The following is a 57,671-nucleotide window of genomic DNA, read 5'->3' as shown; positions in this document are numbered from 1 at the left end:
GCGGCACCACCAGCCATTGCCCCGGCGGGAAGAACCGGCTCTTGACGTAGGCCAGATCGCCGTGGACGGCGCGCAGGAACGCCGGCACGGCGTCGCGCGGGACATCGGCGAACTCCACCGCTTCCACGGTGATCTTGGCGTCGTCCTCGGGATAGAGCTGGACCGTGACGGCCGGCGTGCCGCCGAGTTCGACGAACGCCTCGTGCGGCAGCGACCCGTCCGGGTCCAGCACGGTGAACGCCCCGGCGGAGGCCCGGCGGGTGGTCTGGTCCGCGCCGATGTCGTCGGTGACCGTCACCTCCAGCCCGTGCCCCTCGGCGATCTCCCGGATCGCGGTGACCGCGGACTCGGTCGTCGGCAGGTGGGGGTGTCGGGGGCCGGGCGGGGGCGCATCGCGGTGTCGCATGACAACGATCCTGCCGTAAGGGGGCGTTCCGGGCGTCGACCGGGGTGCGGGCGGCGTCAGACCCGCCAGACGCCGTCCCGCATCAGCTCCCGCTCCGGCAACTCGTTCTCCTCCCGCCACACCAGCATCCGTTGCGGGGCGAACCGGAGGAAGACCCACGGATCGCGGCCGTGCGGATTCCAGCCCAGCTTGGTGGCGAGGGCGTCCGCGGCGTCCTGCGGCAGCGCGTCGTTGGCCAGTACCTCGACGGTGCAGTGCAGCAGCACCACGTCCCGGGTGTGGCCGATCGCTACCCAACTCTCGCCGCGCGCGGCCAGGTTGCGGGCGGTGGGGTTGCTGCCCTTGGTGGACATCACCAGGCGCTCGCGGTGCCAGACGAACGACAGCGGCACCAGGGTCGGCGCGCCGTCGGCGGTGACGGTCGAGACCCAGGCGTCCTCGTCCGCCTCCAGACGGTGCAGGGCGTCGCGTTTGCGCCGTGCGGGATCGCGGGGTGGGGGGAGTGGTCGCATGACCGGGAGCCTAACGACCGTGCTCCGCCCGCCGCTTCGGGCGTTGGCCGTACGGCCGCGGACGTAGGACCGGGCCCCTACCGCCGCGGTACCGGTCAGTCGCGCACCGGTACCGACACATACGACGGATCGCCGGCGGGGGAGGAGAAGGTCAGCCGGGCGCCGTCGGGGTTCTGGGCGGTGTAGAGCGGATCGACGGTGTCCACGACCACCGCGAGCCGGTGTCCGGCGGGGACGTCGTAGGCGGTGGCGAAGAGGTCCAGGTCGATGCCGAACGGGCGGCCCGGGGTCCGGTCGTGGAAGGTGACCGGTGCGTGGGTGACCAGTCTGCCCAGGCCCAGCGGGCCGACGTCGTAGAGGTAGGCGATGGCGGGGCCGCTCGGGGCGGTGCTGGTGACCGTGGTGTGCAACCGGGCGGTCCCGCGCACCCGTTGGCCGCTCGGGTACGGCGCGGACTGCCAGACGGCGGCGGCCGAGCGGGGCAGCAGCGGGATCGAGGCCATCGGCGGCAGCCGGAGGAACTGGTCCAGCATGCTGGAGAGGAAGATCAGCCCGCCGTCGGCGCCGGAGTCGAGGCCGGTGCGGATGCGGTGGGTGCCGTCGAGGGCGATCCGGCGGTGCGCGGAGGGCACGTCCCGCCAGCTCCGGTAGCCCTCGTAGGCGCCGGTGGAGCGGGACTTGAGGAGGACCGGCGGCTCCCGGTCGATGCCGTTGTCGACGCCCTTGAGGTAGTGGTCGAACCACCGCTCGGTGTCGTTCCAGGTGTCGTTGGGCAGGCCGAGCAGTCCAAGCCCCTCGGCGGTGGCGTGGTCGCCGGGGCGGAACTCCAGCCGCTTGGGGCCCTTGAGCTTCTCGAAGAACGCGGCGTACTGGTTGGGCGGGAAGAGCGAGTCGCCCCAGGCGTTGCCGAGCAGGACGGCCGCCCCGTTGGCGTTGATCCGGTCCAGGTAGGTGGCGGGGGAGCGCTTGCGGGCCCAGGCGATCAGCTCCTTCTCCTTGGCCATGTTGGCGCTGAGGAAGTCCTTGAGGATCTGCCGGAGTTCGGGGCCGGGGCGTCCGGTCAGCTCGCCCGCGCCGCCGAGCATCGCGGCGGCCTGGCGGTGCGGGGTGTGCCCGCTGTAGATCGAGTCGATCAGGTCGGCCCAGCCGCTGAGCGCCGCGACCGCCTTGATCCGCTTGTCGGACGCGGCGGCCAGCAGGCTGATGCCGGCGCCGTAGGAGACCCCGCCCATGCCCACCTCGTGCGGGTCGGCCGGGGTGTGCGCCAGCGCCCAGTCGATGACCTAGGAGGCGTCGGCGACGTCCTTGGGCCCGGCGGTCTCGATCCGCCCGCCCGACTGCCAGAAGCCGCGCGAGTTGTAGCCGACCACGACATAGCCGGTGGCGGCCAACTTCCGGGCCTGCACCAGGTATTCGACCTGCGGCATCGCCCAACTGGTGGGGAGCACGATCAGTGGGTGGCGCCGGGTGGCGTCGGCGCCGGCCGGGGTGAAGACGTTCGCCTTGAGAATGGTCCCGCCCGCGCCCGCGATGTCGACGAACCGCAGGGTGGGGGAGCCGGCGGCCGTCGGGCGGGCGGCGGTGGCTGCGGCGGTGCGGTCGGCTGCCGGCGCGGCGTGTGCCGGGGCGCCGGTCAGGGCGGTGGTGGCGAGCACCGCCGCGGAGAGGGTGCCGATCGCGGCGCGCAGAGTGGTGCGGGAGGGCGTCATCTTCTGCTCCAGGTCTCGACGCGAACCGCTCGGGGACTGTCCGGAGACAGGAGGGGGACCCGGCGGCTCGATGTGACTGGAGAGTAAGGTCCATTGCTTACCCGTGGTAACCCATCGATGGGTTACGGGTGGGTAACGCCCTTGGGGTGGGGGAGAGTTCGAGGGTGCCGCGGGCGTTGGTGTAACGGATGTGACGGAACGGGACGCGCGGGAGAGCCAGGGCGGGCGTGACGCATATCGAGGGTGCACAGGTGGGGATCGCGACGCAGACGCCCTTCGACGCCAGCGAACGGCGGGCCTGGGCGGGTCGCGCCGCGGCGTACGCCGCGGGGTTCGGCGGGCTCTGCGCGTATACGGTGCCGCGGCTGTTGGACGCCGCGGGCGTCACCGCGGGCATCCGGCTGCTGGACGTCGGCACCGGAACGGGCGCCGCCGCGGTGGCCGCCCTCGACCGCGGCGCCGAGGTGACCGCCGTGGACGCCGAACCGGACATGGTGCGCACCGCCGCGGCCGCCGCGCCCGAGGCCGCCGTCCGGCTCGCCGCCCTGCCGCAACTCCCCTTTGCCGACGACGCCTTCGACGCGACCGTCGGCAACTTCGTGCTCAACCACGTCGGACGCCCCCGCGCCGCCCTGGCCGAGCTCCGCCGGGTGGCCCGCCCGGGCGGCCGGATCGCGCTGACCATCTGGGCCGCGCCGCCCGCGCCGGGTCAGGCGCTCCTCGGCCGCGCGGTGCGGGCTGCCGGCGTGCCCCGACCGCCGGACGTCCCCGCGCTCGCGCCCGAGGACGACTTCCCGCGCACGGCCGAGGGCTTCGCGGAACTGCTGCGCGCCGCCGGCGGGTTGGGCGGGGTGCGCTGCTCCGAGGTCTCCTGGGGGCACCGCACCACGGTGGAGGAGTGGTGGCGCGGCCCGGCGGCCGGCGTCGCCGCCATCGGGCGGGTGGTGACCTCGCAGGGGCCGGCCGCCACCGAGCGGATCAGGCGTCATCTCGTCGCGCTCGCCGGGGAGTTCGCCGAGCCGGGCGGTCGGCGTGCCGGCCAACTGGTGCTGCCGCATGCGGCGCTGCTGGCGGTGGGGAGGGTGGCGGAGCGCTAGCGGGCGCGGCGCCCGTCCCCGGCCTCGGCCTCGCCCTCGACCGGAATCGTCTCCAGAAACTCCGCCAGCGCCGCGTTGAACTCCTCCGGGCACTCCACGTTCGGCAGGTGGCCGGCGCCTTGGACGAGCGTCAGGCGCGACCCGGGCACCGCCTCGTGGATCAGCCGGGCGTCGGCGACCGGGGTGAACTCGTCCTCGGTGCCCACGACCACGAGGGTGGGCACGGCGATCCGCGGGAGCAGCCCGGTGTAGTCCGGGCGCTCGGCCCGGCCGCGCAGGGCGGCCGCGGCACCCTCGGGCGAGGCGTTCGTCATCATCCCCAGGACGTGCGCGGCGACTTCGGGCAGCGCCGTCACATGGGCCGGCGCGATCATCTTGGGCAGTGCCTCGTGCGCGTACCCGGCCATCCCCTCGGCGGACAGCCGCTCGGCGGTCCGCAGGCGCAGCGCGCGGCCCTCGTCGCTGTCGGTCGCCGCGAAGGTGTCGGCGAGCAGCAACGCCCTGATCCGCTCCGGGAACTGCCGGTAGCACTCCATGACGATCTGCCCGCCCATCGACAGCCCGCCAAGGACGAACCGTTCGATGCCGAGCCGGTCGAGCAGGGCGGCGAGGTCGCGGGCGAAGGTGGCGAGCGGGGTCGTGCCGGGGACGACCGAACTCCCGCCGTAGCCGCGGAGGTCCGGGGCGATCACCCGCATCCCGGCGGCGCTGAAGTGGGTGGTCTGCGGGCGCCACATCGAGCGGTCGAAGGGGTGGCCGTGGAGGAGGACCAGCGGTGCACCGCTTCCCTCGTCGTCGTACGCGATCGTGATCCCGTTGGATTGCACCGAGGGCATGGGGCACCCCTTCTTGCCGCATGACGTGCGGCGTTGCTGTGGTGGTGAGTTGGTCGAGTTCGCCCGGGAGTCGATTGCATCGATGCTATGAGGGGCAATTGCTCGGCACAATAGGGATAATGTGCTCGGTGCAATGTTGTGGGAGGGGAGTGCAATGACGGGGGACGACTACCGCGCCATCGCCGACGAACTGGCCGCCGCCATCGCGGCCGGCCGGCTCCGCCCCGGGGACCGGCTGCCGCCGCTGCGCCGGTTCGCCCGGCGCAGGCGGATCGCCGACTCGACCGCGGCCCGGGTCTACCGCGAACTGGGCCGGCGCGGCCTGACGGTGGGCGAGGTCGGCCGCGGCACCTTCGTCCGCACCGCGCCACCGGCGACCGAGCCCGCGCTCGCCGAGCCCGGCGGTCACCCCATCGATCTGGAGCTCAACTTCCCCGTTCTGCCGGGGCAGTCCGCGCTCCTCGCGCAGAGCCTCGGGCCGCTGCTGCAACAGGACGAGGCGATGTCCGCGGCGCTGTGCCCGGGCGCCGCCGCCGGCACCCCCGTCGCCCGGCACACCGCCGCCGCCCACCTCACCCGGGCCGGCTGGACCCCGGACGCCCGGCGGCTGCTCTTCGCCGGCAGCGGCCGCCAGGCCCTCGCCGCCGCCTTCGCCGCCCTGGTCCCGCCCGGCGAACGGCTCGGCGTCGAGGCGTTGACCTTCCCCGTCATCAAGGGCATCGCGGCCCGCCTCGGCATCACCCTCGTACCGCTGGCGATGGACGAGCACGGCGTCACCCCCGACGCGCTGCGCGCCGCCGCCCCCCTGCGCGCGGTCTACCTCCAGCCCGCGCTGCACAACCCGCTCGGCACCACCATGCCCGAGGTCCGCCGCGCCGAAGTCGCCGCGCTGCTCAGGGAGTTGGACCTCTACGCCGTCGAGGACGCCGTCTACGGTTTCCTCCGCCCCGACCTGCCGCCGCTCGCCGCCCTCGCCCCGGAGCGCACGGTACTCGTCGACAGCCTCTCCAAGCGGCTCGCCCCCGGCCTGACGCTCGGGTTCCTGGTGCCGCCCGACCGCCCCGCCGCCCCCGACTTCGCCGCGGCGCTCCGCTCCGGCGCCTGGACGGCGTCCGGCTTCGCCCTGGAGGCGGCGGTCCGTTGGCTGGGCGACGGCACCGCCACCGCCGTCGAGGCGGACAAGCGGGCCGACGCCGCGGCCCGCCAGCGGATCGCCGGCGACCGCCTCGCCGGCCAACGGCTGCGCACCGACCCGCACGCGTACCACTGCTGGTGGGAACTGCCCGAGCCCTGGCGGGCGGACACCTTCGTGGCCGCCGCGGCCCGCCGCGGCATCGCGGTCACCCCGTCCGGCGCCTTCGCGGTGGGCGCCGGGCACGTCCCCAACGCGGTACGGCTGGCGCTGTCCGCCCCGCCCGTCGACGTCCTGGCGGACGCCCTGGACGTGCTGGTCGGACTGGCCCGCCGGGCCCCGGAGGACGCCGGCGCGGAGTAGGGCCCCGTAGACGTCCGCCCACCGGGTCTGCAGACCGTCGGTGCCCGTCGCGGTCGGGGGGTCAGGGGCGCCCCGCGGCGGGGACCCGCTCGCCCGCCGGGACCGGGCCCGGCGGGGTGCCGTCGCCGAACGGCCGGCCGCCCAACTCCTCGCGGTGGTGCGGCGTCAGCCAGCCGGAGAGGTCCGGGCCGAGCGGGACGATGCCGGTGGGGTTGATGCCGCTGTGGACCCGGTAGTAGTGCTGCTTGATGTGGTGGAAGTCCACCGTGTCACCGAACCCGGGCGTCTGGAACAGGTCCTTGGCGTACGCCCACAGCACCGGGTCCTCGGCCAGCTTGAACCGGTTGCACTTGAAGTGGCCGTGGTAGACGGGGTCGAAGCGGACGAGCGTGGTGAACAGCCGGATGTCGGCCTCGGTGAGGGTGTCGCCGACCAGGTACCGCCGGTGCGTCAGCCGCTCGGCGAGCTCGTCGAGCCGGTGGAACAGTGCCTCGAAGGCCGCGTCGTAGTCGTCCTGCCCGGTGGCGAAACCGGCCCGGTACACCCCGTTGTTGACGTCCTGGTAGACGCCCGCCATCACCTCGTCGATCTCGTCCCGGTGTGCCGCGGGGTAGAGGTCGGGCGCGCCGGGCCGGTGCAGCGCCGTCCACTCGGTCGCGAGGTCCAGGGTGATCTGCTGGAAGTCGTTGGTGACCAACTGCCCGCTGGGGACGTCCACGATCGCGGGGACGCTGACGCCGCCGGGGTAGCCGCGCTCGCGGGCGTCGTACGCCTCGCTGAGGAAGCGGATGCCCAACACCGGGTCCCGGCCGTCCGGATCGAGGGTGAAGCGCCAACTGCGGTCGTCCTGGAGGGGGTCGGCGATGCCCATGGACAGGGCGTCCTCCAGGCCGAGCAGCCGTCGGGAGATCACCGCGCGGCTGGCCCAGGGGCAGGCGCGGCTGACCACCAGCCGGTAGCGGCCGGCCGCCACCGGCCAGCCGTCGCGGCCGTCGGCGGTGATCCGGTCGGCGAAGTGGCTCCGGGAGCGTTTGAACGGCTTGTGCCCGTAGGCGCGGTTGCCGTCGCCGGTTCCGGTGGTGCCGTCGTTCTCGGGGGCGGGCATCGTCGGGGTCCTTTCCGTCGGGTCGGGCGGATGCCGGGATGGCTTCCCGCGCTGCGGGGGCGCGTCCCGGGGCGTCAGCCACCCGGCGCACGGCGCGTCCCGTGGGACGTCCGGCGCGGCCACGAGGCGGGGCGCGCCAACTGGCCGGTGGGGAAAGGGAGTCACCTATCATCGCCCGGTGATCAGGAGCGCGATAGGTGTGGTCGTGATCGGCGTCGCCCTGCTGGCGCCGACGACGGCCACCGCACAGGAGCACGCCCCGACCGCCGCGTCCCGCCCCGGCACGGGCGGCCGGCAGCGGGTCGGGGACGGGATGACCGCCGGTCTCCGCCCGCTTCCGGGTGCCGTACCCGGCGGCGCACGTCCGGCACGCCTCGGACGTGAAGGCGGCCGCCGACGGCCGGTTGACCGTGTCCTCGGCCGCCGACCCGGGCGACGACGGCCCGTTCGCCTCCGCGCTCCACGACGCGGGGCGGGTCGCCGTCTCCCGCACCGGCCGCATCGGGCTGACGGTGTCGGACGCGCCGCACCGCCTCGCGACCTTCTCCGGGCACAAGGTCGAGGGGCTGGCCTGCCTGCCCGGCTCCCGCACGGGGATCCTCGGCTCGGACGACGAGAACGACGGCGGATCGGTCGCCGTCGCCCGGTTCTGCCGCCCGTGACCGAACCGGGCCGCGGCGCGCGTTGACCCGCGCCCGGTGGCCACGGCCGTGCCGTCCCACGGCCGTCCCCGCCGCGGCTCAGTCCAGCCGCGTCAGATCGGGTCGCAGCCGGTGCCAGACCGGATGCCGGACCCGCCCCGCCGCCGTCCAGCCGCTGACGGTGATCTCGGCGACCAGCCGGGGCTCGGCCCAGTGCACGCCCGCCAGGTCCACGGGGTTGACGAACGGCGAACGGTCCAGCGGGATCACGCTCAAGTACTGCGCCAGATCCCGCCGTTCGTGGTCGGACAGGCCCGAGCCCACCGCGCCCACGAACCGCAGCCCGCCCGGCTCCGCCACGCCCGCCAGCACCGACCCGGGCAGCCCGCCGAGCGCCCCGCGCCCCTCCGTCCAGCCGCCGATGACCACGTCCAGCGTCTCCTGGTACTTGGTCTTCACCCAGTCCGTGGAGCGCACCCCGGGGAGGTACGGGGACGACAGCCGCTTGGCCATCACGCCCTCCAGGCCGCCGTGCAGCGCCGCCTCCCACGCCCGTTGGCCGTGGCCCGCGACGTACCCCGGCACCGACCAGTTGGGGCCGGCCAGCCCCAGCCCGGCCAGCACCGCCCGCCGCTCCTCGTAGGGCGCGGCCGTCAGCGGCCCGTCCAGGTACATCACGTCGAAGAGCACGAGCTGAACGGGGAGCTCCATCGCCAACCGGGCGGTGCGGCGCGGGTTGAGCACCCCCATCCGGCGTTGCAGCAGCCCGAAGTCGGGCCGGCCGGTGGGGTCCGGGACCACCACCTCGCCGTCCAGCACCGCCGCCCGGCCGCGCAGTTGCTCGCCGAGCGGGCCGAGCTCGGGGTAGCTGGCGGTGGCGTCGTTGCCGGCCCGGGTGACCAGGTGGAGGGTGCCGTCGCCCGGGGCGTTCACGACGCACCGGGCCCCGTCCCACTTGCCCTCGAACGCCCAGCCGGCCTGCTCGGGCCCGGGCGGCAGCGGCCCGAGCACGGCCAGCATCGGCCGGATCACGGGATACGGGGGCGGGCCCGCGGCGCCGGGCCCGGGGGTCGGGACCATACTCCGATGATCGGCGGAGCCGCTGGTCCCCGCAGGGCGGGCCGGGCCGGTGCGGCGGTCAGCGGGCCGGTGGGCCGCCGTGGCCCAGCGGGTCCACCGGGCGGGGCGGCCCGGGCCGGGGCCGCCGCGCCCCCTCCGGGTCCAGCTCCGGCAGCACCTGGTCCAGCCACCACGGCGTCCACCAGGCCCGCGGGCCCAGCAGCGTCAGCGCCGCGGGCACCAGCAGCAGCCGCACCACGGTCGCGTCGATCAGCACGCTCACGGCCAGGCCCACCCCGAGCATCTTGACCACCACGGCCTCGCTGGACAGGAACGCGGCGAAGACGCCCACCATGATCAGCGCGGCGCAGCCGATCACCCGGCCGGTGACCGCCAGGGCGTGCAGCACGCCCGCGGCCGGCTCGGCGTGCCGCGAGCGGCTCTCGTGGACCCGGGAGAGCAGGAAGATCTCGTAGTCCGTGCCCAGCCCGAAGACGATGGCGAACATCATCATCGGCACATAGCTCTCGATCGGCACGGTGCCGGTGACCCCGAGCGCCGGCCCGCCCCACCCCCACTGGAAGACCGCCACCACCACCCCGTACGACGCCGCGATCGACAGCACGTTGAGCACCGCGGCCTTCGCCGCGACCAGCACGCCCCGGAAGACGATCAACAGGATCAGGAAGGCCAGGACCACCACCACCGCGATGATCAGCGGGAGCCGGGCGGCGAGCAGGTCCAGGAAGTCCACCTCGGCCGCGGTGGTGCCGGTGACGTAGCCGTGGGCGTCGTAGCCGCGGACGGCGTGGGGGAGAGCGGAGTCGACGAGGCGGTGGGTGAGCGCGGTGGTGCTCGCGTCCTGCGGGGCTCCCGTGGGGTAGGCGGTGGCGGACAGCACCGCGCCGTCCGGGGAGGGCCGTAGCGGGGTGACCGCCGTGGTGCCGGGGAGGTGGCCGAGGGCGTGCCGGGCCTGGGCCGCCAGCGCCGGGCGGTCCGCCGCCGGCACCGCCCGCTGGTCGACGACGAGCGTCAGCGGTCCCGTCGAACCGGGGCCGAACGCTGCGGCCATCAGGTCGTAGGCCCGGCGGGAGGTGAACGACGTCGGGTCCGCGCCGTCGCCGATGTGCCCCAGCCGCATCGAGAACGCCGGGACCGTGAGCACCGCCAGGACGAGCACCCCGCCCACCAGGTGCGGCCAGGGGTGGCGGGTCACCCGCCGGGCGTAGCGCAACCCGCGGCGGCCGCCGGTGTCCGCGTCCGGGGCCGGCTCGGCGACCGGCCGGCGCACCCGCAGCCGGTCGATGCCGCGGCCCAGCAGCCCGAGCAGCGCGGGGACGAGGGTGAGCGCGCCGAGCACCGCGGTGATCACGGTGAGCGCGGCCGCGGTGCCCAGCTTGGCGATGAAGCCGATGCCCGCGACGGAGAGCCCGGTCAGCGCGATGAGCACGGTGACGCCGGAGATCAGGACGGCCCGGCCACTGGTGGCCACCGCCCGCCCCGCGGCGACGGCCGGCTCCGCGCCGTCCGCCAGGAGCTGGCGATGGCGGGTGATCAGGAACAGCGCGTAGTCGATGCCCACCCCGAGGCCGATCATGGTGGCCAGGGCGGGGGAGACGGTGGCGAAGGTGAACGCGGCGGCCAGCAGCCCCAGGCAGCCCAGCCCGCAGACCACCCCGATCAACGCGGTCAGCAGCGGCACCGCGGCCGCCAGCACGCTGCCGAACCCGACGAGCAGCACCAGCACCGCCACCGCGAACCCGATCGCCTCGCTGGGCCGCTCGTCGGTGGCCGGCTGCGCCAGCTCGCCCAGCGCGCCGCCGTACTCGACCTGGACGCCGGCCGCGCGCAGCGGAGCCACCGCCCGGTCCACGCCCGGCAGCGCGTCCGGGCCCAGGTGCGCTGGCGGGTCCCGGAAGCGCACCGTGAGGTACCCGGTCCGGCCGTCGGCGGAGAGCGGCCCGGTGTGCGCGGCACCGGGCGACGGCGGTGGGGTCCGGGGCCCGGGCGGGGTCAACGGGCTCTCCGCTGCCCGCACATCGGGGAGCCTCTCCAGGGCGACGGTGGCGTCCGTGAGCTGCCCGGCGAAGGCGGTCAGCGGTCGGTCGGCGTGCAGCACCACCCGGCCGGCGAAGCCGACGGCGGGCTGGTGCGCGGCGAGGATCTCCTGGCCCTGCCGGGACTGCACGTCGGGCAGCGAGAAGTCGTCGGAGTACGTCCCGCCGAAGGTCCGTTGGAGCACCTGGACCGCGGCCAGCCCCACCAGCCACAGCACCACGACGACCACGGCGTGCCGGGCGCACCACTCGCCGAGGCGTTCCAGGGCGCCGTCCGGCCGCCGGCGGCCCGGCGCATTCGGCAAGGACATGCCTCGCATTCAAGGCGCGTTCCGGGGCGACGGCATGCGGGGGGAGGAAGACGGGTGGTCCGGTCGCCGGGGCGCGGGCGCGGCGCGGCCGGGCCGGAGAGGGGAAGCCCCGGCCGGACGGGGGAACCCGGCCGGGGCGGTCAGAGGGGGCGCGGCCCGTTGGGGCCCGCTTCCAATTGAACGATAAACCATCTCGTCGGGTGCCGGTGCACAGGGTGACCGCTCTCACGCTCCGTGGTCGTCGCGGTCGGCCCGGAGCGGCACGGGCGCCGGCGCCCTCCCCCGTCGTCCGACGGGACCGCCGCGCGTCAACGCCGGTGCGGGGCACGGCCGTTCGTCAGGGGCTGACCGCCAGCACGAGGTACGCCGCCAGCAGCGTCAGATGGACGCCGCCCTGGAGCAGGGTGGCCCGGCCGGGCACCACCGTCAGCGTGCCGACGACGACGGTGAGCACCAGCAGCACCATGTGGGTGGCGCCCAGGCCCAGGACGAGCGGGCCCTTGAGCCACACCGTGGCCAGCGCGACCGCCGGGATCGTCAGGCCGATGCTGGCCATCGCCGAGCCCAGACCGAGGTTGAGACTGGTCTGCACCCGGTCCCGGCGGGCCGCGCGGGCCGCCGCGATGGTCTCCGGGAGCAGCACCAGCAGCGCGATCACCACGCCCACCACGGATGACGGCAGACCGGCCTCGGCCACTCCGGTCTCGATGGTGGGGGAGACCGCCTTGGCCAGCCCCACCACCGAGATCAGCGCCAGCGCCAGCAACGTCAGGCTGGCCAGCGCCTCCCTGGCGGACGGCGGATGGGCGTGGTCCTCGGTGTCGATCACCTCGCCGGTGGCGGTGACCGGCAGGAAGTAGTCCCGGTGCCGGAAGGTCTGGGTGGCGACGAACAGGCCGTACAGCGCCAGCGCGGCGATCGCCGCGAAGAGCAACTGCGGGCCGGAGAACCGGGGGCCGGGCGTGGTGGTGGTGAAGGTCGGCAGCGCCAGGCTGAGGCCGGCCACCGTGGCGACCGAGGCCAGCGCGGCGCCGGTACCCTCGGCGTTGAAGACCGCCACCTTCCGCTTGAGCGCGGCGACCAGGAGGCTGAGTCCGACGATGCCGTTGCAGGTGATCATCACCGCCGCGAAGACCGTGTCCCGGGCCAGCGGTGCGCTCTTGTCCCCACCGTCGACCATCAACGTGACGATCAGCGCCACCTCGATGATGGTCACCGCGACCGCCAGCACCAGCGAACCGAACGGCTCGCCCACCCGGTGCGCGATCACCTCCGCGTGGTGCACCGCCGCCAGCACCGCCCCGGCCAGGAACAGCGACACCACCCCCACCAGCGGCGCGGGCAACGACCGGCCCCAGACCAGGATCAGCAGCACCACCGCCACGACCGGCAGCGCACCGGTCCAGCGCAGGAAGGGAGTACGCCTACGAGTACGGGGACTCATGCCCCTGAGCTTGGCAGAGAAGGCGGGCCCCCGCCCGTCGGTGAGGCCGCCTCAGGCGGTCGCCCGGTGCTGCCCCTTGACCTCCGCCGGATCCAGTGCCGCCTTGCTGACGTCGGCCACCAGCTCCACCACATCGGGGCCGTACGCCTGCGAGTTGACCACCTTCAGCAGCAGCGCGAACTGTCCGTCCGGGCCGTAGCGGCGGGCCAGTCTGGCCCGGTTGCGGACCAGGTGGCGGACCGCCGCCCGGTGGGTGACCGGCCGCTGACCGGCCGCCAGGAACACCGGCCGGCCGACCTCTCCGGCCGTCAGCCGGGCCAGCAGCACGTACTCCACCGCCCCCGGCTCCATGCGGTACGCGGTCCCACCCACGGTCAGGGTGCCGCGGCCGGCGCCGGTCGCGTCACCCGGGTGCACCGCGACGCCCGGCAGCAGGTTCGCCAGGTGGGCGGCGAGCCGGCGGTGCGCGGTCGGGTCGCCGACGCAGAACTCGGTGCGCGCGCCGAAGCCTTGGAGCCCGGTGTCGTGCGGGGCGACCTCGGGGTGCGCGCCGCAGTTCTCGATCACCGCGGCCAGCCCGAGCAGGGCGAGCGCGTCGTGTCGGGGGATGCTCCATTGGGCCGCGGCGCTGTCCCGGTGGGTGACCACGACGCATTCGGAACCGGCGGGCAGCCCGAAGAAGCGCTGTTCCCGGGTCAGCTTGCGGCGGGCCGCCGCCGATTGCCCGGCCCAGCCGGCGGCCAGCCCCACGACGAGGGCGGCCACCGCGATCAGGAGGAGCTGCAGGGTGTCGTCCATGGCGGGGGAGCGTAGCGAACCGTCGGGCGGGTGTTCGACGGCGGGCCGCCGACCCGTACCGCTTGCCCGGATCCGTGCGGATACGGCGGGACCGTGCGCCTGGGCCCGAAACCGTCCGGACCGCGAAGCGCCCGCAATAACCCAATCATCCCCTGTCGGTGGGCAGTTGGCCCAGGTAGGCTCCGGCCCCTGCCGCCCCCCTCGCACTGCACTTGGAGGAAGTCCAGGTATGTCGAACGCCCGACGTCTCACCGTCCTGGGAGTCACGGCCGCGCTGGCCGGCTCCCTGATGGCGGTCCCCGCCGCGGCCCGGACCGCGGCACCCCGCTCCGGCCCCGCCACCCCCGCCAAGACCCCGGTCGCCGTCGGCTACGGCGGCGTGGTCTCCAGCGTCGACGCGGACGCCTCGGCCGCCGGCATCGAGGTGCTCCGCAAGGGCGGCAACGCGGTCGACGCGGCAGTCGCCACCGCCGCCGCCCTCGGCGTCACCGAGCCGTACTCGGCCGGCGTCGGAGGCGGCGGCTACTTCGTCTACTACGACGCCAAGACCAAGACCGTGCGCACCCTCGACGGCCGGGAGACCGCGCCCCGCACCGCCACCAAGAACCTCTTCGTGGAGAACGGCAAGCCGATACCGTTCGCCGACGCGGTCACCAGCGGGCTCAGCATCGGCACCCCCGGCACCCCCGCCACCTGGGACAGCGCCCTGAAGAAGTGGGGCAGCCGCTCCCTGGGGCAGGTCCTCAAGCCCGCCGAGCGGATCGCCAAGAACGGCTTCACCGTCGACCAGACCTTCCGTCAGCAGACCGCGGACAACGAGGCGCGGTTCCGCGACTTCCCGGCCACCTCCGCCCTGTTCCTGCCCGGCGGCAAGCTGCCGGTGGTCGGCTCCACCCTGAAGAACCCCGATCTGGCCCGCACCTACCGGGAGTTGGGGAGCAAGGGCGTCGGTGCCCTCTACCACGGGGCCATCGGGCGCGACATCGTCCACACCGTGCAGCGGCCGCCGGTCCGCGCCGGCGCCGACCGCAAGGTCCGCCCCGGCCACCTGACCACCGCCGACCTCCGCGCCTACCACACGCTGCTCCACCCGCCGACCCACACCACCTACCGCGGCCTGGACGTCTACGGCATGGCGCCGTCCTCCTCCGGCGGCACCAGCATGGCCGAGGCGCTCAACATCCTGGAGAAGAGCGACCTCTCGCACCTGTCCGAGACGCAGTTCCTGCACCGCTACATCGAGGCCAGCCGGATCGCCTTCGCCGACCGCGGCCGCTGGGTCGGCGACCCGGCCTTCGAACACGTCCCCGTCAAGGGCCTGACCTCCAAGCGCTTCGCCGACTCCCGCGCGTGCCTGATCAACGACCACAAGGCGCTCACCAGCCCGCTCGCGCCCGGCGACCCGCGCCACCCGAAGCCCTGCGGCAGCACCGGCAAGGCCGTCCCGACGACGTACGAGGGGGAGAACACCACCCACCTCACCGTCGCCGACAAGTGGGGCAACATCGTCGCCTACACCCTCACCATCGAGCAGACCGGCGGCAGCGGCATCACCGTCCCCGGCCGCGGCTTCCTGCTCAACAACGAGCTGACGGACTTCTCCTTCACGCCCATCGACCCGGCCGTGCACGACCCCAACCTGCCGGGCCCCGGCAAGCGGCCGCGCTCGTCCATCTCCCCGACCATCGTGCTGCGCCACGGTGAGCCCGTGCTGGCCGTGGGCTCGCCCGGCGGCGCCACCATCATCACCACCGTCCTGCAGACCCTGATCAACCACCTCGACCGCGGGATGTCCCTGGTGGACGCGATCGCCGCACCGCGCGCCAGCCAGCGCAACGCCGCCGCCACCGAGCTCGAACCGGCCCTCTACAACAGCCCGCTGCGCAAACAACTGGAGGCGCTCGGCCACTCCTTCAAGCTGAACCCGGAGATCGGCGCGGCCACCGGCGTGCAGCGGCTGCCGGACGGCCGCTGGCTCGCCGCGGCCGAGAAGGTCCGCCGCGGCGGCGGCTCCGCACAGGTCGTCCACCCGGCGCCGTAGGCCGGAAGCCAGCCCCCGCGGGGCCGGTGTGTGCCGTCCGTGTGTCGTCGATGTGTCGCGCCGCGCGGCGTCGTTGCCGGCCCCCGCGGGTCCGATTAGCCTCCTGGGACCGTTCGTTCGAGTGAGCGGTCCCAGGGAGGGCACGCAGCGTGAGCGTCGACGAGAGCCAGGAACGCCGGACCGGACGGTCCCCGGACCACCCCCGCCGCCCCGCACCCGCCGGGCAGCTCGACGGCCAGTGGGAGGGCCTCGCCGAACAGGCCCGGGCCCTGGCCGACGGCGCGGTCACCGCCACCGCCCTGGTCCGACGCTCCCTGGAGCGCATCGCGGCCACCCAGGACAGCGTCAACGCCTTCCGCCGGGTCCGCGCCGAGGCGGCGCTGGCCGAGGCCGCGGAGGCGGACCGCCGGCTCGCGGCCGGGGAGCGGGCGCCGCTGCTCGGCGTGCCGGTCGCGGTCAAGGACGACACCGACGTGGCCGGCGAGCCCACCGCGTTCGGCTGCGCCGGGGAGTTCCCGGTCAAGCAGCACGACGCCGAGGTGGTGCGGCGGCTGCGCGCCGCCGGCGCGGTCATCGTCGGCAAGACCAACGCCTGCGAGCTGGGCCAGTGGCCGTTCACCGAGGGCCCGGCCTTCGGTGACACCCGCAACCCCTGGAACCTCGCGCACACTCCCGGCGGTTCGTCCGGCGGTTCGGCCGCCGCGGTCGCCGCCGGGCTGGTGCCGGCCGCGCTGGGCACCGACGGCGCCGGCTCGGTCCGGATCCCCGCCGCCTGGTCCCACCTCGTCGGCATCAAGCCGCAGCGCGGCCGGATCTCGACCTGGCCGGACGCCGAGGCGTTCCAGGGCATCACCGGCATCGGCCCGTTGGCCCGCACCGTCGAGGACGCCGCGCTGCTGCTCGATGTCGCCAGCGGCAACCACGCCGGTGACCTGCACCGACCACCGGCCATCGCGGCCCGCGAGGCCGCCCGCCGGGACCCCGGGCGGCTGCGGATCGCGCTGTCCTGGAAGGCCGCCACCACCTTCACCCGCAAGCCGCTCCACCCCGACGTGCGGGCCGCGGTGATCGCCCTCGCCCGCACCCTGGCCGGCCTCGGCCACCTCGTCGAGGAGGCCGAACCGCACTACGGGCTGGTCGGGTTGGCCTTCGTCCCGCGCGCCACCGCCGGGGTCGGCGAGTGGGCCGCCCGGGTCCCCGACCCCCGGCTGCTGGACCGCCGCACCCAGGGGGCGGCGCGCATGGGACGGCTGCTCGGTGGGCCGCCGCTGCGCCGCGCCCGGGCCGCCGAGCAGCGCCAACGCCGGCGCATCGGGGCGCTGTTCGGCCGCTACGACGTGCTGCTGACGCCGACCACCGCGACCCCGCCGCCGCGCATCGGCGCCCTCGCCGGGCTCAGCGGCTGGGGGACCGACCGGGCCATGATCGCCGCCTGCCCGTACGCCTGGCCGTGGAACGTGCTCGGCTGGCCCGGCATCAGCGTCCCGGCCGGCTTCAGCGCGGACGGGCTGCCGCTGGGTGGCCAACTCCTGGGTCCGGCCCACGGCGAGCCGCGGCTGATCTCGTTGGCCGCCCAACTCCAGGACGCGTTGCAGTGGCACCGGCGACGCCCCGACGGACACCCCGCCCCGGTCGACGGCGTCAGCCCAGAAGGTCGATGACCGCCTCCGTGGTGTCGGTCTCGCCGAGCCGCGGGAAGATCCGCCGCACGCTGTTGTGGTGCGCGTCCGCGTCCAGGTCGGTCACCGCGTCCACGGCGACGGTGACGTGGTAGCCGTGCTCGTGCGCGGCGCGGGCGCTGGACTCCACGCCGATGCTGGTGGCGATCCCGGCGAAGACGACCTGGGTGACCCCGCGGCGGCGCAACTCGGCGTCCAGGTCGGTGTCGTGGAACGCCCCCCACCGCTGCTTGGTGACGCGGAGGTCGCCGGGCTGCGCGTCCAGTTCGGGGACCAGCTCGGCCCAGTCGGCCGGCGGGGTGCCGCCGTGGCCGCCGGCCTCGGTGCGGCCCGGGGCGCCGCCGGTGACGTTCACCAGGACGACCGGCAGGCCGTGGGCGCGGAACGCCGCGGCGAGTCGGGCGCCGCGGGCCACGACCTCGGCGGCCGGGTGGACGGTGGGCAGCGTGGTGATGCCCTTCTGGAGGTCGATCAGGACCAGTGCGGTGGTGGCGTCCAGGGTGGTTGCGGGCACGGTAACTCCTCAGTAGGGGATGGGGGGTTGAGGGGAGGGGTCAGCCGAGGGTGCGGGCGCCCGTGGTGCGGAGCGTCCCGTCGGCGAGGGTGAGAGCCAGCAGCAGCACGCCGAGCACCGCGCCGGTGACCGCGATGGAGTGCAGGCCCGGGTCCGTGGCGCGCTGGCCGTAGAGCAGCCCGATGAGGCTGGAGGCGGTGATCGCGCCGAGGTACTGGGCGGTGCGCTGCAGGCCGGCGGCCGCGCCCACGCCGTCGGCCGGCGCCTGGGCGTAGACCGCGGCCTGGTTGCCGGTGGCGGCCAGGCCCTGAGGGATGCCGAAGAGCGCGCCGGCGAGCAGCAGCAGCGGCAGCGGGCTGGTGTCGCGCAGCAGCAGGAAGACCGCGCTGCCGGCCGTCAGACAGAGCGCCGCGACGGTCAGCGGGGCCTGGATGCCCCGGGTCCGGGCGCCGGCGAGCGAACAGAGCGCGGCCGCACCGGACATCGGCAGCATCACCAGCCCGGCGTGGAAGGACGAGAAGCCGTGCGCCTGCTCCAGCCACTGGCTGAAGCCGTACAGCACGCAGTAGATGACCAGGTAGGTCAGCCCGTGCCGGAGGTAGGTCAGGACCAGCGCGCGATTGTGGGCCAACATCCTCAGGTCGATGAAGGGTTGGGAGTGGCGCAGCTGCCACCACACCAGGGCGGCGGTCAGCGCGGCGGTCGGCGCGAGCAGCGGCCACCGCGGGGCGTCGAGCCGGAGCAGGAAGAGCATCGCGCAGGTCAGTGCGGAGGCGAAGAGCGCGATGCCGAACGGGTCGAGCGAGCCGCGGGCGGCGGCGTCGGGGCCGGCGGCCGCGGTCGCCGCCCGGGTGTCCCGGTCGGCCGGGAGCCAGAGCAGTGCGCCGGCCAGGGCCAGCAGCGCCAGCGGGACGTTGACCGCGAAGACCGCCCGCCAGCCGGCGGTCGCGGCGAGCAGCCCGCCGAGGGTGGGGCCCACCGCCGCACTGGCCAGCGCGGCCAGCGAGATCCGCCCGAGCACGGCGCGCGGCGTGGGCCGCCCCACCCGGCGCGACTCGGCGCGCAGCATCGCCATCGCCGCCGGGTACGCGGCCGCGGTGCCGACGCCGAGGACGACCCGGGAGGCGATCAGCAGCGCGAACGTCGGGGCCAGCGCGCCGAGCAGGCCCGCCGCGCAGACCGCCACGGTGCCGGCGACGAACACCCGGCGCGGTCCGAACCGGTCCGCGACCCGACCCAGCGACGGCTGCCCCACGGCGCTGGCGAGGTACATCGCCGAGATCAGCCAGGCGGTGTCGGCGGGGCCGACCCGGAAGTCCCGGCCGATGGCCACCAGGGCGGTGGCGATCATCGTGGAGTTGATGGGGTTGAGGAGCGACCCCAACAGCAGCGGGGTCATCAGACGGGCGCCGAAACCGGCCTCGCCGGTGGGGAGTCGGGCCGGTTCGGCGGTCGGGGCGGCGGAGCGGTCCGGGGCGTCGGGGGCGCTCACTCCCCGATCAGCCGCCGTATCAGCGCGGTCGCCTCGGCCAGCGTCCGCTGCTCGTCGGCGGTCAGTTGCTCGGCGATGGCCACCGCGAGCCAGTCGTTCTTGGCGGCCCGGACGTCCGCGAGGACCCGGTGGCCCCCCTCGGTGAGCGAGAAGACCACCTGGCGGCCGTCGGTCGGGTGCGGGCTGCGGGCGAGGATGCCGTGCTCCTCCAGCGCGCCGACGGTCACCCGCATCGACTGCGGGCGGACCAGTTCGGCGCGGGCCAGCGCCGCGATGGTGGACGGTCCGTCGGCGTCGATCCGGGCGAGCACCGCGCGCTGGGTCGGGGTCAACTCGCCCTGCGGTGAGGCCGCGCGCAGTCGGCGCATCAGCAGGGACACGGTCGCGCCGAGGTCGGTGGCGATCCGTTTCTGGTCCTTGTCCGGCATGGCGCCAGGCTAGGAGAACGACAGGGAAACTTGCAAGTGAGTCTTGCAAGTTTTTCTGTCGGGGTGAGGAAGAGGGCTGACGGCCGGGGGTGGCGCGGTCGCCGCGCCGGGCCGGGAGATGGTCTTGCCAGGGTCACATACGGGGCTTACGGTCGCCTCCACACGCGTAGATCCGCGTGTTTGCAGGTCGACGCACCGACAAAGGAGCAGCCGATGTCCGATGTTGTGCGTGCCGCACTGGTCCAGGCGACCTGGACCGGCGACACCGAATCCATGATCGCGAAACACGAGGAGCACGCCAGGGCGGCGGCCGCGCAGGGCGCGAAGGTGATCGGGTTCCAAGAGGTCTTCAACGCCCCGTACTTCTGCCAGGTCCAGGAGCCCGAGCACTACCGCTGGGCCGAGCCGGTGCCGGACGGGCCGACCGTGCGGCGGATGCAGGCGCTCGCCCGGGAGACCGGGATGGTGATCGTGGTCCCCGTCTTCGAGGTCGAGCAGTCCGGCTTCTACTACAACACCGCCGCCGTCATCGACGCCGACGGCACCGTCCTCGGCAAGTACCGCAAGCACCACATCCCGCAGGTCAAGGGCTTCTGGGAGAAGTTCTACTTCCGCCCGGGCAACGTCGGCTGGCCGGTCTTCGACACCGCCGTCGGCCGGGTCGGCGTCTACATCTGCTACGACCGCCACTTCCCGGAGGGCTGGCGGCAGTTGGGCCTCAACGGCGCCCAGCTCGTCTACAACCCGTCGGCCACCTCGCGCGGCCTGTCCGGGTACCTGTGGAAGCTGGAGCAGCCCGCGGCGGCGGTCGCCAACGAGTACTTCGTCGCCGCGATCAACCGCGTCGGCGTGGAGGAGTACGGCGACAACGAGTTCTACGGTTCCAGCTACTTCGTCGACCCGCGCGGCCAGTTCGTCGGCGAGCCGGCCAGCGACAGCAAGGAGGAACTGGTCGTCCGCGACCTGGACTTCGGGCTGATCGACGAGGTCCGCCAGCAGTGGGCGTTCTACCGCGACCGCCGGCCGGACGCCTACGAGGGGCTGATGCGCCCGTGACGCAGGACGCCGACGAGCTGCACGCGCGCCACCAGGCGGTGCTGCCGTCCTGGCTGAGCCTCTCCTACGAACGCCCGCTGGAGCTCACGCGCGGCGAGGGCCGGTACGTCTGGGACGCCGAGGGCAACCGCTACCTCGACTTCTTCGGCGGCATCCTCACCACCATGACGGCGCACGCGCTGCCCGAGGTGACCCGGGCCGTCGCCGAGCAGGCCGGCCGGATCGTGCACTCCTCCACGCTCTACCTCTCCCGCCCGATGGTCGAGTTGGCGGAGCGGATCGCCGCGCTGTCCGGCATCCCCGACGCCCGGGTCTTCTTCACCACCTCGGGCACCGAGGCCAACGACGCCGCGCTGCTGCTGGCCACCACCTACCGCCGGTCCAACCAGGTCCTGGCGATGCGCAACAGCTACCACGGCCGGTCGTTCTCCACCGTCGGCGTCACCGGCAACCAGAGCTGGTCGCCCACCAGCCTCTCGCCGTTGCAGACCCTCTACGTCCACGGCGGGGTGCGCTCCCGCGGCCCCTACGCCGACCTCGGCGACGCGGAGTTCATCGCGGCCTGCGTCGCGGACCTGGAGGACATGCTCCAGCAGACCGCCGGCGGCATCGCCGCGCTGATCGCCGAACCGGTGCAGGGCGTCGGCGGGTTCACCGCCCCGCCCGACGGGCTGTACGCGGCGTTCCGGGAGGTGCTCGCCCGGGAGGGCATCCTGTGGATCAGCGACGAGGTGCAGACCGGTTGGGGCCGCACCGGCGACCACTTCTGGGGCTGGCAGGCGCACGCCGGCAACGGACCGCCGGACCTGCTCACCTTCGCCAAGGGCATCGGCAACGGCATGGCCATCGGCGGGGTGGTGGCCCGCGCCGAGGTCATGAACTGCCTGACCGCCAACTCCATTTCGACCTTCGGCGGCAGCCCGATCACCATGGCCGCGGGCCTGGCCAACCTCAACCACGTCCTGGAGCACGACCTCCAGGGCAACGCCCGATGGGTCGGCGGATTGCTGATCGAGCGGCTGCGGGCGGTGGCGGCCGGTCTGGACGTGGTGCGGGAGGTGCGCGGGCGGGGCCTGATGATCGGTATCGAGCTGGTCCGGCCGGGCACCGACGAGCGCTCACCCGAGGCCGCCTCGCTGGCTCTGGAGGCGGCCCGGGAGCGCGGGTTGCTGGTCGGCAGGGGCGGCCAGGGCGGCAACTCGCTCCGGATCGGCCCGCCGCTCACCCTCACCGTGGCCGAGGCCGAGGAGGGTGCGGAACTCCTCGCGGACGCCCTGCGGTGGGTGCAGGGGCGGCTCGTGGGGGGCTAGCGGGCTTCTGGCGGATCTCCGGGGCGTCGCGACGCCTGGCGCGCACGGACGCTTCGTCGAGCGCGTCGACCTCACGGGGCCGCAGCGGACCGTCGTCCGGTGCGGCCCCGTCGTGAGCGGTGCGCTTCCGCCCGTCAGCCGGTCGGCGCGACCTCCCCGTAACTGCGGCCCACCGCAGGGCTGTTGAGGTAGGCGGTGGCCTGGCCCTTGACGGTGTCGGAGCGGTAGACGCCCCACTTGTCGGTGACCCAGTCGGCGCGCAGCGTCGCCGCGGGGTACTGCTCCACGCCGCCGGGCAGCTTCTGGGCCGCGCCGTCGTGCCACAGCCGCACCCAGCCCTTGGCGGGGTCCTTGGAGACCTTGATGCCGATGACGAAGTCGTGCCAGGTGTTGAGGGCGAGCGGGGTGTGCCAGAGCCGGGTGGTCTTCAACTTCGGGTCGGCGTACTCCAGATCGACGGAGCCGTCCCCACGGGCGCGCAGTGACAGTGGCGGGGTGGCGGCGCCCGAGCCGTAGTCCTTGAGCTGCCACAGGACCACCCAGCCGCCCTTCTGGGTCGGCAGCGGGCCCCACATCGAGCGCCAGCCGATGTAGTAGACGTCGCCCTCCTTGGAGAAGCGCAGCGGCCCGTTGGCGGTGCGGTGGCCGCGGGTCTCCACCCGTACCCGGGTGGGGCCGTCGATCTTGTCGCCGGAGGTGTGGAGTTGGTAGGACTTCCCGTGCTTCCCGGTCGGGTCGTCGACGACCCTGACCGAGCCCGGCTTGGTCTCCACGCCCTCGAAGGCGGCGGTGCCCTTGGCCGGGTCGGCGCGCCACAGGGGGGCCGCGTGGTGGTCGGCGGCCGGTCGCGCGCCGCCGGGCCGGGCCGCGGACGGGGCCTGCTGGGCGGCCGCGGAACAGGCGCCGGTCAGCGCGATACCGGCGACGAGGGCAACTCCCCACCGGATGCGATGGGTTAGGGGGCGCTCCATGGGCGTACTCCCGACGTGGGGGGATGGGACGGGAGTTGAAAGTTAGGTTTGTTGCCAGTCGGCGTCAAGGGGGGTGAGCGGGCGGCCGGCGCGCGGCGCATCGGGGGCCCCGGCACTACTTCCGGGCGGCGGCCGCGCGCACCGCGCCGGCGACCTCGGTGAAGAAGCGGGTGTGCGCGCGCCGGCTCACCGGGGCCTCCGGGTTCCACGGCAGCAGCCGGGCGCGCGCCTCGATCGCCCGCCAGTTCTCGTCCGTCCGCAGCGCCCCGATGCGGGCGGCGTTGACCCGCGCGTCGATCAGGACGACGTCCGGGGCGAGCGCGGCGGCCTCCGCCCAGCCGACCGTCGACCAGTTCGTCCCCGCGCCGGCCGCCGGCTCGGTCAGCGTCACGCCGTGCTCGGCCAGCGCCCGCAGATCGGGCCAGGTGCCCGGGCGGGCCAGGTGGACCTTGTCCGGGCCGGCCGGGGACAGCGCCACCACCCGGGGTTGCGCCGGGCCGGCGGTGGCCCGCCGCAGCTCGTCCTCCGCGGCGTCCAACTCCCGTGCCAGGGTGAGTGGTTCGCCGTGGCCGAGGGAGCCGGCCAGCGCGGCGAAGCGCTCGCGGACCTCGGGCAGACTGCGCCCCGGACCGACCGCGACGGTGGCCACCGGTACCTGCTCCTCCAGCTCCTGCGCGGTCTTCGCGGCCAGCCCGTACAGGGTCTCGCCGTCGTAGGTGACCGCGACCACCAGGTCCGGACGGCCCTCCAGGAGGGTGTCCGGGTGCAGCGCGGCGCCCGAGCCGAGGTAGCGGACCTCGGCCAGCGGCAGCTCACCGGCCTTGGCCGGGTCGGCCGACGTCCCGTCGTGCATCGACCCGAACAGGCCGACCGGCCGGATGCCGTGATCCCACAGCGTGGCCCCCGCCTGTATGTAGGCCACGATCCGTTCCGGCCGTTCTCCGGCCACCACCAGGCGCCCGCGGTCGTCGGAGAACTCCCACGGTGTGCTCTGCTCCATGACGCATCGCCTTTCTGGCGCCATCCGCGCTCCCTGACGCCCTGGGTGTCAAATGTGAAGGTGCGGTCCTGTGTTGACTTTCGATGTGGTGGGTACCGGGGACTGTTACCTGCCCATCCGGCAGCCCGGGAACCCCTCCCCAGCCTCCACCCGGACCGGCCCCCGGCGCAGCCCGTTCGGCCACCCGGCCGACCGTCGCGGCGACACCAACCCGGAGGCTGATCTTCCGTCAGACCCTTGCCGTGACGGGTGACATGCTTCTACGGTGTCTGCTTCCCGTCCGGAATCTACGGGCGTAGACCAGCTTGTGACATGGCGTCAGTCAAGATGGGAAGGACTGCTCGGGAATGACTCGGACCCTCATCACCGGCGGCCTGGTGATCACCGCCGCCGAGGAACTGCACGCGGACGTGCTGATCGAGAACGGGCGGATCGAGGCGGTGGCCACGCCGGGCAGTCAGCGGTGGACCGCCGACCGCGTCCTCGACGCCTCGCACAAGTACGTCATCCCGGGCGGGATCGACGCCCACACCCATATGGAGATGCCGTTCGGCGGCACCTTCGCGTCCGACACCTTCGAGTCCGGCACCCGGGCGGCGGCCTGGGGCGGGACGACCACCATCATCGACTTCGCGGTGCAGTCCAAGGGCGCGGCGCTGCGGGCCGGCCTGGACACCTGGCACGCCAAGGCCGACGGCCAGTGCGCCATCGACTACGGCTTCCACATGATCGTCTCCGACGTCAACGCCTCGACGCTGGCGGAGATGGACGGGCTGGTCGGCGAGGGGGTGACCTCGTTCAAGCTGTTCATGGCGTACCCGGGGGTCTTCTACTCCGACGACGGGCAGATCCTGCGCGCCATGCAACAGGCCGCCGGCAACGGCGGGTTGATCATGATGCACGCCGAGAACGGCATCGCCATCGACGTCCTGGTGGAGCAGGCGCTGCAGCGCGGCGAGACCGACCCGCGGTACCACGGTGAGGTCCGCAAGGCGCTGTTGGAGTCCGAGGCCACCCACCGGGCGATCCGGCTGGCCCAGGTGGCCGGCGCGCCGCTGTACGTCGTGCACGTGTCGGCGCGGGAGGCCCTCGCCGAACTGGCCCGGGCCCGCGCCGAGGAGCTGCCGGTCTTCGGCGAGACCTGCCCGCAGTACCTCTTCCTGTCGACGGACAACCTCGCGGAGCCCGACTTCGAGGGCGCCAAGTACGTGTGCAGCACGCCGTTGCGCCCCAAGGAGCACCAGGCGGCGCTCTGGCGCGGCCTGCGCACCGACGACCTCCAGGTGGTCTCCACCGACCACTGCCCGTTCTGCTTCTCGGGCCAGAAGGAGCTCGGCCGGGGCGACTTCTCCAAGATCCCCAACGGGATGCCGGGCGTCGAGCACCGGATGGACCTGCTCCACCAGGCCGTCGTCGAGGGGCGTCTCTCCCGCCGCCGCTGGATCGAGATCGCCTGCGCGGCGCCGGCCCGGATGTTCGGCCTCTACCCGCGCAAGGGCACCCTCGCGCCGGGCGCCGACGCCGACGTCGTCATCTACGACCCGCACGCCGAGCACACCCTCTCGGCCGCCACCCACCACATGAACGTCGACTACTCGGCCTACGAGGGCAAGCGCCTGACCGGGGGAGTGGAGACGGTCCTCTCGCGCGGCGAACCAGTCATCGACCAAAGGGAGTTCACGGGCCGTGCCGGGCACGGCGCGTACGTCCCGCGCGGCACCTGTCAATACCTGAACTGAGGAACCAAGGGGCATCACCATGGATTTCGGACTCGTCCTCCAGACCGACCCGCCCGCTTCCGAGGTCGTCCGCCTCATGCAGCGCGCGGAGGCGGGGGGCTTCACCTACGGCTGGACGTTCGACTCGTGCGTCCTGTGGCAGGAGCCGTTCGTCATCTACAGCCGCATCCTCGCCGAGACCAGCCGCCTCACCGTCGGTCCGATGGTGACGAACCCCAGCACCCGCGCCTGGGAGGTGACCGCCTCCACCTTCGCCACCCTCAACGACATGTACGGCAACCGCACCGTGTGCGGCATCGGCCGGGGCGACTCCGCGATGCGGGTGGCGGGCCGCAAGCCCAACACCCTCGCCCGGATCAGCGCGGCCATGAAGATCATCCGGGCGTTGGGGCGCGGCGACGAGGCGGACATCGGCGGCGGCACCGTCGTCCGCTTCCCCTGGGTGCGCGAGGGCGCCCAACTTCCCGTCTGGATGGCCGCGTACGGCCCCAAGGCGCTGAGGATGACCGGTGAGGAGGCGGACGGCTTCATCCTCCAACTCGCCGACCCGTTCCTCACCGAGTGGATGATCAAGGCGGTCCGGGACGCCGCCGCGGCGGCCGGCCGCGACCCGTCCGACGTCAAGATCTGCGTCGCCGCCCCCGCCTACGTCACCGCCGACGACTCGCCCGAGGCGCTCGACCACGCCCGCCAGCAGTGCCGCTGGTTCGGCGGCATGGTCGGCAACCACGTCGCCGACCTGGTCTCCACCTACGGCGCCGACTCGGGCCTGGTCCCGCACGAGCTGACGGACTACATCAAGGCCCGCGACGGCTACGACTACACCCACCACGGCCGCACCGACAACCCCGACACCGCCTTCGTCCCCGACGGGATCGTCGACCGCTTCTGCCTCATCGGCCCGCCCGCCGCGCACCTCGAAAAGCTGAACCGGCTACGGGAGTTGGGCGTCGACCAGTTCGCGCTCTACGCGATGCACGACGCGAAGGAGACGGTGATCGACGCCTATGCGCGGGAGGTCATCCCGGCCGTGAACGGCTGAGCTCCGGACCGCGGCGCCGGGACGGCGATGGCCGTCACCAGGAGCCCGGCCCGCGCCAGCCACCGCCCGTCGAACCCCGGCAGCCGGGCGCCGTCCACCTCGGGCCCGGGCACCAGCAGCCGGGCCCGGAAGGTGCCGGCCGCCGGATCGACGGTGACCTCGGCCTCCTCGAAGTCCAGCCACCGGCGGGTCAGCGGGAACCACGCCTTGTAGACGCTCTCCTTGGCGCTGAAGATCAGCCGGTCCCAGTGGATCTCCGGGCGGTCCGCGGCGAGTTGGGCGACATGGGTCCGCTCGGCGGGGCGGAGCACGGTCTCCGCGACGCCGTTGCCGGGCAGCGGGCCGTTCGGCTCCGCGTCCAGGCCGACGGTCGTCAACTCGGTGGCGCGGGCCAGCGCGGCCGCCCGGTAGCCGCGGCAGTGCGTCATGCTGCCGACCAGCCCGTCCGGCCAGCGCGGGGCGCCGCGCTCGCCGGGCAGGATCGGCACCGGGTCGTGGCCGAGCCGGGCCAACGCCGCGCGGGCGCAGGCCCGCACGGTGGCGAACTCCCCGCGGCGCCCGGCGACCGCCCGCTCCACCAGGGCGGCCTCCTGCGGGAACAGTCGGGGCAGCGGATCGGCGTCGCCGAACGCCTCGGCGGTCTCGATCGGCTGGGGCAGCAACTCGGATATCACGGCGTCCTCTCGGGGCGTTCGGGCGCCGACTTCGGGAGCGGGCCGGCCAGCACGCGGTTCGGGCGACCGGGCGTCCGGCCGCGGTCAGCCTATCGCCGCACCCGGCAACCCCGCCCGGATCCACGGGTGTTGACCGGCCCCCGACTGCGGCCCCCCGATGCCCGGAAAAGTTAGGGGTTGTGCGGACCCGCCCGGGACCGGCAGGCTCCTGAGGGACTGCTCGTTCCCACGGGGAGCCGCCCCACGCGAGCAGCATGAAAGGACGACGCCAGGTGAGCGCGAACCCCACCGACACCAGCCCGTGGATCCGCCGGTTCCACCCTGCTGACGGCGCGCGGGCCAGGCTGTTGTGCCTGCCGCACGCTGGCGGCTCCGCGCCGTTCTACTTCCCCGTCTCCAGGACGCTTTCGCCCGACGTCGAGGTGCTCGCCGTGCAGTACCCGGGACGGCAGGACCGCCGCCACGAGCCGTGCATCGACTCGCTGCCCGCGCTCGCCGACGCGCTGGTGGAGGAGGTGCTGCCGTGGACCGACCGGCCGTTGGCGCTGTTCGGGCACAGCATGGGCGCCACCCTCGGCTTCGAGCTGGCGCGCCGCCTGGAGAGCCGGGGCACGGTGCCGCTGGTGCTGTTCGCCTCCGGACGGCGCGCGCCGTCCCGGCACCGCGACGAGAGCGTCCACCTGCGCGACGACGACGGCGTCATCGCCGAACTGCGGGCGCTGAACGGGACGGACGCCGAGGTGTTCGGCGACGAGGAGCTGCTGCGCCTCGTCCTGCCCGCCATCCGCGGCGACTACCGGGCCGCCGAGACCTACCGCTACACCCCCGGCCCGAAGCTCGCCGCCCCCATCCAGGCACACACCGGCGTCGACGACCCCAAGGCGACCCTGGACGAGGTGCGGGACTGGGAGCAGCACACCGAGGGCTCCTTCGACCTGCACACCTACCCGGGTGGCCACTTCTACCTCAACGCGCAGGCGCCGACGGTCATTTCGACGGTGGCCAAGACGATTTCCGGGCTGCTCGACGCCCGGTAGTCCGGCGCGGGCGCCGCGTTTCGGCGCGGTTGACGCTCTCGTTATTCGTCCGGACTGGAAATTCGCGCGGTGCACCGAATACCATCCAGGCCGGCGTGAGCGTTTTCCGCGCCCTGGGTATTTTCGTGTGAGCGGTGGGGTTTATTGTGGCTACTGGACAAGTAATTCGTTTCGACGCGGTTCGCGGCTATGGGTTCGTGTCTCCCGAAAATGGTGGGGGAGACGTCTTTCTGCACGTCAACGACCTCCTGGTGGACAAGTCCCTGATCGCCCCCGGCGTCACGGTCGAGTTCGACATCGAAGAGGGCGACCGGGGCCTCAAGGCGGCCGACGTGCGCGTCATTGCGGGCGCCCCGGCCGTGCCCGCAGCCTCGTTCTCGGTCGGTCACCCGGTGCCGCGGGACGGCATCGAGGACGGCATGTGCGACGTGCTGACCGTCAAGGAATTCACCCGGGAAATCACCGAGACGCTGCTGCTCGCGGCGCCCGGCGCGACCGGGGAGCAGATCCTGCAGATCCGCCGCCGGCTGACCGAGGTCGCCACCCGGCACGGCTGGGTCGAGGCGTAACCGCCGGCACACCACACCCGGGGCGGACCGGCGGCGGAGAGCGCCGCCGGTCCGCCCCGCGGTCGTCTCGGGCACCTCGGCCCGGGCAACGGGCGGCGGCGGACGGCTCTGCGAGACTGGTCGCCCTGGGGCCGGTCCGACCCTGATCCACGGACGGGCGCCAGCCCTCAACAGGTCGTTGTGGAAGGCGGGGTGGAGCCGGCGTGCGGACGGAAGGCAGCCGGGCGGCCGTGGGGCGGCACGCCTCCGGACGGCCCCCGGGCACCCGGCTGCGGCCGGTGGCGCTGGCGCCGGTACGCGGGTTGGCGCTCTGGGCGCTCGACACCGCCGGGCTGGTGCTGCTGGCCGCGACCCTGATCACCGCGCAGGCCACCTACCTCCTCGGCATCCCCTACGTACACGTCACCGTCGTGGAACGCGGCCGCGCGCTCACCAACCTGACCCGGCGGCTGGCCGGCCTCTGGTCGGCGGTGCCCGTCCCGGTCCCGTACCACCCGCGCCCCGCCCCGCCGCGGGCGGACGCCGACGGGCTGCACCGGTACCAGAACAAGCTCTACCGCTCGGCCTGGATGCCCCACCACAAGCTGCTGGTGCGCTGGATCGTCAACGACGACGCGTCCTGGCGGGACCTGGGGTGGCTGCTGCTGGCGCCGTTGAGCTGCGGGCCGTTGGCGGCGCTGCCGGCCGCGCTGATCGGGGCGGGCGCGGTGGTCGCCGCGGCGGGCGCGGGCGCGCTGCACCTCGGTGACCTCGTCGCGCCGCTGCGGGCCCTCGACGCGGCCGGGGCGTGGCTGGTGCCCGCCGGGGTGCTGCTGGCCGCGGCCGGGTGCGCCGCCGGCCCGGCGCTGCTGCGCTGCCACGCCGCGGCCGCGCGGCTGTTGCTCGCCCCGTGCCGACGCTCCCGCTACGGGGCGGCGGTGCGCGCGGTGATGCGTTCCGGGGTGGCGCTGCACCGGCTGACGGTGCTGATCGGCGTCGCGGTCGCGGAGTGGGCGATGTTCGCGTTCCTGGCCGTGGCGTTCGTCGTGCTGCACGTGCTGGGCCTGGCCGTGCTCTGGTGGGAACTGGTCGCCGCACCGGCCCGTCGGCTGGTCGAGTTCGGCCGCCGGCTGGTCCGCGACCGCACCGGTCTCACCCTCCCCGCGCCGCACCTCCCCGAGCCGTCGCCCCCGCGTCAGCGCGCCGACGGCCTCTACCGCTCCGGCAAGCGTCTCTACACCAGCCAGCGGCAGTCCGCCCAGCGCGAGCGCGTGCGGTGGATCAGGAGCGACGTGGCGACCTGGCGCGACCTGGTGTGGCTGGCCACCGACCCGCTGCTGGTGGCCCTGGTGGTGCTGCCGCTGACGCTGCCCGCGCTGATCGGGGTCTTCGCCCTGCTGTGGCCCTGGCTGTGGTGGCCGTTGGCGGGGCCGTTCCTCCCCTACGACCCCGCGGCGCCCTGGCACGCGCTGCTCGGGCTGCTGCCCGGCGACTGGTCGGCGCTGTCCCACCCGGCCTTCGGCGTGCTGCTCGCGCTGCCGCTGATCGCCCTCAGCGCCGTCCTCGCCGAACCGCTGCTGCGGCTGCACACCCGCTGGGCGCACCTGCTGCTCGCCCCGACCGGCGGCCGGCTGCTGGCCCAACGGGTCGAGGAGCTCACCGAGACCCGGACCATCGCCACCCACGCCCAGGCGGCCGAACTCCGCCGCATTGAACGGGACCTGCACGACGGGTCGCAGGCCCGGCTGTTGGCCATCGGTCTGAAGCTGAACACCGTCAAGCACCTCGTCGACTCCGACCCCGCCGCGGCCAAGCAGGTCGTCGGGGAGATCCAGGAGGCGGCCGCCCAGGCCCTGGCGGAGCTGCGCGACCTGGTGCGCGGCATCCACCCGCCGGTGCTGGCCGAGCGGGGGCTCGGCGACGCGGTCCGTGCCCTGGCCATGGACAGCCCGCTGGACGTCGCCGTGCACCTGGAGCTGACCGAGCCGATCCAGCAGCCGTTGGAGACCGCCGTGTACCTGGCGGTGTCGGAGCTGCTCAGCAACGTCACCAAGCACGCCAGCGCCACCCGGGTGGCGATCGACCTGGTCACCAGAGACGGGGCGCTGGCCGTGACGGTCACCGACGACGGGCGGGGCGGCGCGGCCCCCGGCCCGGGCAGCGGGCTCAGCGGCATCGCCCGCCGCCTCACCCCGTTCGACGGGACGCTCTCCATCGTCAGCCCGCTCGGCGGACCGACCACCATCACCCTCAATCTCCCGCTGGTAGGGGCCCGTTCGGACGCGTATAGGGGTGCCGCCCACTCCTCGTAGGGGTAGGGCTGGGTCCGGGCAAGGGGTGGGTCTAACTAGACCCCACTTCGGGGCCTATACGGATTCCTCGCGTCCGGCTCCGGCCCTATCGTCGAAACGACCGTCAGGACCCGCGTCCGGGCGCCGTTCGGGAAGCGAACACGGGAGAGCATTGAGATGAGCCAGGGCCAGCAGCCGCACTACGGTGCCGCGCCGTATCAGGAGCCGTACGGTTCCGCGCCCCAGGGGAACGCGCGGTTCACCGAGGAGGAGAAGAAGCAGATCGCCGCCGCCCGCCGCGGCCTGCTGAAGTCCCTGTTCATCAGCCTGATCCTGCCCCTCGGGCTGTACTACGGGCTGCGCGAGTACGGCGTCTCCCCGCTGAACGCCCTGCTCATCGGCTGTGTCCCGCCCTTCCTGAAGGCGCTCTACACGATCATCAAGGAGCGCAAGGCGGACCCGGTCTCCCTGTTCACCCTGAGCCTGCTGATCATCGGCGGCCTCACCTCCCTGATCACCGGCAGCCCCCGCTGGATCCTCGCCAAGAGCGGTGTGCTCACCGTCGTGCTCGGCATCGGGCTGCTGCTCACCACCCACAAGCGCCCGGCGATCTTCCAGGGGCTGATCAGCCTCCAGACGTCGGCCGAGTCGACCGCGAAGTGGGAGGCGCTCTGGCAGGACTACGCGGAGATCCGCCACATCATGCGGGTCACCAACGTCATCTGGGGCGTCGGCTTCTTCCTCGACGGCGTCATCCGGATGTTCCTCGCCTACCGGCTCGACATCGACGCGGTGCCCACCGTCACCACCGTCATGTTCGTGGTGAGCATCGTGCTGTTCCAACTCGTCAGCAAGCGCTACGGCCGGCTCTACATGCGCCGCCGCGGGCTGCGGCTCAACGGCACCACGGTGGAACGCCTCTAGGGCCTCGCCCCAGGGCCACCCCGCCCGTTCCCCGCACACCGACGCGCGCCCGGCCGGCACCCCGGGCGCGCCCCGCCCCCACAGGAGCCCCCATGCCGCGCGCCCACATCGCCGTCTTCAGCTACGCCGCAGGCGGCCACGTCACCCCGCTCCTCGGGATCGTCGAGGAACTGGTGGGCCGGGGACACCGGGTGACCTGGCCGACGACCGAGGAGTTCGCCGAGCGGGTCGGGGCCACCGGCGCCACCGCGCTGATCCACCCCGCGTCGGAGCCGGTCTTCGCGGGCAAGGCCGCCACCGTCACCGCCGAGAACGCGGCGGAGCTGTCGGCGGCGCAGTTCCGGCAGACCGTCGACGCGGCCGACGTCGCGGTGGCCCACTTCGCCGCGGACGCCCCCGACCTGGTGCTCTACGACACCACCGTGCTCGCCGTCGGCCGACTGATCGCCCTCAAGGCGGGCTGCCCCGCGGTCCAGGTGTTCCCCACCTTCGCGGCCAACGCCAAGTTCAACCTCTACGAGCGGCTCCCCGAGACCAGCAAGATGCTGGCCGAGACGGGCGTCTCCCAGATGATCGTGGACATGCTCGCCGAGTTCCTCGCCGTCCACGGGCTCGACATGACGGTGGACCGCTTCCACGCGAAGTCCGAGGCGCTCTCCCTGGCCGTGCTCCCCAAGCCCTTCCAGTACGCCGCCGAGCGGTTCGAGGACGGCGACCCGGTGTTCGTGGGCCCCTGCCTCGGCTCCCGCGCCGACGACCGGAGTTGGACCCCGCCCGCCACCGACCGCCCGGTCGTCGTGCTCTCCCTGGGGTCGCACCGCTACGACGCCGGCGAGCAGTTCCTGCGGGACTGCGTCACCGCGTTCGCCGACGCGCCCTGGCACGTCGTGCTCTCCACCGGCCGCCACCTGGCGCCCGAGGACCTCGGCCCGCTGCCGCCGCACGTCGAGGCGCACGCCTGGCTGCCGCAGACCGCCGTGCTGCGGCACGCCGCCGCCTTCGTCAGCCACGGCGGCATGGGCGGCACCACGGAGGCCATGTACTTCGGGGCGGCGCAGGTCGCGGTGCCGATGCTGCCCGAACAGACCGCGGTCGCCGACCGGTTGGTCGAGACCGGCCTCGGCGTGAAGGTGCCGCACGAGGAGCTGTCGGGGCAGCGGATCCGGGCCGCGGTGGCGCGGGTGCTCGGCGACCCCGACATCGCCCGGCGGGTGCGGGAGTTCGCCGACCACGCGCGGAACGCCGGCGGTGCCCCGCGGGCCGTCGACGCGATCGAGGGCGTCCTCGGCGGGGCCGCCGACCCCCAACAGACCACCACCCCGAGGGCCGACGCCGCCGGCTGACCCCCGCGGCCCGGCGTTGCCCACCGGCGTGCGTGCGGAGACCGGTTCTCCGCACGCACGCCGGATCCTTGCGTTGCGGGGCCGGTGTGGCGTGTGGGGCGTCGCGAATGTCAAAGGGCGGGCGGGCCCCGGGAGTTGTCTCCCGGGGCCCGCCCGTCGTATCGGCGTCTGCCCGCGCTCAGCCGGCGGCGTAGAACTCGCGGATCGCGCCCACGATGCGCTCCTGGTCGGCCGCCGTGAGCTGGGTGTAGGTCGGCAGGTACAGGCCGTCCTCCGCGAAGCGGTGGGCGTTGAGGGTCGGCCAGACCGGATCGAGGTAGCCGGGTTGCCGACTCATCGGCTTGAAGAACAGCCGGGTCTCGATGCCCGCCTCGGCGAGGAAGCGGCGCAACTCCTCCCGGCGTTCGGCCCGCAGGTCGTACATCCACAGCACCTCGCGCGGCGGCATCAGCGTGATCCCGGGGATGTCCCGCAGGCCCTCGTCGTACCGCTTCTCGATGTCGCGGCGCCGGGCGAGGATCTCGTCGAGCCGCTCCACCTGCGCCAGCGCGACCGCGGCCTGCATGTTGGTCATGCGGAAGTTGTAGGCCAGCTTCTTGTGCAGGAAGTTGTGCTCCGAGGAGAAGGCCATCCCGCGCAGATGGGCCATCTGGCCCGCCAGCCACGGGTCGTCGGTGAGGCAGATGCCGCCCTCGCCGGACGTGATGATCTTGTTGGCGAAGAGCGAGAAGCACGCGATGTCGGCGACCGGCCGCACCCCGTGCGCCTCGGCCGAGTCCTCCACCACCCGCAGTCCGTACTGGAACGCGATGTCCATGATCGCGTCCATGTCGCAGCGGCGCCCGTAGACGTGCACCGGCATGATGACCTTGGTGCGCGGCGTGATCTTCTCCTCGATGCGGGCGGCATCGATGGTGAGGTCGTCGCCGCAGTCGACGAACACCGGCGTGCCGCCGACGTATTCGACCGCCCAGGCCGTGGCGATCATCGTGAACTCCGGCACGATGACCTCGTCGCCCGGCCCCACGCCCAGCGCCCGCAGCGCCAGCGTCAGCGCCGTCGTCCCCGAGGAACACGCGACGCCGTGCGCCACGTCGTTGTAGCCCGCGAACGCCTCCTCGAACCGCTTGACCGCCGGCCCCTGGGAGGAGATCCAGCCACTGCCGACCGCCTCCGTCACGTACTCCAGCTCACGCCCTTCGAGCCATGGCTGGGACACCGGGTACTCGTAACCCATGAACTCCTCGCTCCTCCACGTCGACCTTGCCTGATTCGGTTGCCGGTCACGCGTGGTCGGATGCGATCCGCTCCAGCAGCGCGGGGGCGGTCTCCACGCCCGGCATGGCCAGTACCTTCCGCTTCGCCTCCGCGGCCCGGTGGTGGAACGCACCGTCGCCGAGGACCGTCCCGCACGCCCGCGCCACCGCCTCCGCCGTTGCGTCGGCCGCCTGAAGTCCCAGCCCCAGTGCGGCGATCCGCCGCGCGTTGTGCGGCTGGTCCGCCCCCTGCGGGCACACCACCATCGGCACCCCGGACCGCAGCGCCTCCCGGATGCCGTTGTAGCCGCCGTGGTTGAGGAACAGGTCGGCGACCTCCAGCACCAGCGGCTGCGGCACCGAGTCCACGAGGTGCACATGCGGGGCCCGCGGCAGATCCGCGCCGATCCCCCCACTGGCCACCAGCGCCACGCAGTCCACCTCGGACAGCGCCTCCACGATGAGCCGCGCCTCGTGCTCCGGCCGGATCGACGACGGCAGGGTCACCCCCTGCTGCTGGAGCTCGGCCTGCATCGGCAGGGAGGTGCCCAGCGCGGCGTACACCAGCGGCTTGTCCGCGGGCAGTTCCGCGATCCAGGCCGGCAGCGACTCGCCGTGCCGGGCCAACACCGGCTGCCGGAAGCGCAGTTCGACCGGCCACGGGTGGGCGGTGAAGGACAGCTCGGCCGGGACGTAGTCCACCCGCCCGAAGCCGTACAGGCCCCGGCCGGAACCGGTCACGCCCAGCGCGGCGCCGTGCGCGTCGAGCGGGTCGGCCAGCCGCGCCGGATCCAGCAGGATCGTGGAGCCGCCCGACATCGTGACGTGCGGGACGCCCAACTGCTCGGCCGCCAGATAGCCCAGCAGGTCGAAGTCGTCGCGCAGCAGCAGGTCAGGCTTGAACTGCCGGGCCGCCTCGGTCACCGGCGGCAGCAGCTCCCGCCAGAAGTCGAAGGCGAACAGCGCGTTGAAGCCCTCGGTGTGGTCGGTGGCGTCGGTGCGGGTCTCCACCCCGGCGGCCTCGGCCGCGGCCATGCCCTGGAGCATCGCCTTCAGCCCGTCGTAGGCGTTGGGCATCAGGGTGGAGATCCCGACCTTCTCCCGGGCCAGCTCCTTCACGACGGGCGCGGAGGTGATGAAGTGCACCTCGTGCCCGGCGTCGGTCAGGGCCCGGACCAGCGGGACGAACTTGCGGGCGTGCGAGGGCGAGGCGTTGACGGTGGCGAGGACGCGCAACTGATCAGGCTCCTGTTCCAGCGGTACGGGTCAGGCCCGGGGCGACGGCCCGGTGGCGGCGTGCGCGAGGACGAGGTCCGCGGCCCGCGTGAGGCCGCCCGCCTCCCGCTGGCGCGCGCTCCAGAACCGCGCACGCTCGGTGAAGCCCTCCTGGTCCAGCAGCGCGGTCAACTGCCGGGCGATCCATGCCGCGTCGGGCTCGGCAGCGTAGGTGACGGTCAGGCCGAAGCCGGCGTCCACGACGCGCGCCGCCCAGTCGTAGCAGTCCATCCAGAACGGCATCACCAGCAGCGGCTTGCCGAAGTAGCAGCCCTCGCTGACCGCGTTGCCGCCGCCGTGGTTGAAGAACACCCGCACGTGCGGATGGGCCAGCACCTCGGTCTGGGACGGCAGCCACGACTCGACGCGGAGGTTGGCCGGCAGCTCCTCGCGCGGCGGCAGCAGGTGCTGCTGGGACTCCGGAAGCCGCCACAACACGTGGTGCCGGGAAGGAAGTTGACGCACCGCCTCGACCAGCGCGGCGATCTGTCCGGCGGAGGGGCGCATGATGGTGCCGAAGCCGATGTAGACGATCGACTCGTGCGCGTCGAGCCAGTCGCTCAGCGCGGTCCGCTCGGCCCCGGCCGGCTCCGGCGGGACCAGCGCGCCAACCATGGTGAGGTTCTCCGGCAGGTCGGGGAACGCGTAGTCGACGCCGAACACCGTGAGCCCCAGCACCGACCGGGCGCCGTCCGCGTACTGGGACGACACGCAGGCGGGGTTGGCGAAGCCGGCGGCCACCCGCTGCTCCACGAACTTCCTGATGCCGGCCGAGTTCGCGGCCCACTCGCCGACCTCCCGAGTGAACTCCTCGTTGGCCGCGCGCTGTTCGGGCGTCATGTCCAGGGGCAGGCCGGTGAAGGTCTTCGGGTACTCCTCGGGCACCCGGTGGCCGTAGACCGCACCCATCGGGATCGGCACGGTCATCACGTACGGGATGTCCCGGGCCAGCGCCGCGTCGAAGGCGTAGGGCACGTCCTGGTCGGCGATGATCAGCGCGGGCTTCACCTCGTCCACGACCGTCAACAGCCGGTCGTAGACGGTCTGCAGGAAGTCGGCGTCGGTGACCCGCTCCAGATACGCGGAGACCGCCTGGGCGCGGGAGGCGACGGTGAACGCCGCGAACGTCTCGTTGTCCCAGGTCTTCGGCAGGTGCGCCGGGTTGGGCTCGCCCAGGGACGCGAACCGCACGGGGGGCGTGCCGGGCAGCGCCTCGATGTCGCCGCGGCAGTCCTCGGTCGTGGCGAAGACCGACTCGACGCCGCCGCGCCGGCCGAGTTCGGCGGTGATGGCCAGCAGCGGATTGATCCGGCCGGACTCCGAGCTGCTGACGAACAGCAGCGGCCCACCGTGCAGATCTGACATCGAGGGTTCCCCCAGTCGTTCCTCTTGAGTTCCGGTACCGGCCGGTGGAGCTTCGCCCCTGTCGCCCGCCACCGGCGTCTCGGACGGCGGGGTGCGGCGGCCGCACGAGAGAACGGGGGAGCGGGCCGAGCCGGCCCCATACAAGACGCGCCGGACCACCGGAGCAACCCCTATCGCACCCCAGTCATCGCCGGAGACGGGCAGGAGCCGCCACCTCCCGCGGCAGCGGCTCCCACTCGCGCAACGCCCCCTTACGAGGCGACCGACTCGGGCGGCAGCGCGCCCTTGCTGCGCCCGACAGCGTTGTCGGCCACTAACGGTTCACCGTCCTTGAGACGCAGCGGGAGGTCCGACCGGCGCTTCACGTTGAGCTTGCGGTACACCCGCGTCAGATGCTGCTCGACGGTGCTGGTCGTGATGTAGAGCTTGCGCGCGATCTCCCGGTTGGTGTGCTCGGTCGCGGCGAGCGCGGCGACCCGCCGCTCCGCGTCGCTGAGGGTGTCCACGGCGTCGGTGGGCGCCCCGTCCGGGCGGTGGGCGCCGTCGGACGGGTAGAGCACCTGCCGGCACAGCGTCTCCATGCCGCAGTCCTCGGCGACCTGCATCGCCAACTGCCCCATCATCCGGGCCCGGTTGTACTCCCCGAGCTCGTGGTGGGCGCGGCTGAGCTGCGCCCGGGTCAGCGCCAGCTCGTAGCGGTCACCGGACTCCTGGAGCAGCCCGATGGCCTCGCGCAGCAGCCCCGGGCGCTGCTTCAGGCACTCCGTCGCCGCCAGCACGCGCAGCGAAATGCCGCGTGTGCGGGGCGAGTCGGCGCCCGGCAGCGACAGTTGCTCGACGACCATCCCGTGGGCGGCGTCGGGTCGGTCCATGCCGAGCTGCACCTGTGCCAGATCGCTGCGCCACGGTACGAGCGCGGGCAGGTCCAGCGTCCAGTCCCGGGCCAGGTCGCCGCACCGCCGGAAGTCGGCGAGGGCGGCCTGGAGCCGGTTGGTGGCCAGATAGTGATGGCCCCGGGCGTGCAGGTACTTCAGCCCGTACAGCCCCTGGAACATGGCCTTCGGCACGGCCCGGCGGACCACCCGGGAGGCGTCCTCGTGCTTGCTCATGGCGGTCTGCGCCAGCAGCTGCACCGCCAGCGGATAGCCGATGGCCACCCCCCACCCGTGCGCGGAGATCAGCCCGAGCGCCTGGACCGCCCGCTCCTCCGCGGCGGGCAGATCCCCTTGGCGCAGGGCGATTTCGGCGTGGATGGCGGTGAGCAGCGCCTGCCAGGTGTTGGCCCGGCTCGCCCGGGCCTCCGCCAGGAAGCCCCGGCAGGCCGTGGCGGCCCGGTCCAGCCGGCCGGCGTGGAGCAGCAGCGACAGCCCGAACTGCACCGTGCCGATGGTGGTGTCGCCCAGCGAGATGCTGCTCAGCACGGACTCGGCCCAGTGCACCGCCGTGCCGTCCGGGCCGTCGCGGAGCGCGGACGCCAGCACCGACGAGGTCGTCAACTCCGCCGGCTGCGCGACGAAGAGACCGATGGCGGCCAGGGTCCCGGCCCCGTCGCGGTCGGCCGGGGCGCGGTCCAGGCGGAGCCAGTGCTGGAGGTCCTCCAGGCTGCCCAGGTCGGCCGCGGTCGAGGGGTCGGAGGTGTCGACCACGGACTCCAGCCGCGCCAACAGCTCCTGGGCGTTCTCCACCCGGCTGTGCCAGAGCAGGTACCGGGCCACGGTGATCGCGTCCCGGTCCTCAAGGAGCCCCGCCACCAGGGCCTCCTTGAGCGGGGTGAGGTGGCAGGCGGCGGCGGACGGGTCGCGGCGCCACTTCAGCCGCGCCAGCGACAGCGTGACCAGCGCCGCCCGTTGCGGATCGTCGTCGCAACTGCACCGGGCCAGTTCCAGGCACTCCACGGCGAGGTCCACCCGCTCCTCGGCGAGGGCCTGCGCACAGGCGTCCTGGAGGACCGGAACGGCCCAGGCATCCGGGGCGTTGCCCGCGGCGATCAGGTGCTCGGCGACGCTGAGCGGATCGGCGCCGCAGTCGTGCAGCAGTCGCGCGGCGTGCAGGTGCATCCGGCCGCTGTCGTCGAGCGGGAGGGTGTTGAGCACGGCGGCGTTGACGGCCGGGTGGCGCAGTCGACCGTCCCGTTGGAAGCGGGAGTGGGTCAGCACCCCCATGATCTGTTCGACCTGTGCGCTCTTCATGCCGGTCACCTGCCCGATGAGGGACGGGCTGGCGTGGCCGCCGAGCAGGGCCAGGCCGCGGGCGACCTCGATGGTGCTCTCGTCCCAGCGGTACAGGCAGGCGAACACGGCCTGTTGGAAGGACTCCTTGGCGACCGGCCGGGCCGACAACGTCCGGCCGCCACCCGGCTGTTGGACCATCGCGTCCTCGATCAGCCCGCTCAGCAGCAGCGGGTTCCCGCCGCTCACCTCGCTGTAGGCGGGGGCCAGTCGGGCCGCGGTGAGCTCGTCGACGTATTCGGCGAGCACCTCGGTGATTCCCGCGACGGTGAGCGGAAGCAGTTGGATGCGGTGGGAGTTGGGCTGCCGGAGCAGCTCGGCACGGAAGGTGGGGTGGGCGGGGGGTGAGACCTGGCACTCGCTGAGGAGCACCAGCAGCCGTTCGCTCCGCAGGCGGCGCAGCAGGAACAGCAGGATCTGTAACGACGACTCGTCGGCATGCTGGATGTCATCGATGGAGAGCACCACGTGCCGCTGGGCGGTGAGCTCCAACAGGGCGCCGCACAGGGCCCGGGCGAGCTGCGCGGTGGTCTGCTGCATGGTGACCGGATCCGGCCCCTCGGCGGGGGCCGGTGCCTGGGCGAGCAGCGCGTCGGCGTCCCCGCCGAGCGCTGGCTGGAGTTCCTGGTGGTGGAGTACTTGGCTGATGAGGCCGAACGGATGGGTCTGTTCGGCGCGGGAACCGGTCGCGGTGAGAACGACGGCGCCGGTTTCCTCGGCCTGCTCGGCGAACCTGTGGAGCAATGCGGTCTTGCCGCAGGCGACGGGCGCTTCGACCAGGACCGTCTGAGCTTTGCCCTGTTCCGACTTGGAGTACAGGTTTCTCAGTAGAGCCATCTCGAAGTCGCGTTCGGCGAATAGCATGCACTGTCCCCCTTCCAAACTCCCATCCGTCGCCGCAAAGCTTCAGTCAATACTTGTTAACGAGGGGTTTTCTGAGGCGACGTCAAGGAGCTGGCCAATTCCGTGAGTGGTAAATCTATCGCATATGGCCGGCGGTTGGGTTCGGCAATTAGGCGACCGATCTGGTATCGGGGCCGGCGTCCGTTCCGGGTCCGCTGCTCTGCGCGCGATTCCCGTCGAAATCTTGCCACCGGAGCTCGGGGTTCGCGACCGGGTCTTGGTCAAGATTCGGTGCATCGCGGGCAATTGAGACACGGGTCACATGTCGCGGATGCGCGGGGATCCCGCGGTCACGTCCCGGGGGTGCGATTGAGGTACGCCAGCACCGCCAGCACCCGGCGGTTGTCGTCGTCGGAGGCGGCCAGGCCCAGCTTGTTGAAGACCCTCGTGGTGTGCTTGCTGACCGCACCCTCGCTGACGTGGAGTCGGGCCGCGATGGCCGCGTTGGAGCGCCCCTCGGCCATGAGTTGGAGGACCTCGATCTCCCGGGCGGTCAGCGTCGCGAGCGACGTGGTGCCGGCGTTGCTGGTGAGCAACTTGCCGATGACCTCCGGGTCCAGGGCGGTGCCGCCCGCGGCGACCCGGTGGACCGCCTCGATGAACTGGGACTCGTTCAGCACCCGGTCCTTGAGCAGATAGCCGACCCCGCCGGCCGAGTCCGACAGCAACTCCCGGGCGTACAACTGCTCCACGTGCTGGGAGAGCACCAGTACCGGCAGGCCGCGGTTCTCGCGCCGGGCGGACAGCGCGATGCGCAGCCCCTCGTCGGTGTGGGACGGCGGCAGCCGCACGTCGACCACGACGATGTCGGGGACGTGCCGTCGCAGCGCCTCCTCCAACTCCGGGCCGCTGCCGACCGAGGCGATGATCTCGAACCCGTGGGAACTGAGGAGGTTGCTGATCCCGTCTCTCAGTAGGAAGAGGTCCTCCGCGAGGACGACTCGCATTGCGGCTCCAAGGGCAGAACTCACTACGACGGGCGCGTTGGTGACTCGCAGTCTACCCACTGGCCCGCGGTCGTCCGGTGATGTGAAGGGCTGTTCACAACCGGGAGCGGCGCGCGTCTTTCCGTGCGCGCCGGTCGGAGGTGGGAGGTCTGAACCTTCTTCCCCGTCGACCCGGTAGCGGCCCTTAGGGGGCGCCTCCAAGACGCCTGTTAGGGGTTGCTAGGGGTGGTAGCCCGACGCGGCCGCAGCGTAGCCTCCGAACGAAGATATGAATCGGCCGGATTCCGTTCGTCGCCGATTCAAGATGTCGGAATTTCCGCGTCACATTGCGAGGAAAAGGCGCGGTGTAGGCGTCCGGTCGCCCGGCGAGTAAGTCGCCGGAGCCGGCCACGGGCGATTCGTGCGCACGCCGGCATTCGTTGCCGTTCGGTGAGTGCGTGAACACACGGGGGTAACGGGGGCTTTGGATGTCTGACAGGCATGACGTGCCGGGCAACGGTGTGGTCGTCGTCGGCTTGGCCCACCGATTTCCACCGGCGGAGGAACCGGACACCCTTCCCGCCGAGGAGGCCGGCGAGCCGTACGAACCCGTCCTGGTCGCGCTGACCAGGGAGGCGCTCGCCCCCCTCGCGCACCAGGTCGGCGACGACACCGCGGTGTTCCTCTGCGGTGACGCCCGCCGTCAGGTCCACCTCCTGTCGCCGCTCCTCGGGGACCTCACCTGCCACCCGGCCGGCCAGGACGAGGCCCCCTCCCTCGACCGCGCGGTACGCCACGCCTGCACCATGCTCCTCACCCGTACCGCAAAGCGCGCCGTCATCGTCGGAATCTGGCCACCCCAACACCCGGACGGAACGGGCGAATTCGGCAGCCGCTACCGCCCCGGGGCGGACGCCGGCGCCGTCCTCGTCCTCAAGACCGAGGCCCGCGCCCGGGCCGACGGTGACCCCGTCCTGTGCCTCCTCCACGACGGCGCGCTCCCCGAGCCCACGGACCCCCACCACACCGAGGCGTATCCCGCGCCCGAGGCCCGAACGGCGGCGCTCGCCGAGACCGTCCGGCGGCTGGACCGCGGCGCGCACGGCCGGCCCCCCGCGCCGCGAGACGGCGGCCGCGGCACCCCGGACGGCGAGAACGGCGAGATCGAGGTCACGGCCGCAGTGCAGCCCCACCGGTCCCACGAACCCGACGCCCCCCGGCCCACCACCCCCCACGGCACCGCGTTCCTCTTCTCCGGCCAGGGCAGCCAACGCCACGCCATGGGACGCCAACTCCACCGCACCCAGCCGGCGTTCCGGCAGGCGTTCGACGAGGCGTGCGGCCACCTCGACCCCGGTCTCGACATTCCGCTCGCCACGCTGCTCTTCGCCGACGACCACCACCCGCTCCTGCACCGCACCGACCACGCCCAGGCCGCCCTCTTCGCCCTCGAAGTCGCCCTCTACCGGCTCGTCGAGAGCCGCGGACCGCGCCCCGACCACCTGATCGGCCACTCCGTCGGCGAGTTGGCCGCCGCGCACGTGGCCGGCGTGCTCTCGCTCCAGGACGCCTGTGCCCTGGTGTCGGCCCGCGGCCGGCTCATGCAGGCGCTGCCCGAGGGCGGCGCGATGGTCGCCGTCCAGGCCACCGAGGACGAGGTCCGCGCCCAACTCGCCGACGCCGACGGCACGCACCACACCGTCGACATCGCCGCCGTCAACGGCCCCTCCTCCGTGGTCCTCTCCGGCGACGCGCAACCCGTCCAGGACCTCGCCGCACACTGGTCCCGGGCCGGCCGCAAGACCAGCCGGCTGCGGGTCAGCCACGCCTTCCACTCCCCGCACATGGACCCGATGCTGGCGGAGTTCCGCCGCGTCGCCGAGGCCCTCACCTTCCACCCGCCCGGCATCCCCGTCGTCTCCAACGTCACCGGCGACCTCGCCCGCCCCGAGGACCTCACCACCCCCGACTACTGGGTCCGCCACGTCCGCCGCCCCGTCCGCTTCCTCGACGGCATCCGCACCCTGCACGCCGCCGGCGTGCGCACCTTCCTCGAACTCGGCCCGGACGCCACCCTCACCCCCCTGGTCCGCGACTGCCTCCCCGACGACGCCCCCGCCACCGTCGTCCCCGCCCTGCGCCGCGACCGCGACGAACCGACCACCCTCGACGCCGCCCTGGCCCGCTGCCGCCGGCCGCTCGACGACGAGCCTCCGGCCGGCCCGCCCGCCACCGACGCCCGGCAGCTGGCCACCCTCACCGTGCCCGAACAGCACCGGGCGCTGCTCGACCTCGTCCGCACCGAAGTGGCCCGCGCCCTCGACACCGTGCCGGTCCAACAGATCGCCGACGACGGCCCGTTCACCGACCTCGGCGTCGGCTCGCTGACCGCCGTGGAGATCCGCGACGCGCTGACCGCCGCCACCGGCACCCGCCTGCCCAGCACCCTGCTCTTCGACCACCCCACCCCGCGCGCCCTCGCCCACCACCTCCACCACGAACTCCTCGGCGGCACCGACCCGCACGTCGACCACGACCCGACCGACGACACCGCCGGCGACCCCGACGAACCCCTCGCCATCGTCGCGATGAGCTGCCGGCTGCCCGGCGGCGTCCACACCCCCGAAGACCTCTGGGAACTGGTCCGCGCCGGCGGCGACGCCATCACCGGCTTCCCCGAGGACCGCGGCTGGGACACCACCCGGCTGTTCCACTCCGACCCCGAGCGCCCCGGCACCTCCCACACCCGGCACGGCGGATTCCTGCACGCCGCCGCCGAGTTCGACCCGGGCCTCTTCGGCATCTCGCCCCGCGAGGCGCTGGCCATGGACCCCCAGCAGCGCCTGCTGCTGGAACTGAGCTGGGAGGCCCTCGAACGCGCCGGCATCGACCCGACGTCCCTGCGCGGCAGCCGCACCGGTGTCTTCGCCGGCACCAACGGCCAGGACTACGGCACCCTGCTGCTCGGCGCCCCCGACGACCTGGAGGGCTACCGCGGCACCGGCAGCGCCGCGAGCGTGGTCTCCGGTCGCATCGCCTACACCTTCGGCCTCGAAGGCCCCGCGGTGACCGTGGACACCGCGTGTTCGTCCTCCCTGGTCGCGCTCCACCTGGCCGCCCAGTCACTGCGCGCCGGCGACTGCTCGCTGGCGCTGGTCGGTGGCGTCACGGTGATGGCCACCCCCGCGAAGTTCGTCGTCTTCTCCCGCCAGCGCGGGCTGGCCGCCGACGGCCGCTGCAAGTCGTTCGCCGACGCCGCCGACGGCACCGGCTGGAGCGAGGGCGCCGGCGTCCTGCTGGTGGAGCGACTGGCCGACGCGCGCCGCCGCGGGCACCCGGTCCTGGCCGTCGTCCGCGGCTCGGCGATCAACCAGGACGGCGCCTCCAACGGCCTCACCGCCCCCAACGGCCCCGCCCAACAGCGCGTCATCCGCGCCGCGTTGGCCAACGCCCGGCTGACCGCCGCCGACGTCGACACCGTCGAGGCGCACGGCACCGGTACCCGCCTCGGCGACCCGATCGAGGCCCAGGCACTGCTGGCCACCTACGGCCAGGACCGACCGGCCGAACGGCCGCTCTGGCTGGGCTCGTTGAAGTCCAACCTCGGCCACACCCAGGCCGCCGCCGGTGTCGCCGGCGTGATCAAGATGGTGCTGGCCATGCACCACGGCCTGCTGCCGGAGACCCTGCACCTCGACCGGCCGACCTCGCACGTCGACTGGGAGTCCGGCGCCGTCGAGCTGCTGACCGAGGCCCGGCCCTGGCCCGAGACCGGACGCAGCCGGCGCGCCGCGATCTCCTCGTTCGGGGTGAGCGGAACCAACGCGCACGTGGTCTTGGAGCAAGCACCCGGGGAGGGCTGGGCTGCCGCGGGCGACACCACGTCCCCTTCGGCACCTGTGACCGCCCCTGCCGCCCTGCCCTGGCTGGTGTCCGCCGCCACCCCGGCGGGGCTGCGGGACCAGGCTCGACGGCTACACGAACATCTCACCGCGCACCCCCAACTCGCCTCCGCCGACGCCGGGTTGGCGCTGGCCACCACCCGTGCCCAACTCGACAGTCGGGCGGTCGTCGTCGGCGCCGACCGGGACGCCCTCCTGGCCGGCCTGGCCGCGCTCGCCCGGGACGAACCCGCCGCGGGCGTGGTCCACGCACCAGCGACCGCCGGCGGCCACGGCCGACTCGGCGTGCTCTTCACCGGCCAGGGCGCCCAACGTCTGGACATGGGGCGCGCCCTGCACGCCCGCTTCCCGGTCTTCGCCGACGCCTTCGACCGGGCCTGCGACCTCCTCGAACGGGCCCTGGACGCACCGCTGCGCCCCGTGCTGTGGGGCACCGACCAGGACCTGCTGAACCAGACCGTGCACGCCCAGGCCGGCCTCTTCGCGGTCGAGGTCGCCCTGTTCCGCCTGGTGGAGTCGTTCGGGATCACCCCGGACGCGCTGATCGGCCATTCGATCGGCGAGTTGGCGGCGGCGCACGTGGCCGGGGTGTTGTCGCTGGCGGACGCCTGCACGCTGGTCGCCGCCCGCGGCCGGCTGATGCAGGCCCTGCCCCCGGGTGGCGCGATGCTCGCCGTCCAGGCACGCGAGGACGAGATCGCCGAACTGCTGGGCGGATCGGTGTCGTTGGCCGCGGTCAACGGCCCCGAGTCGGTGGTGGTCTCCGGCGACGCCGACGCCGTCGAGACCGTACGGGAGTGGGCCCAGGCGCACGGTCGCAAGTCCAACCGGCTGCGCGTCTCGCACGCCTTCCACTCCCACCGCATGGACGGCATGCTCGACCAATTCGCCGCCGTCGCCGAACAGTTGACGTACCGTGCTCCGCGGATTCCGGTGATCTCGACGCTGACCGGAGAGCCGGCCGGCGAGCGCGAGCTGTGTTCGCCCGCGTACTGGGTGCGCCAGGTCCGCGAGGCCGTGCGGTTCGCCGACGCGGTCCGCACCGCCGCCGCACAGGGCGTCACCCGCTTCGTCGAGGTCGGCCCGGACAGCGTGCTCACCGCCCTGGCCGACACCACCCTCGCCGGCAGTGCCCCGGACGCCCTGTGCGCCGCCGCCCAACGCGCCGACCGCGACCCCGAACTCACCCTGATCACCGCCCTGGCCCGGCTCCACACCCACGGCACGGACGTGACCTGGGCCCCGCTGTTCCCCGGCGCCCGCCCGGTGGCACTGCCCACCTACGCCTTCCAACGCCAGCGCTACTGGCTCGACGCCCCGACCCCGTCGCCCGCGACGACCCCCGCCGACACCGCCGACCACCACTTCTGGGACGCGGTGACCGGCGAGGACTGGGACACTCTCCGCACCGCCCTCGGCCTGGACGACGTCACCTCGCTGTCGGCCGCCCGCACCGCGCTCACCACCTGGCGCCAGGCCCAGGACACCCGGGCCACCCTGGACCGGTGGCGCTACCGCATCCGTTGGACACCCCTCGCCGGGCCCAACGACACCCGGTTGACGGGGACTTGGCTGCTGGTCCAGCCGCCCGGCGACGGAGCCACCGACGCGGTCGCTGACGCCGTCGCCGACGCCCTCACCACCGCCGGCGCCCACGTCGTCCGCGTGCCCGTCGACGGCGCCCACGACCGCGCCGCGCTCGTCTGCCTCCTCACCGCCGCCCTCGACGGCGCCGACGAGCCGACCGCCGTGGTGACCACCCTCGCCACCGACCTCCGGCCGCACCCCCGGCACCCGTCCCTGCCCCTGGGCACCGCCGGCCTCACCGCACTGCTCCAGGCCCTCACCGACCTGGACATCGACGCGCCCCTGTGGTCCCTCACCCAAGGCGCCGTGCACGCCACCTCCGCCGACCCTCTCGACGCCCCCGCCCAGGCACTGGCCTGGGGACTGGGCACCGTGGCGGCGCTGGAACACCCGCGGCAATGGGGCGGCACCATCGACCTCCCGCCCGCACTGGACGCGCGCGCGTCGCAGCGACTGTGCGCCGTCCTCTCCGGACACACCGGCGAAGACCAAGTAGCCATCCGGGACATGGGTCTGCTCGCCCGCCGCCTGGTACGCACCCCCAGGGACGCCGCAACCCAGCCGCACCCCGCCCGCCGGGACCTGTCCGGCACCACCCTCATCACCGGCGGCACCGGAGCACTGGGTGCCGACGTCGCCCGCCGACTGGCCCAGGAGGGCGCCGCCCACCTCCTGCTCACCAGCCGCCGCGGCCCGGACGCCCCCGGCGCCCGCGAACTCCGGGCCGAACTGACCGCGCTCGGCGCGGACGTCACCCTCGTCGCCTGCGACGCCGCGGACCGCGCCGCCCTGGCCGCCCTCCTCGACACCGTGCCCGCGGACCGCCCGCTGCGCACCGTCGTCCACGCCGCCGGCACGCTCGCCGACGGCACCCTCCAGAGCCTGACCCCCGAGCGGTTCGCGGCGGTCCTCGACGCGAAGACCGCCGCCGCCCACCACCTCCACGAGCTCACCCGCCACCTCGACCTCGACGCCTTTGTCCTCTTCTCCTCCGACACCGGCACCCTCGGCAGCGCCGGCCAGGCCAACTACGCCGCCGCCAACGCCGGCCTCGACGCCCTCGCCCAACACCGCCGCGCCCGCGGACTCCCGGCCACCTCCCTCGCCTGGGGCCCCTGGGGCGCCCACGGCATGGCCGCCCGTGGCGCCGCCCACGACCGGCTGCGGCTGCGCGGACTGGGTGCCATGCTGCCCCAACTCGCCCTCGACGCCCTGTTCCAGGCACTGGACGACGACGAGACCCTGCTGACCATCGCCGACATCCAATGGGAGCGCTTCGCCGCCGCGTTCACCGCCGCCCGCCCCAGCCCCCTGCTGAGCGCCCTGCCCGAGGCGGCAAGGAACACCGTGGGCACCACCCGGACCGCCACGGACGCCGACTCGCCGACCGGCCGCCTGGCCGGCCTGCCCGCCGCGGAACGCCGGCACGCCCTCACCGAGACGGTCCGCACCCACGCCGCCTCGGTCCTCGGCCACGCCGACCGCGACGCGGTAGTCGCCAACCGGCCCTTCAAGGAACTGGGTTGCGACTCCCTGACCGCCGTCGAGTTGGCCAACGCTCTCGGCGCGGCCACCGGCGTCCGCCTACCGGCCACCGCGGTCTTCGACTACCCCACCCCGCGTGCCCTCGCCGAACACCTCGCCACCACACTCTTCCCGGACACCCAGGCACCGGACACCGCCGCCCCCGCCACCGACGGCATCCCCGCCGCCGACGAACCCGTGGCCATCATCGGCATGGCCTGCCGATTCCCCGGCGGCATCCGGACCACCGAAGAGTTCTGGACGTTCCTCACCGAGGGCCGGGACGCCATCGACGACTTCCCCGCCGACCGCGGCTGGGATGTCGACGCCCTCTATGACCCGGATCCCAACGCCCCCGGCAAGTCCTCCGTCCGCACCGGCGGATTCCTCCACGACGCGGCCGAGTTCGACTCCGAGTTCTTCGGCATCTCCCCCCGCGAGGCCACCGCGATGGACCCCCAGCAGCGCCTGCTGCTGGAGACCTCCTGGGAGGCCATCGAACGCGCCGGCATCGACCCCACGTCCCTGCGCGGCAGCCGCACCGGCGTGTACGTGGGCATCAACACCCACGACTACGCCGAACTGCTCCTCGACGCCGGGGACGACCTGGAGAGCTTCCGCGGCACCGGCACCGCCTTCAGCGTGATGTCCGGCCGCGTCGCCTACACCCTCGGACTGGAGGGCGCCGCGGTCTCGGTCGACACCGCCTGCTCGGCGTCGCTGGTCGCCCTGCACTCGGCGGCCCAGGCACTCCGCGCCGGCGAGTGCACGCTCGCCCTCACCGGCGGCGCGACCATCATGGCCACCCCGCGCCGCTTCGTGGAACTGTCCCGCCAGGGCGCCCTCTCCGGCGACGGCCGCTGCCGCGCCTTCGCCGACGGCGCCGACGGTACCGGCTTCGCCGAAGGCGTCGGCATGCTCCTGGTGGAACGACTGTCGGACGCGCGCCGCAACGGCCACCGGGTGCTGGCGGTCATGCGCGGTTCGGCCGTCAACCAGGACGGCGCGTCGAACGGTCTGACCGCGCCGAACGGTCCGTCCCAACAGCGGGTGATTCGGCAGGCGTTGGCGAATGCGCGTCTGTCGGCGGCCGACGTGGACGTGGTCGAGGCGCACGGCACGGGTACCAGGTTGGGCGATCCCATCGAGGCTCAGGCGCTGCTCGCGACGTACGGCCAGGATCGGGACGCGGGCCGTCCGCTGCTGCTGGGTTCGGTGAAGTCCAATATCGGTCACACGCAGGCGGCAGCGGGTGTGGCCGGCGTGATCAAGATTGTCGAGGCCATGCGCCACGGCGTGCTGCCGAAGACCCTGCACGTCGACGCGCCCTCGCCACACGTGGACTGGACAACGGGCGCGGTGGAGCTGGCCACGGAGAACCAGCCATGGCCGGAGTCCGACCGGGTGCGCCGCGCAGGCGTGTCCTCGTTCGGCATCAGCGGGACCAACGCGCATGTGATCTTGGAGCAGGCTCCGGCGGTGGGGTCTGGGGAGGTCGAGCCCGAGCGTTCGGACGCGGGTCCGGTGGCGTGGGTGTTGTCGGGCAAGTCCGAGGCCGGCCTGCGGGCCCAGGCCGAACGGCTGCAGGAATTCGTTGCGGGGCGTCCGGGGTTGGCGCCGGTTGATGTTGCGTTGTCGTTGGTGTCGTCGCGTGCGGTGTTGGAGCATCGTGCGGTGGTGGTGGGTGCGGATCGGGAGGTGTTGCTGGCGGGTGTGGGGTCGGTGGCGGTTGGTGAGCCTGCTGCGGGTGTGGTGACGGGGACGGGCTTGGGCGTCGGTTCGGGTGCGGTGTTGGTGTTTCCGGGGCAGGGTTCGCAGTGGGTCGGTATGGCGGCGGGTCTGTTGGATTCGTCGGAGGCGTTTGCGTCGCGTTGGGCTGAGTGTGAGGGGGCGTTGGCGCCGTTCGTGGACTGGTCGTTGACGGAGGTGGCGCGTTCGACGGACCCGGCTGTCCTGGAGCGGGTTGATGTGGTTCAGCCGTTGTTGTGGGCGGTGATGGTGTGTTTGGCGGAGGTCTGGCGGGCTGCCGGTGTGGAGCCGGCGGCGGTGATCGGTCACAGTCAGGGCGAGATTGCGGCCGCGGTCGTTGCCGGTGCGTTGTCGGTGGAGGACGGCGCCCGTGTTGTGGCCCTTCGCTCGCAGGCGATCACCGCCCTCTCGGGTGCGGGTGGCATGCTGTCCGTTCCCCTCCCCGCGGCCGAGGTGGAATCGGTCCTGGCCGGCTACGAGGGGCTGGGTGTTGCGGCGGTCAACGGGCCGGCGGTGACGGTCGTTTCGGGTGACGCTGCCGCCTTGGACGCGGTGCAGGCTGCCTGGGAGGCGGAGGGCGTTCGCGTTCGTCGCGTCCCGGTGGACTACGCCTCGCACTCCCCGCATGTTGAGGCGATCCGGGACCGCATCCTGGCCGACCTCGCCCCGACCACTCCGACGGCGACCTCCGTCGGCTTTTTCTCGACGTTGACCGGTGAGGTGATCGACGCCACCCATCTCGACGCCGGTTACTGGTACCGCAATCTCCGCCAGACCGTCCGTTTCGAGGATGCGATCCGGGCCGCGGTAGCCGCCGGGCACACCGTCTTCATCGAAGCGTCCGCGCACCCGGTGCTGACCGTTGGCGTGGAGCAGTCCCTCGATGCGGCCGACGTCACCGGTGCCGCCTTCGGTACCCTGCGACGTGACCACGGAGATGCGGCCCAACTCCTCACCTCGCTTGGTCAGGCGCATCTCCACGGTCTGCCTGTTGCCTGGGACGTGGTCTTCGCTTCGCATCGCCCCCGGCGGGTGGAGCTTCCCACCTATGCCTTCCAGCGTCAGCGTTATTGGCCGAAGGCCGTGGTTCGGGTGTCTGGCGATGTGCAGGGGCTGGGGTTGGGTGCGGCCGGGCACCCGTTGTTGGGTGCGGCGGTGACGTTGGCGGATTCCGAACAGGTGGTGCTGACGGGCCGGTTGGCGCTCTCTACGCACCCGTGGCTGGCCGATCACGCCGTCATGGGGACCGTCGTACTGCCCGGAGCGGCCTTCTTGGAGTTGGCGGTCAGCGCCGGTGAGCAGGTCGGTTACGGTTCGGTGGAGGAGCTGATCCTGGAGAAGCCGCTGCGGCTCACCGAGTCCGGTGGGGTGCAGGTGCAGGTCAGCGTGCAGGCGCCTGAGGAGGGCGGTAGGCGGTCGTTGGTGATCCACTCGCGGCGCGAGGGGGAGGCCGACGGTGTCTGGACCCGGCATGCGACGGGTGTGCTCGCGGAGGCGACCGCCGCTCCGTCGCCGACCGGCCTGGACATCTGGCCGCCGTCGGGTGCGCGGCCCGTCGAGACCGGCGGGTTCTACGAGCGTCTGCTCGGCATGGGGTACGAGTACGGGCCGGCCTTCCGCGGGGTCCGGGCTGCCTGGGAGCGCGACGAGGAGTTGTTCGTCGAGGTCCAACTACCCGAGGAAATGCGTCCGTTGGCGGGGGAGTTCGCACTGCATCCGGCGCTGCTCGACTCGGCGTTGCAGAGCCTGCGCCTGGCGTCCTTCGCGGAGCAGCCCGCTCCCGGACAGGTGCGGATGCCGTTCTCGTGGAGCGGTGTCAGCCTCCATGCGGCGCGTGCCGCGACGATGCGGGTGCGCATCGCGCCCGCCGAGTCCCCCGAGGCCGTGACGCTCACGCTGGCCGATGCCACGGGCGCGCCGCTGGCCACCGTCGATGCGCTGGTGTCCAAGTCGGTGTCCGCCGGCCAGATAGGGGAGGCGGGCGCGGGGGACGGTCTGCTGTCGGTCGCGTGGGTGCCCGTGGCGGCGCGGCGCGGGTCCGGTGCCTTCGGCGGGGTCGGCGCGCCCGACGGGTCCAGGGCGCCCGACTGGGCAGGACTGGGCAAGCTCCAGGGCCCCGGTGGTTGCCACGCGGACCTCGCGGCGCTCGGTGCCGCCCTGGATGCGGGGGCGCCGGTCCCGGACGCCGTGGCCGTCGAACTGGCGGATGTCTGTGCCGCAGACGCGACCCCGCGGGCCCAGGTGCGCGCGGTGTGGGAACTGGTCCGGGCCTGGCTCGCCGACGAACGGGTCGCCGCGTCCCGGCTGGTCGTGGTGACGCGGGGCGCCGTGGGCGCCACCGCGGGGGACCGGGTCGACGGACTGGCCCAAGCCGGTGCCTGGGGTCTGTTGCGGTCCGCACGGTCGGAACACCCCGGGCGGTTCGCGCTCGTGGACCTGGACGAGCCCGACGAGTTGGACGTTCCGGCGGCCTTCAGCGAGTCGCTGCCCGCGGCCCTGGCGGTCGTGGCGGCGGGCGAACCGCAGGTCGCGGTGCGCGACGGGGTGCCGCTCGTACCACGGTTGGCACGGGACGCGACACCTTCGCAGACCACGGCCGCACCGGCGCGGACCACGGGAGTTCCCGCGCAGCCAACGGCCGTTGCCGTCGGCGAGGGGCCCCGCAGCCCGTTCCCTCCGGACGGCACGGTTCTCATCACCGGCGGCACGGGCACCCTCGGCCGGCTGATCGCCAGGCATCTGGTGGTGCAGCACGGCGTGCGGGACCTGCTGCTGACCAGCCGACGCGGCCCTGCGGCCCCGGGCGCTCGGGAACTGGCCGCCGAACTAACCGAGTTGGGCGCGCGCGCCGAGATCCGGGCCTGTGACGCCGCGGACCGGGACGCCCTGGCCGGGGCGTTGGCCGGGATTCCCGATGACCGGCCGCTGCGGGCCGTCCTGCACGCCGCGGGCGTACTGGACGACGGCGTCATCGAGGCGCTCACCCCGGAACGGCTGGAGACCGTCCTCCGCCCCAAGGCCGATGCGGCACTCAACCTGCACGAGCTGACCCAGCACCACGACCTGACGGCGTTCGTGCTGTTCTCGTCCGCGGCCGGGGTGTTCGGCAATGCGGGCCAGGCCAGTTACGCGGCCGGCAACGCCTTCCTGGACGCCCTGGCCCAACACCGCCGGGCCCGTGGCCTGCCCGGCACCTCGCTCGCCTGGGGACTGTGGGCCGAGGCCAGCGGCATGACCGGCCACCTCGCCGCCGCCGACGACCAGCGGATGGCGCGCCGCGGCGCCCTGCCGATCAGCACCGAAGGCGCCCTCGCCTTCCTCGACGCCGCCCTGACCCGCACCACCGGAGCGCTCGTCCTACCGGTCCGCCTGGACCTCAACGCGCTGCGCGTCCACGCCACCGACGGCTCCGTGCCGGAGGTGCTCGGCGCCCTCGCCCGCGGCCTGGTCCGCCCCGCGGCCTCACGCGGCCGCGGCGCGCCAGGCACCGGCAGCCCGACCGGCACCTCGGGCGCGACCGGCACCTCGTTGGCCGAGCGCCTGGCCGGACTGCCGGCCGAGGAAATCGACCGGCTGCTGCTGGACGTGGTCTGCGGACACGTCGCCACCGTCGTCGGCTACGCCACGCCGGACGCCGTACAGCCCAACCGCCCCCTGAAGGACCTCGGCTTCGACTCCCTGATGGCCGTGGAACTGCGGAACCGGCTCAACGCCGCGACCGCCCTGCGCCTCCCCTCCACCCTGGTCTTCGACTACCCGACCCCCACCGCGATCGCCAAGCTGCTCCAATGCGAGCTGGTCACCGACCCGGCTGCCGCCCCAGGCGCCGCCGCGACCCCGGTCGACGGCGAACTCGACCGCCTGGAGGCCGCGTTGGCCGCCATGGGCAACGCCGACGACGGACGCCAACGGATCGTCGCCAGGCTGGAAGCGATGCTGGCCAAGTGGCAGGACATCGCCGCGACGGGCCCGGACGACGACCCGGACGACGTCACCGACCGGCTCGACGCCGCCACCGACGAAGAGATCTTTGCGTTCATTGACACCGAGCTCGGGTCCTGACCCCGATCCAGACCCGGCGCGCGTTGCGCGAGAAAGTGGCACTAGATGGTGAACCAGGACAAGCTGCGGGACTACCTCAAGCGCGTCACGGCGGATCTGCACCAGGCCCGTCAACGCATCCGCAGCCTGGAAGCATCCGAACGCGAGCCGATCGCCATCATCGGCATGGCCTGCCGCTACCCCGGCGGCGTGACCTCGCCCGACGGCCTGTGGCAACTGGTCCGCAACGGCGAGGACGCCATCGGTGACTTCCCCGCCGACCGTGGCTGGGACCTCGACCGGCTCTACTCCCCGGACCCCGACCGGCCAGGCACCACCTACACCCGGCAGGGCGGATTCCTCTACCAGGCAGCCGACTTCGACCCCGAGTTCTTCGACATCTCACCGCGCGAGGCACTCGCCGTCGACCCGCAGCAACGCCTGCTGCTGGAGACCGCCTGGGAAGCCATCGAACGCGCCGGCATCGACCCCACCACACTGCACGGCAGCCGCACCGGCGTCTTCGCCGGCACCATGTACCAGGACTACGCGTCCCGCCTGAGTGCGGTACCCGAGGGCCTGGAGGGCTACGTCGGCAACGGCAGCGCCGCGAGCGTCGCCTCCGGCCGGGTCGCCTACACCCTCGGCTTCGAGGGCCCGGCGGTGACCGTCGACACGGCGTGCTCCGCGTCCCTGGTGGGCCTGCACCTGGCCGCCCAGGCCCTGCGGAACGAGGAGTGCCCGCTCGCCCTCGCCGGCGGCGTCACCCTCATGGCCAGCCCCCGAGCCCTGCTCAGCTTCAGCCGACAGCGCGGCCTCGCGCCCGACGGCCGGGCCAAGTCCTTCGCGGCCGACGCCGACGGTACCGCCTTCGCCGAAGGCGTCGGCATGCTCCTCCTGGAACGCCTCTCCGACGCCCGACGCAACGGCCACCGCGTCCTGGCGGTGATCCGCGGCTCCGCGGTGAACCAGGACGGCGCCTCCAACGGCCTGACCGCCCCCAACGGCCCCTCCCAACAACGCGTCATCGAGCAGGCCCTCCGCAGCGCGGGCCTGACCACCGCCGACGTGGACGCCGTCGAGGCCCACGGCACCGGCACCCCGCTCGGCGATCTCATCGAGGCCCAGGCCCTGTTGGCCACCTACGGTCAGGACCGCCCGGACGGTCGCCCGCTGCTGCTCGGCGCGCTCAAGTCCAACATCGGCCACACCCAGGCGGCCGCGGGCGTGGCCGGCGTGATCAAGATGGTCGAGGCCATCCGGCACGGCGTACTGCCGCCCACCCTGCACGCCGACCACCCCACCCCGGAAATCGACTGGAACGCCGGCCAACTGCGCCTCCTCACCGAGGCGACCCCCTGGCCCGAAACGGACCGGGCACGCCGCGCCGCCGTCTCCTCCTTCGGCATCAGCGGCACCAACGCCCACGTCATCCTGGAACAGGCCCCAAACGACGCGGAGTCGGCCACCGCACCCGACGGACCGTCGGAGCCCGGCGGCCCCGCGGGCGCGGTGGTCCCGTGGACGCTGTCCGCCAGGTCCGAGCCCGCCCTGCGCGCACAGGCCCGCCGCCTGGGCGCCCACCTGCTGGACCGTCCCGACCTGTCCCCGCTCGACGTGGGCTTCTCCCTGACGATCACCCGCTCCGCGTTCACCCACCGCGCGGCGATCGTGGCCGCCGACCGCGACGCACTGCTGACCGGCCTGGCGGCACTGGCCGAGGACCAGCCGGACCCCGGCATCCTCCGCGGCCAGCCCCGCCCCGCCGCCGGCCGAGTGGCCTTCCTCTTCTCGGGCCAGGGTGCGCAAAGGCTGGGCATGGGTCGGGAGTTGTATGACCGTTTCCCGGTGTTCGCGGACGCCTTCGACGCGTGCGTCGAGGGGTTGGAGCGGGCGCTGGGTTCGTCCCTGCGCGGGGTGGTCTGGGGTGAGGACGAGGCCGAGCTGAACCGGACTGTCCACGCGCAGACGGGCTTGTTTGCGGTTGAGGTGGCGCTGTTTCGTCTGCTGGAGTCCTTCGGCGTCGTTCCCGACGTGTTGGTCGGCCATTCGATTGGTGAGTTGGCGGCGGCGCATGTGGCGGGGGTGCTCTCGCTGGCGGATGCCTGCACGTTGGTGGCGGCGCGTGGTCGGTTGATGCAGGCGTTGCCCGAGGGCGGTGCGATGCTCGCCGTCCAGGCTCGCGAGGGCGAGATCGCCGGCCTGTTGGGTGGGGCGGTGTCGTTGGCGGCGGTCAATGGGCCGGATTCCGTGGTGGTCTCCGGTGATGAGGATGCCGTCGAGGCCGTGCGGGAGTGGGCGGAGGCGAACGGTCGGAAGTCGAGCCGGTTGCGCGTCTCGCATGCGTTCCACTCCCACCGCATGGACGGCATGCTGGAGGAATTCGCCGCTGTGGCAGGTCAGTTGACCTACGAGGCGCCGCGGATCCCGGTGATTTCGACGCTGACCGGAGAGGCCGCTTCCGCCGACGAGCTGTGTTCGCCCGCGTACTGGGTGCGGCAGGTGCGGGAAACGGTGCGCTTTGCGGATGCGGTGCGGAGCGCGGCCGGTGCCGGGGTGACCCGCTTCGTGGAGGTCGGCCCGGACGGCGTCCTCACCGCCCTGGCGGGAGCCGTCCTCGCCGAGAGCGCGGCCGACGCCCTCCGCGTGGCGACGCAGCGCGCGGACCGCTCCGCCGAACACGCCCTGGTCTCCGCACTGGCTCAACTCCACATGCACGGCAAGCAGTTCGACATAGCGCGACTGCTCGCCGGCGGTCGGACGGTGGAGCTGCCGACGTATGCCTTCCAGCGGCAGCGGTACTGGATGGAGGCCGGACCGGCCGATGTGCTCGGGCTGTCGGCCGCGGCCGTGGGGCTGCCCGAGCGTGGCGAGCGGTCGGCGGTGGATGACTGGCGCTACCGGATCTCGTGGGCGGCCCTGAGCGAGTCGGAGGAGGCCCGACTCTCGGGCCGATGGCTGCTGTTGACCGGCGAGGGCGATGACGAATGGCCCGATGTCGTCCAGCAGTTGGGGGCGCGTGGGGCGGAGGTGAGTCGTCTGAGTGTGCCGTCCGTGGTGGATCGCGCCGGGCTCGCTGAGCTCGTCCGTTCCGGTGCGGGAACGGCAGCGGTGTCCGGTGTGCTGGTGGCGCTGGATGCGGCGCGGATGGCGACCGCGGTACAGGCGCTGTCCGACGTCGAGATCTCCGCGGCTGTCTGGGGGCTGACACGGAGTGCGGTCTCCGCCGGCCCTTCCGACGAGGCCGTCGATCCGAACGCCGCGATGGTGTGGGGGTTGGGTCGTGTGGTGGCGTTGGAGTTGCCGGATCGGTGGGGTGGGTTGGTTGATGTGCCGGCTGTGGTGGATGAGCGGGC

At 73.5% G+C, this 57,671-nt stretch carries 35 protein-coding genes and 1 pseudogene (1 of these 36 running past the window's edge); 16 read left to right on the top strand and 20 right to left on the bottom strand.

Annotation, left to right across the window (positions count from 1 at the left end; translation table 11 throughout):
* From ACIQU6_RS30125 to ACIQU6_RS30115, 3 genes and pseudogenes are all read right to left on the bottom strand, one after another.
* A protein-coding gene (locus ACIQU6_RS30125) for a hypothetical protein (protein ID WP_403484858.1) crosses the window boundary here: on the bottom strand, positions 1-406 show its 5' portion. It extends 77 nt beyond the left edge of the window; 406 of the gene's 483 nt are visible here — the first part of the coding sequence; its start codon is at positions 404-406; its stop codon lies beyond the left edge, outside the window.
* A gap of 56 nt (positions 407-462) precedes the next feature.
* Positions 463-918, bottom strand: coding sequence for a pyridoxamine 5'-phosphate oxidase family protein (locus ACIQU6_RS30120; protein WP_403484857.1), 456 nt, complete (start codon positions 916-918; stop codon positions 463-465).
* Between the two features lie 95 nt (positions 919-1,013).
* A pseudogene (locus ACIQU6_RS30115) lies at positions 1,014-2,627 on the bottom strand (CocE/NonD family hydrolase).
* A 251-nt stretch (positions 2,628-2,878) separates the two neighbouring features.
* On the opposite strand from ACIQU6_RS30115, the gene ACIQU6_RS30110 reads away from it, so the two are divergent.
* Positions 2,879-3,724 carry a class I SAM-dependent methyltransferase gene (locus ACIQU6_RS30110; protein WP_403484856.1) on the top strand — a complete coding sequence of 282 codons (846 nt, stop codon included), beginning with the start codon at positions 2,879-2,881 and terminating at the stop codon, positions 3,722-3,724.
* Here the strand turns inward: ACIQU6_RS30110 and ACIQU6_RS30105 are convergent.
* Positions 3,721-4,560 carry an alpha/beta fold hydrolase gene (locus tag ACIQU6_RS30105; RefSeq protein ID WP_403484855.1) on the bottom strand — a complete coding sequence of 280 codons (840 nt, stop codon included), beginning with the start codon at positions 4,558-4,560 and terminating at the stop codon, positions 3,721-3,723. The two genes, ACIQU6_RS30110 and ACIQU6_RS30105, sit on opposite strands and share 4 nt — an antisense overlap.
* Positions 4,561-4,714: 154 nt before the next feature.
* Between ACIQU6_RS30105 and ACIQU6_RS30100 the strand changes: the two genes are divergently transcribed.
* A complete protein-coding gene (locus ACIQU6_RS30100) occupies positions 4,715-6,055 on the top strand; it encodes a PLP-dependent aminotransferase family protein (protein WP_403484854.1) in 1,341 nt (446 codons plus the stop codon).
* A gap of 61 nt (positions 6,056-6,116) precedes the next feature.
* Here ACIQU6_RS30100 and ACIQU6_RS30095 read toward each other — a convergent pair whose 3' ends face one another.
* Positions 6,117-7,160 carry a glutathione S-transferase family protein gene (locus ACIQU6_RS30095; RefSeq protein WP_403484853.1) on the bottom strand — a complete coding sequence of 348 codons (1,044 nt, stop codon included), beginning with the start codon at positions 7,158-7,160 and terminating at the stop codon, positions 6,117-6,119.
* A 341-nt stretch (positions 7,161-7,501) separates the two neighbouring features.
* On the opposite strand from ACIQU6_RS30095, the gene ACIQU6_RS30090 reads away from it, so the two are divergent.
* Positions 7,502-7,822: a hypothetical protein gene (locus ACIQU6_RS30090; RefSeq protein WP_403484852.1), complete on the top strand. Its 321-nt coding sequence runs from the start codon at positions 7,502-7,504 to the stop codon at positions 7,820-7,822.
* Between the two features lie 78 nt (positions 7,823-7,900).
* Here ACIQU6_RS30090 and ligD read toward each other — a convergent pair whose 3' ends face one another.
* From ligD to ACIQU6_RS30070, 4 genes are all read right to left on the bottom strand, one after another.
* On the bottom strand, positions 7,901-8,881 hold the full coding sequence (gene ligD / locus ACIQU6_RS30085) for a non-homologous end-joining DNA ligase (protein ID WP_403484851.1): 981 nt from the start codon (positions 8,879-8,881) through the stop codon (positions 7,901-7,903).
* Between the two features lie 58 nt (positions 8,882-8,939).
* On the bottom strand, positions 8,940-11,228 hold the full coding sequence (locus tag ACIQU6_RS30080; RefSeq protein ID WP_403484850.1) for an MMPL family transporter: 2,289 nt from the start codon (positions 11,226-11,228) through the stop codon (positions 8,940-8,942).
* Between the two features lie 337 nt (positions 11,229-11,565).
* A complete protein-coding gene (locus tag ACIQU6_RS30075; protein WP_403484849.1) occupies positions 11,566-12,672 on the bottom strand; it encodes a calcium:proton antiporter in 1,107 nt (368 codons plus the stop codon).
* Between the two features lie 51 nt (positions 12,673-12,723).
* Positions 12,724-13,470, bottom strand: coding sequence for a hypothetical protein (locus tag ACIQU6_RS30070; RefSeq protein ID WP_403484848.1), 747 nt, complete (start codon positions 13,468-13,470; stop codon positions 12,724-12,726).
* A 229-nt stretch (positions 13,471-13,699) separates the two neighbouring features.
* Here ACIQU6_RS30070 and ggt point away from each other — a divergent pair, with 229 nt between their 5' ends.
* On the top strand, positions 13,700-15,511 hold the full coding sequence (gene ggt, locus ACIQU6_RS30065) for a gamma-glutamyltransferase (protein ID WP_403484847.1): 1,812 nt from the start codon (positions 13,700-13,702) through the stop codon (positions 15,509-15,511).
* A 149-nt stretch (positions 15,512-15,660) separates the two neighbouring features.
* Positions 15,661-17,172, top strand: a complete 1,512-nt coding sequence (locus ACIQU6_RS30060) for an amidase (RefSeq protein WP_403484846.1) — start codon at positions 15,661-15,663, stop codon at positions 17,170-17,172.
* Here the strand turns inward: ACIQU6_RS30060 and ACIQU6_RS30055 are convergent.
* From ACIQU6_RS30055 to ACIQU6_RS30045, 3 genes are read right to left on the bottom strand one after another with little or no spacing between them, the layout of a single operon-like run.
* Positions 17,153-17,704 carry an isochorismatase family protein gene (locus ACIQU6_RS30055; RefSeq protein ID WP_403484845.1) on the bottom strand — a complete coding sequence of 184 codons (552 nt, stop codon included), beginning with the start codon at positions 17,702-17,704 and terminating at the stop codon, positions 17,153-17,155. The genes ACIQU6_RS30060 and ACIQU6_RS30055 overlap by 20 nt on opposite strands.
* Before the next feature lie 40 nt (positions 17,705-17,744).
* On the bottom strand, positions 17,745-19,196 hold the full coding sequence (locus ACIQU6_RS30050) for an MFS transporter (RefSeq protein WP_403484844.1): 1,452 nt from the start codon (positions 19,194-19,196) through the stop codon (positions 17,745-17,747).
* Positions 19,193-19,624, bottom strand: coding sequence for a MarR family winged helix-turn-helix transcriptional regulator (locus ACIQU6_RS30045; protein WP_274912478.1), 432 nt, complete (start codon positions 19,622-19,624; stop codon positions 19,193-19,195). Before ACIQU6_RS30045 ends, ACIQU6_RS30050 begins: the two co-directional genes overlap by 4 nt.
* A 213-nt stretch (positions 19,625-19,837) precedes the next feature.
* On the opposite strand from ACIQU6_RS30045, the gene ACIQU6_RS30040 reads away from it, so the two are divergent.
* Entirely contained in the window at positions 19,838-20,680 is an 843-nt protein-coding gene (locus tag ACIQU6_RS30040; protein ID WP_274912477.1) for a nitrilase-related carbon-nitrogen hydrolase, read from the top strand.
* On the top strand, positions 20,677-21,990 hold the full coding sequence (locus tag ACIQU6_RS30035; RefSeq protein ID WP_403484843.1) for an aspartate aminotransferase family protein: 1,314 nt from the start codon (positions 20,677-20,679) through the stop codon (positions 21,988-21,990). The genes ACIQU6_RS30040 and ACIQU6_RS30035 overlap by 4 nt, the downstream gene beginning before the upstream one ends.
* Positions 21,991-22,124: 134 nt before the next feature.
* On the opposite strand, the gene ACIQU6_RS30030 is transcribed toward ACIQU6_RS30035, so the two are convergent.
* Positions 22,125-22,961: a heparin lyase I family protein gene (locus ACIQU6_RS30030; RefSeq protein ID WP_403484842.1), complete on the bottom strand. Its 837-nt coding sequence runs from the start codon at positions 22,959-22,961 to the stop codon at positions 22,125-22,127.
* A gap of 115 nt (positions 22,962-23,076) precedes the next feature.
* Positions 23,077-23,961, bottom strand: coding sequence for an ABC transporter substrate-binding protein (locus ACIQU6_RS30025; protein WP_403484841.1), 885 nt, complete (start codon positions 23,959-23,961; stop codon positions 23,077-23,079).
* A gap of 347 nt (positions 23,962-24,308) precedes the next feature.
* Here ACIQU6_RS30025 and hydA point away from each other — a divergent pair, with 347 nt between their 5' ends.
* The gene (gene hydA / locus ACIQU6_RS30020) at positions 24,309-25,700 is read left to right on the top strand and encodes a dihydropyrimidinase (protein ID WP_403484840.1); all 1,392 of its coding nucleotides are present in this window, start codon (positions 24,309-24,311) and stop codon (positions 25,698-25,700) included.
* Between the two features lie 19 nt (positions 25,701-25,719).
* Positions 25,720-26,742 (top strand): TIGR03842 family LLM class F420-dependent oxidoreductase, encoded by a 1,023-nt coding sequence (locus tag ACIQU6_RS30015; protein WP_403484839.1) that lies wholly within the window; start codon positions 25,720-25,722, stop codon positions 26,740-26,742.
* Here the strand turns inward: ACIQU6_RS30015 and ACIQU6_RS30010 are convergent.
* Positions 26,706-27,416: a 4'-phosphopantetheinyl transferase gene (locus ACIQU6_RS30010; RefSeq protein WP_403484838.1), complete on the bottom strand. Its 711-nt coding sequence runs from the start codon at positions 27,414-27,416 to the stop codon at positions 26,706-26,708. The two genes, ACIQU6_RS30015 and ACIQU6_RS30010, sit on opposite strands and share 37 nt — an antisense overlap.
* Positions 27,417-27,688: 272 nt before the next feature.
* Here ACIQU6_RS30010 and ACIQU6_RS30005 point away from each other — a divergent pair, with 272 nt between their 5' ends.
* From ACIQU6_RS30005 to ACIQU6_RS29985, 5 genes are all read left to right on the top strand, one after another.
* A complete protein-coding gene (locus ACIQU6_RS30005; protein ID WP_403484837.1) occupies positions 27,689-28,453 on the top strand; it encodes a thioesterase II family protein in 765 nt (254 codons plus the stop codon).
* 197 nt (positions 28,454-28,650) lie between these two features.
* Positions 28,651-29,022, top strand: a complete 372-nt coding sequence (locus ACIQU6_RS30000) for a cold-shock protein (protein ID WP_403484836.1) — start codon at positions 28,651-28,653, stop codon at positions 29,020-29,022.
* Positions 29,023-29,225: 203 nt separating this feature from the next.
* A complete protein-coding gene (locus ACIQU6_RS29995) occupies positions 29,226-31,313 on the top strand; it encodes a sensor histidine kinase (protein WP_403484835.1) in 2,088 nt (695 codons plus the stop codon).
* Positions 31,314-31,469: 156 nt separating this feature from the next.
* Entirely contained in the window at positions 31,470-32,216 is a 747-nt protein-coding gene (locus tag ACIQU6_RS29990) for a VC0807 family protein (RefSeq protein WP_403484834.1), read from the top strand.
* A 92-nt stretch (positions 32,217-32,308) separates the two neighbouring features.
* Positions 32,309-33,559: a macrolide family glycosyltransferase gene (locus ACIQU6_RS29985; protein ID WP_403484833.1), complete on the top strand. Its 1,251-nt coding sequence runs from the start codon at positions 32,309-32,311 to the stop codon at positions 33,557-33,559.
* A 178-nt stretch (positions 33,560-33,737) separates the two neighbouring features.
* Here ACIQU6_RS29985 and ACIQU6_RS29980 read toward each other — a convergent pair whose 3' ends face one another.
* The 5 genes from ACIQU6_RS29980 to ACIQU6_RS29960 form a co-directional block, all read right to left on the bottom strand.
* A complete protein-coding gene (locus ACIQU6_RS29980) occupies positions 33,738-34,796 on the bottom strand; it encodes a DegT/DnrJ/EryC1/StrS family aminotransferase (protein ID WP_403484832.1) in 1,059 nt (352 codons plus the stop codon).
* A gap of 46 nt (positions 34,797-34,842) precedes the next feature.
* Entirely contained in the window at positions 34,843-36,051 is a 1,209-nt protein-coding gene (locus ACIQU6_RS29975; RefSeq protein ID WP_403484831.1) for a glycosyltransferase, read from the bottom strand.
* Between the two features lie 30 nt (positions 36,052-36,081).
* On the bottom strand, positions 36,082-37,455 hold the full coding sequence (locus tag ACIQU6_RS29970; RefSeq protein WP_403484830.1) for a glycosyltransferase: 1,374 nt from the start codon (positions 37,453-37,455) through the stop codon (positions 36,082-36,084).
* Between the two features lie 251 nt (positions 37,456-37,706).
* The gene (locus ACIQU6_RS29965; RefSeq protein ID WP_403484829.1) at positions 37,707-40,547 is read right to left on the bottom strand and encodes an AAA family ATPase; all 2,841 of its coding nucleotides are present in this window, start codon (positions 40,545-40,547) and stop codon (positions 37,707-37,709) included.
* Between the two features lie 329 nt (positions 40,548-40,876).
* Positions 40,877-41,533, bottom strand: coding sequence for a LuxR C-terminal-related transcriptional regulator (locus ACIQU6_RS29960; RefSeq protein ID WP_403484828.1), 657 nt, complete (start codon positions 41,531-41,533; stop codon positions 40,877-40,879).
* Positions 41,534-42,000: 467 nt separating this feature from the next.
* On the opposite strand from ACIQU6_RS29960, the gene ACIQU6_RS29955 reads away from it, so the two are divergent.
* Both ACIQU6_RS29955 and ACIQU6_RS29950 read left to right on the top strand, forming a co-directional pair.
* Entirely contained in the window at positions 42,001-54,336 is a 12,336-nt protein-coding gene (locus ACIQU6_RS29955) for a type I polyketide synthase (protein ID WP_403484827.1), read from the top strand.
* Positions 54,337-54,384: 48 nt separating this feature from the next.
* Positions 54,385-57,671, top strand: a 3,287-nt coding sequence (locus ACIQU6_RS29950; RefSeq protein ID WP_403484826.1) for a type I polyketide synthase, incomplete at its 3' end; no start/stop codon positions are given.

This window comes from Streptomyces sp. NPDC090442, from assembly GCF_044769405.1.
In the GTDB taxonomy this organism is placed as follows: Bacteria; Actinomycetota; Actinomycetes; order Streptomycetales; family Streptomycetaceae; genus Streptomyces.
Note: the sequence above shows the minus strand (reverse complement) of the source record. Positions and strands in the feature narration are given on the sequence as shown.

Coding starts and splice junctions, on each gene's coding strand:
- ACIQU6_RS30120 (WP_403484857.1), bottom strand. CDS start 918: ATGCGACCACTCCCCCCACCCCGCGATCCCGCACGGCGCAAACGCGAC.
- ACIQU6_RS30105 (WP_403484855.1), bottom strand. CDS start 4,560: ATGCCCTCGGTGCAATCCAACGGGATCACGATCGCGTACGACGACGAG.
- ACIQU6_RS30100 (WP_403484854.1), top strand. CDS start 4,715: ATGACGGGGGACGACTACCGCGCCATCGCCGACGAACTGGCCGCCGCC.
- ACIQU6_RS30095 (WP_403484853.1), bottom strand. CDS start 7,160: ATGCCCGCCCCCGAGAACGACGGCACCACCGGAACCGGCGACGGCAAC.
- ligD (WP_403484851.1), bottom strand. CDS start 8,881: ATGGTCCCGACCCCCGGGCCCGGCGCCGCGGGCCCGCCCCCGTATCCC.
- ACIQU6_RS30080 (WP_403484850.1), bottom strand. CDS start 11,228: ATGTCCTTGCCGAATGCGCCGGGCCGCCGGCGGCCGGACGGCGCCCTG.
- ACIQU6_RS30075 (WP_403484849.1), bottom strand. CDS start 12,672: ATGAGTCCCCGTACTCGTAGGCGTACTCCCTTCCTGCGCTGGACCGGT.
- ACIQU6_RS30070 (WP_403484848.1), bottom strand. CDS start 13,470: ATGGACGACACCCTGCAGCTCCTCCTGATCGCGGTGGCCGCCCTCGTC.
- ggt (WP_403484847.1), top strand. CDS start 13,700: ATGTCGAACGCCCGACGTCTCACCGTCCTGGGAGTCACGGCCGCGCTG.
- ACIQU6_RS30045 (WP_274912478.1), bottom strand. CDS start 19,624: ATGCCGGACAAGGACCAGAAACGGATCGCCACCGACCTCGGCGCGACC.
- ACIQU6_RS30040 (WP_274912477.1), top strand. CDS start 19,838: ATGTCCGATGTTGTGCGTGCCGCACTGGTCCAGGCGACCTGGACCGGC.
- ACIQU6_RS30030 (WP_403484842.1), bottom strand. CDS start 22,961: ATGGAGCGCCCCCTAACCCATCGCATCCGGTGGGGAGTTGCCCTCGTC.
- ACIQU6_RS30025 (WP_403484841.1), bottom strand. CDS start 23,961: ATGGAGCAGAGCACACCGTGGGAGTTCTCCGACGACCGCGGGCGCCTG.
- hydA (WP_403484840.1), top strand. CDS start 24,309: ATGACTCGGACCCTCATCACCGGCGGCCTGGTGATCACCGCCGCCGAG.
- ACIQU6_RS30015 (WP_403484839.1), top strand. CDS start 25,720: ATGGATTTCGGACTCGTCCTCCAGACCGACCCGCCCGCTTCCGAGGTC.
- ACIQU6_RS29990 (WP_403484834.1), top strand. CDS start 31,470: ATGAGCCAGGGCCAGCAGCCGCACTACGGTGCCGCGCCGTATCAGGAG.
- ACIQU6_RS29985 (WP_403484833.1), top strand. CDS start 32,309: ATGCCGCGCGCCCACATCGCCGTCTTCAGCTACGCCGCAGGCGGCCAC.
- ACIQU6_RS29980 (WP_403484832.1), bottom strand. CDS start 34,796: ATGGGTTACGAGTACCCGGTGTCCCAGCCATGGCTCGAAGGGCGTGAG.
- ACIQU6_RS29970 (WP_403484830.1), bottom strand. CDS start 37,455: ATGTCAGATCTGCACGGTGGGCCGCTGCTGTTCGTCAGCAGCTCGGAG.
- ACIQU6_RS29965 (WP_403484829.1), bottom strand. CDS start 40,547: ATGCTATTCGCCGAACGCGACTTCGAGATGGCTCTACTGAGAAACCTG.
- ACIQU6_RS29960 (WP_403484828.1), bottom strand. CDS start 41,533: ATGCGAGTCGTCCTCGCGGAGGACCTCTTCCTACTGAGAGACGGGATC.
- ACIQU6_RS29955 (WP_403484827.1), top strand. CDS start 42,001: ATGTCTGACAGGCATGACGTGCCGGGCAACGGTGTGGTCGTCGTCGGC.